The organism is Leptothrix mechoopdaensis (SeqCode) (assembly GCF_053893855.1).
Map to the genome: position 1 here is coordinate 4,763,588 of NZ_CM132699.1, position 54,627 is coordinate 4,818,214.

The 54,627-nt window shown below is 69.7% G+C and carries 56 protein-coding genes (1 of these 56 running past the window's edge); 33 read left to right on the forward strand and 23 right to left on the reverse strand.

Annotation, left to right across the window (positions count from 1 at the left end):
- The 9 genes from ACWA7K_RS20820 to ACWA7K_RS20860 all read left to right on the forward strand — a co-directional run.
- Positions 1-637, forward strand: the end of a protein-coding gene (locus ACWA7K_RS20820; protein ID WP_456163893.1) for an ABC transporter substrate-binding protein. The gene continues 671 nt to the left of window position 1, outside the view; 637 of the gene's 1,308 nt are visible here — the last part of the coding sequence; its start codon lies off the left edge, out of view; it ends in the stop codon at positions 635-637.
- 92 nt (positions 638-729) lie between these two features.
- Entirely contained in the window at positions 730-1,602 is an 873-nt protein-coding gene (locus tag ACWA7K_RS20825; protein ID WP_456163895.1) for a carbohydrate ABC transporter permease, read from the forward strand.
- Between the two features lie 11 nt (positions 1,603-1,613).
- The gene (locus tag ACWA7K_RS20830; RefSeq protein WP_456163897.1) at positions 1,614-2,444 is read left to right on the forward strand and encodes a carbohydrate ABC transporter permease; all 831 of its coding nucleotides are present in this window, start codon (positions 1,614-1,616) and stop codon (positions 2,442-2,444) included.
- A gap of 37 nt (positions 2,445-2,481) precedes the next feature.
- Entirely contained in the window at positions 2,482-3,537 is a 1,056-nt protein-coding gene (locus tag ACWA7K_RS20835) for an ABC transporter ATP-binding protein (protein ID WP_456163899.1), read from the forward strand.
- 30 nt (positions 3,538-3,567) lie between these two features.
- Complete coding sequence (gene dalD / locus ACWA7K_RS20840; RefSeq protein ID WP_456163901.1) at positions 3,568-4,995, forward strand: D-arabinitol 4-dehydrogenase; 1,428 nt, start codon at positions 3,568-3,570, stop codon at positions 4,993-4,995.
- Positions 4,996-5,027: 32 nt separating this feature from the next.
- The gene (locus tag ACWA7K_RS20845; protein ID WP_456168897.1) at positions 5,028-5,996 is read left to right on the forward strand and encodes an AraC family transcriptional regulator; all 969 of its coding nucleotides are present in this window, start codon (positions 5,028-5,030) and stop codon (positions 5,994-5,996) included.
- Positions 5,993-6,784, forward strand: coding sequence for an L-iditol 2-dehydrogenase (locus ACWA7K_RS20850; RefSeq protein WP_456163903.1), 792 nt, complete (start codon positions 5,993-5,995; stop codon positions 6,782-6,784). Before ACWA7K_RS20845 ends, ACWA7K_RS20850 begins: the two co-directional genes overlap by 4 nt.
- An 18-nt stretch (positions 6,785-6,802) precedes the next feature.
- Positions 6,803-7,564 (forward strand): GolD/DthD family dehydrogenase, encoded by a 762-nt coding sequence (locus tag ACWA7K_RS20855; protein WP_456163905.1) that lies wholly within the window; start codon positions 6,803-6,805, stop codon positions 7,562-7,564.
- A gap of 18 nt (positions 7,565-7,582) precedes the next feature.
- Positions 7,583-8,671 carry an aldose 1-epimerase family protein gene (locus ACWA7K_RS20860; RefSeq protein WP_456163907.1) on the forward strand — a complete coding sequence of 363 codons (1,089 nt, stop codon included), beginning with the start codon at positions 7,583-7,585 and terminating at the stop codon, positions 8,669-8,671.
- A 27-nt stretch (positions 8,672-8,698) separates the two neighbouring features.
- Here the strand turns inward: ACWA7K_RS20860 and ACWA7K_RS20865 are convergent, their stop codons facing one another.
- The 8 genes from ACWA7K_RS20865 to ACWA7K_RS20900 form a co-directional block, all read right to left on the reverse strand.
- Positions 8,699-10,066: an MATE family efflux transporter gene (locus ACWA7K_RS20865; RefSeq protein ID WP_456163909.1), complete on the reverse strand. Its 1,368-nt coding sequence runs from the start codon at positions 10,064-10,066 to the stop codon at positions 8,699-8,701.
- A gap of 3 nt (positions 10,067-10,069) precedes the next feature.
- Positions 10,070-10,588, reverse strand: coding sequence for a heme-degrading domain-containing protein (locus ACWA7K_RS20870; protein ID WP_456163911.1), 519 nt, complete (start codon positions 10,586-10,588; stop codon positions 10,070-10,072).
- Positions 10,589-10,610: 22 nt separating this feature from the next.
- Positions 10,611-10,943, reverse strand: a complete 333-nt coding sequence (locus ACWA7K_RS20875; protein WP_456163913.1) for a Dabb family protein — start codon at positions 10,941-10,943, stop codon at positions 10,611-10,613.
- A gap of 42 nt (positions 10,944-10,985) precedes the next feature.
- Positions 10,986-12,212, reverse strand: a complete 1,227-nt coding sequence (locus ACWA7K_RS20880) for an AGE family epimerase/isomerase (RefSeq protein ID WP_456163915.1) — start codon at positions 12,210-12,212, stop codon at positions 10,986-10,988.
- A gap of 37 nt (positions 12,213-12,249) precedes the next feature.
- Entirely contained in the window at positions 12,250-13,500 is a 1,251-nt protein-coding gene (locus tag ACWA7K_RS20885; protein ID WP_456163917.1) for a YbiU family protein, read from the reverse strand.
- A 53-nt stretch (positions 13,501-13,553) separates the two neighbouring features.
- Positions 13,554-14,540 (reverse strand): Gfo/Idh/MocA family protein, encoded by a 987-nt coding sequence (locus ACWA7K_RS20890; protein ID WP_456163919.1) that lies wholly within the window; start codon positions 14,538-14,540, stop codon positions 13,554-13,556.
- Between the two features lie 66 nt (positions 14,541-14,606).
- On the reverse strand, positions 14,607-15,626 hold the full coding sequence (locus tag ACWA7K_RS20895) for a LacI family DNA-binding transcriptional regulator (RefSeq protein WP_456163921.1): 1,020 nt from the start codon (positions 15,624-15,626) through the stop codon (positions 14,607-14,609).
- Positions 15,617-16,636: a hypothetical protein gene (locus ACWA7K_RS20900; RefSeq protein WP_456163923.1), complete on the reverse strand. Its 1,020-nt coding sequence runs from the start codon at positions 16,634-16,636 to the stop codon at positions 15,617-15,619. The genes ACWA7K_RS20895 and ACWA7K_RS20900 overlap by 10 nt, the downstream gene beginning before the upstream one ends.
- Before the next feature lie 215 nt (positions 16,637-16,851).
- On the opposite strand from ACWA7K_RS20900, the gene ACWA7K_RS20905 reads away from it, so the two are divergent.
- On the forward strand, positions 16,852-17,013 hold the full coding sequence (locus ACWA7K_RS20905) for a hypothetical protein (RefSeq protein ID WP_456163925.1): 162 nt from the start codon (positions 16,852-16,854) through the stop codon (positions 17,011-17,013).
- Positions 17,014-17,636: 623 nt separating this feature from the next.
- Complete coding sequence (locus ACWA7K_RS20910) at positions 17,637-17,858, forward strand: hypothetical protein (RefSeq protein WP_456163927.1); 222 nt, start codon at positions 17,637-17,639, stop codon at positions 17,856-17,858.
- Positions 17,859-17,990: 132 nt separating this feature from the next.
- On the opposite strand, the gene ACWA7K_RS20915 is transcribed toward ACWA7K_RS20910, so the two are convergent.
- From ACWA7K_RS20915 to ACWA7K_RS20930, 4 genes are all read right to left on the reverse strand, one after another.
- On the reverse strand, positions 17,991-18,560 hold the full coding sequence (locus ACWA7K_RS20915; protein WP_456163929.1) for a YceI family protein: 570 nt from the start codon (positions 18,558-18,560) through the stop codon (positions 17,991-17,993).
- A 71-nt stretch (positions 18,561-18,631) separates the two neighbouring features.
- Positions 18,632-19,216: a YceI family protein gene (locus ACWA7K_RS20920; protein ID WP_456163931.1), complete on the reverse strand. Its 585-nt coding sequence runs from the start codon at positions 19,214-19,216 to the stop codon at positions 18,632-18,634.
- 99 nt (positions 19,217-19,315) lie between these two features.
- Positions 19,316-19,897, reverse strand: a complete 582-nt coding sequence (locus tag ACWA7K_RS20925) for a cytochrome b (protein ID WP_456163933.1) — start codon at positions 19,895-19,897, stop codon at positions 19,316-19,318.
- 139 nt (positions 19,898-20,036) lie between these two features.
- Positions 20,037-20,969 carry a MerR family transcriptional regulator gene (locus ACWA7K_RS20930; protein WP_456163935.1) on the reverse strand — a complete coding sequence of 311 codons (933 nt, stop codon included), beginning with the start codon at positions 20,967-20,969 and terminating at the stop codon, positions 20,037-20,039.
- Positions 20,970-21,442: 473 nt separating this feature from the next.
- Between ACWA7K_RS20930 and ACWA7K_RS20935 the strand changes: the two genes are divergently transcribed.
- From ACWA7K_RS20935 to ACWA7K_RS20970, 8 genes are read left to right on the forward strand one after another with little or no spacing between them, the layout of a single operon-like run.
- Complete coding sequence (locus ACWA7K_RS20935; protein WP_456163937.1) at positions 21,443-22,762, forward strand: NAD(P)/FAD-dependent oxidoreductase; 1,320 nt, start codon at positions 21,443-21,445, stop codon at positions 22,760-22,762.
- Positions 22,759-23,571: a DUF1365 domain-containing protein gene (locus ACWA7K_RS20940; protein ID WP_456163939.1), complete on the forward strand. Its 813-nt coding sequence runs from the start codon at positions 22,759-22,761 to the stop codon at positions 23,569-23,571. Before ACWA7K_RS20935 ends, ACWA7K_RS20940 begins: the two co-directional genes overlap by 4 nt.
- 38 nt (positions 23,572-23,609) lie before the next feature.
- Positions 23,610-24,869, forward strand: coding sequence for a class I SAM-dependent methyltransferase (locus ACWA7K_RS20945; protein ID WP_456163941.1), 1,260 nt, complete (start codon positions 23,610-23,612; stop codon positions 24,867-24,869).
- Positions 24,866-25,465 (forward strand): chalcone isomerase family protein, encoded by a 600-nt coding sequence (locus ACWA7K_RS20950; RefSeq protein ID WP_456163943.1) that lies wholly within the window; start codon positions 24,866-24,868, stop codon positions 25,463-25,465. The genes ACWA7K_RS20945 and ACWA7K_RS20950 overlap by 4 nt, the downstream gene beginning before the upstream one ends.
- A gap of 4 nt (positions 25,466-25,469) precedes the next feature.
- Positions 25,470-26,798, forward strand: coding sequence for an MFS transporter (locus tag ACWA7K_RS20955; protein WP_456163945.1), 1,329 nt, complete (start codon positions 25,470-25,472; stop codon positions 26,796-26,798).
- A 5-nt stretch (positions 26,799-26,803) separates the two neighbouring features.
- Positions 26,804-27,349 carry a DUF3833 domain-containing protein gene (locus ACWA7K_RS20960; RefSeq protein WP_456168899.1) on the forward strand — a complete coding sequence of 182 codons (546 nt, stop codon included), beginning with the start codon at positions 26,804-26,806 and terminating at the stop codon, positions 27,347-27,349.
- Between the two features lie 9 nt (positions 27,350-27,358).
- Positions 27,359-28,132, forward strand: coding sequence for an SDR family NAD(P)-dependent oxidoreductase (locus ACWA7K_RS20965; protein ID WP_456163947.1), 774 nt, complete (start codon positions 27,359-27,361; stop codon positions 28,130-28,132).
- 1 nt (position 28,133) lies between these two features.
- Positions 28,134-28,616 carry a nuclear transport factor 2 family protein gene (locus ACWA7K_RS20970; protein ID WP_456163949.1) on the forward strand — a complete coding sequence of 161 codons (483 nt, stop codon included), beginning with the start codon at positions 28,134-28,136 and terminating at the stop codon, positions 28,614-28,616.
- A 5-nt stretch (positions 28,617-28,621) separates the two neighbouring features.
- On the opposite strand, the gene corA is transcribed toward ACWA7K_RS20970, so the two are convergent.
- Positions 28,622-29,596, reverse strand: a complete 975-nt coding sequence (corA, locus tag ACWA7K_RS20975; RefSeq protein WP_456163951.1) for a magnesium/cobalt transporter CorA — start codon at positions 29,594-29,596, stop codon at positions 28,622-28,624.
- A 389-nt stretch (positions 29,597-29,985) separates the two neighbouring features.
- Here corA and hpf point away from each other — a divergent pair, with 389 nt between their 5' ends.
- The 3 genes from hpf (at position 29,986) to hprK (ending at position 32,079) form a co-directional block, all read left to right on the forward strand.
- Positions 29,986-30,333, forward strand: a complete 348-nt coding sequence (gene hpf, locus ACWA7K_RS20980) for a ribosome hibernation-promoting factor, HPF/YfiA family (RefSeq protein ID WP_456163953.1) — start codon at positions 29,986-29,988, stop codon at positions 30,331-30,333.
- 275 nt (positions 30,334-30,608) lie between these two features.
- Positions 30,609-31,079, forward strand: a complete 471-nt coding sequence (locus tag ACWA7K_RS20985) for a PTS sugar transporter subunit IIA (RefSeq protein ID WP_130483747.1) — start codon at positions 30,609-30,611, stop codon at positions 31,077-31,079.
- A gap of 34 nt (positions 31,080-31,113) precedes the next feature.
- The gene (hprK, locus tag ACWA7K_RS20990) at positions 31,114-32,079 is read left to right on the forward strand and encodes an HPr(Ser) kinase/phosphatase (RefSeq protein WP_456163955.1); all 966 of its coding nucleotides are present in this window, start codon (positions 31,114-31,116) and stop codon (positions 32,077-32,079) included.
- Between the two features lie 28 nt (positions 32,080-32,107).
- Here the strand turns inward: hprK and fur are convergent, their stop codons facing one another.
- Complete coding sequence (gene fur / locus ACWA7K_RS20995; RefSeq protein ID WP_456163957.1) at positions 32,108-32,539, reverse strand: ferric iron uptake transcriptional regulator; 432 nt, start codon at positions 32,537-32,539, stop codon at positions 32,108-32,110.
- A 131-nt stretch (positions 32,540-32,670) separates the two neighbouring features.
- On the opposite strand from fur, the gene ACWA7K_RS21000 reads away from it, so the two are divergent.
- The 9 genes from ACWA7K_RS21000 (at position 32,671) to groL (ending at position 41,797) form a co-directional block, all read left to right on the forward strand.
- Positions 32,671-33,213 carry an outer membrane protein assembly factor BamE gene (locus ACWA7K_RS21000; protein ID WP_456163959.1) on the forward strand — a complete coding sequence of 181 codons (543 nt, stop codon included), beginning with the start codon at positions 32,671-32,673 and terminating at the stop codon, positions 33,211-33,213.
- A 54-nt stretch (positions 33,214-33,267) separates the two neighbouring features.
- Complete coding sequence (gene dapB, locus ACWA7K_RS21005; protein WP_456163961.1) at positions 33,268-34,077, forward strand: 4-hydroxy-tetrahydrodipicolinate reductase; 810 nt, start codon at positions 33,268-33,270, stop codon at positions 34,075-34,077.
- A 2-nt stretch (positions 34,078-34,079) separates the two neighbouring features.
- The gene (locus tag ACWA7K_RS21010) at positions 34,080-34,757 is read left to right on the forward strand and encodes a MotA/TolQ/ExbB proton channel family protein (RefSeq protein WP_456163963.1); all 678 of its coding nucleotides are present in this window, start codon (positions 34,080-34,082) and stop codon (positions 34,755-34,757) included.
- Between the two features lies 1 nt (position 34,758).
- On the forward strand, positions 34,759-35,199 hold the full coding sequence (locus ACWA7K_RS21015; protein ID WP_456163965.1) for an ExbD/TolR family protein: 441 nt from the start codon (positions 34,759-34,761) through the stop codon (positions 35,197-35,199).
- A gap of 88 nt (positions 35,200-35,287) precedes the next feature.
- Positions 35,288-37,960: a leucine--tRNA ligase gene (leuS, locus tag ACWA7K_RS21020; protein WP_456163967.1), complete on the forward strand. Its 2,673-nt coding sequence runs from the start codon at positions 35,288-35,290 to the stop codon at positions 37,958-37,960.
- Positions 37,961-37,970: 10 nt separating this feature from the next.
- Positions 37,971-38,525: an LPS-assembly lipoprotein LptE gene (locus ACWA7K_RS21025; RefSeq protein ID WP_456163969.1), complete on the forward strand. Its 555-nt coding sequence runs from the start codon at positions 37,971-37,973 to the stop codon at positions 38,523-38,525.
- Positions 38,526-38,538: 13 nt separating this feature from the next.
- Complete coding sequence (gene holA, locus ACWA7K_RS21030; RefSeq protein ID WP_456163971.1) at positions 38,539-39,621, forward strand: DNA polymerase III subunit delta; 1,083 nt, start codon at positions 38,539-38,541, stop codon at positions 39,619-39,621.
- Between the two features lie 214 nt (positions 39,622-39,835).
- Positions 39,836-40,126 carry a co-chaperone GroES gene (locus ACWA7K_RS21035; RefSeq protein WP_305750772.1) on the forward strand — a complete coding sequence of 97 codons (291 nt, stop codon included), beginning with the start codon at positions 39,836-39,838 and terminating at the stop codon, positions 40,124-40,126.
- Positions 40,127-40,153: 27 nt separating this feature from the next.
- Entirely contained in the window at positions 40,154-41,797 is a 1,644-nt protein-coding gene (groL, locus tag ACWA7K_RS21040; RefSeq protein ID WP_456163973.1) for a chaperonin GroEL, read from the forward strand.
- A gap of 129 nt (positions 41,798-41,926) precedes the next feature.
- Here groL and ACWA7K_RS21045 read toward each other — a convergent pair whose 3' ends face one another.
- Genes ACWA7K_RS21045 through ACWA7K_RS21065 form a run of 5 tightly spaced genes read right to left on the reverse strand, consistent with a single transcriptional unit; the run spans position 41,927 to position 47,470 of the window.
- Positions 41,927-42,952 (reverse strand): ABC transporter ATP-binding protein, encoded by a 1,026-nt coding sequence (locus ACWA7K_RS21045; RefSeq protein WP_456163975.1) that lies wholly within the window; start codon positions 42,950-42,952, stop codon positions 41,927-41,929.
- Positions 42,949-43,944, reverse strand: a complete 996-nt coding sequence (locus ACWA7K_RS21050; protein WP_456163977.1) for an ABC transporter ATP-binding protein — start codon at positions 43,942-43,944, stop codon at positions 42,949-42,951. The genes ACWA7K_RS21045 and ACWA7K_RS21050 overlap by 4 nt, the downstream gene beginning before the upstream one ends.
- Before the next feature lies 1 nt (position 43,945).
- A complete protein-coding gene (locus ACWA7K_RS21055; protein WP_456168901.1) occupies positions 43,946-44,854 on the reverse strand; it encodes an ABC transporter permease in 909 nt (302 codons plus the stop codon).
- 33 nt (positions 44,855-44,887) lie between these two features.
- Positions 44,888-45,868 carry an ABC transporter permease gene (locus tag ACWA7K_RS21060; RefSeq protein ID WP_456163979.1) on the reverse strand — a complete coding sequence of 327 codons (981 nt, stop codon included), beginning with the start codon at positions 45,866-45,868 and terminating at the stop codon, positions 44,888-44,890.
- 21 nt (positions 45,869-45,889) lie between these two features.
- Complete coding sequence (locus tag ACWA7K_RS21065; RefSeq protein ID WP_456210253.1) at positions 45,890-47,470, reverse strand: ABC transporter substrate-binding protein; 1,581 nt, start codon at positions 47,468-47,470, stop codon at positions 45,890-45,892.
- Between the two features lie 130 nt (positions 47,471-47,600).
- On the opposite strand from ACWA7K_RS21065, the gene ACWA7K_RS21070 reads away from it, so the two are divergent.
- Together ACWA7K_RS21070 and ACWA7K_RS21075 are read left to right on the forward strand one after the other, a co-directional pair.
- Positions 47,601-48,281 carry a glycosyltransferase gene (locus tag ACWA7K_RS21070; protein WP_456163983.1) on the forward strand — a complete coding sequence of 227 codons (681 nt, stop codon included), beginning with the start codon at positions 47,601-47,603 and terminating at the stop codon, positions 48,279-48,281.
- Between the two features lie 2 nt (positions 48,282-48,283).
- Positions 48,284-49,969, forward strand: coding sequence for a methyltransferase domain-containing protein (locus tag ACWA7K_RS21075; protein ID WP_456163985.1), 1,686 nt, complete (start codon positions 48,284-48,286; stop codon positions 49,967-49,969).
- Between the two features lie 90 nt (positions 49,970-50,059).
- Here the strand turns inward: ACWA7K_RS21075 and ACWA7K_RS21080 are convergent, their stop codons facing one another.
- The 4 genes from ACWA7K_RS21080 to ACWA7K_RS21095 form a co-directional block, all read right to left on the reverse strand.
- The gene (locus ACWA7K_RS21080) at positions 50,060-50,476 is read right to left on the reverse strand and encodes a pilin (protein WP_456163987.1); all 417 of its coding nucleotides are present in this window, start codon (positions 50,474-50,476) and stop codon (positions 50,060-50,062) included.
- Between the two features lie 115 nt (positions 50,477-50,591).
- Positions 50,592-52,445: a tetratricopeptide repeat protein gene (locus tag ACWA7K_RS21085; RefSeq protein WP_456163989.1), complete on the reverse strand. Its 1,854-nt coding sequence runs from the start codon at positions 52,443-52,445 to the stop codon at positions 50,592-50,594.
- Positions 52,446-52,455: 10 nt separating this feature from the next.
- Positions 52,456-54,231 carry a tetratricopeptide repeat protein gene (locus ACWA7K_RS21090; protein WP_456163991.1) on the reverse strand — a complete coding sequence of 592 codons (1,776 nt, stop codon included), beginning with the start codon at positions 54,229-54,231 and terminating at the stop codon, positions 52,456-52,458.
- A gap of 7 nt (positions 54,232-54,238) precedes the next feature.
- Complete coding sequence (locus tag ACWA7K_RS21095; RefSeq protein WP_456163993.1) at positions 54,239-54,595, reverse strand: hypothetical protein; 357 nt, start codon at positions 54,593-54,595, stop codon at positions 54,239-54,241.
- Between the last annotated feature and the right edge of the window lie 32 nt (positions 54,596-54,627).

The following is a 54,627-nucleotide window of genomic DNA, read 5'->3' on the forward strand; positions in this document are numbered from 1 at the left end:
CTACGTGAACCTGATGAAGAAGTACGGCCCGACCGGCGCATCGGCCAACGGCTTCAACGAGAACCTCAACCTGATGGCCGGCGGCAAGTGCGGCATGTGGATCGACGCGACCAGCGCGGCCGGTTCGCTGTCGGATCCGAAGTTCAGCAAGATCGCCGACACGGTGGCCTTCGCCAAGGCGCCGGTGGCCGTGACCGACAAGGGCAAGGGCTACTCGTGGTCCTGGGGCCTGGCGATTCCCGCCAGCACCAAGAAGGAAGCGGCCGCGCAGAAGTTCATCAACTGGGCCACGTCCAAGGACTACATCAAGCTCGTGGCCGAGACCGACGGCTGGATCACGGTGCCGACCGGCAACCGCAAGTCGACCTACGCCTACCCCGAGTTCCAGAAGGTCTCGAAGTTCGGCGCGATGGAGCTGAAGGCCATCGAGACGGTCGACGTGCATGACGCCACGCTGCCGAAGTCGCCCTACCAGGGCGTGCAGTTCGCCGGCATCCCCGAGTTCCAGGCCATCGGCACGGCGGTGGGCCAGGAAATCAGTGCCGCGCTGGCGGGCAAGAAGTCGGTGGCCGACGCGCTGAAGGCGGGTCAGGTCGCTGCCGACCGTGAAATGAAGAAGGCCGGCTACTACAAGTAAGAGCCGCCGCCGGTGCCTGCACCGGCGGACCGTCTTCCAGGCGCGCGGGCCATGCCTGCGCGCCTGTGCGACTTCTGCCCAGAGACCCGCTCATGTCCCGTTCCGCCTCGCGCCTCGTGCCGCGCCTGCTGATGCTGCCGGCCGTCAGCACGCTCTTCCTGTGGATGATCGTCCCGCTGGTGATGACGATCTACTTCAGCGTCATCCGCTACAACCTGATGCAGCCCGAGAACACCGGCTTCATCGGACTCGAGAACTTCGAATTCTTCGTCACCGACCCGTCCTTCGGCGTCGCGGTGATCAACACGCTGCTGCTGCTGGGCAGCGTCATCGTCATCACGGTGCTGATGGGTGTCGCGATCGCGCTGCTGATCGACGAACCCTTCCCCGGCCGCGGCCTCGTGCGCATCCTGCTGATCTCGCCCTTCTTCGTCATGCCCACGGTCAATGCGCTGCTGTGGAAGCACATGATGATGAACCCGATCTACGGCGTGCTGGCGCAGGTCTGGCAGTTCTTCGGTGCCACGCCGGTCGACTGGCTGACCGACTTCCCGCTGCTCTCCGTGATCATCATGGTGGCCTGGCAATGGTTGCCGTTCGCCACGCTGATCTTCATCACCGCGCTGCAGAGCATGGACCGCGAGCAGCTCGAAGCCGCGCGCATGGACGGTGCCACCTACCTGCAGCAGCTGCGCTACCTCTACCTGCCGCACATGGCCCGATCGGTCGCGGTGGTCGTGATGATCGAGCTGATCTTCCTGCTGTCGGTCTTCGCCGAGATCTACACGACGACCGGCGGTGGTCCGGGTGATGCGTCGACCAACGTCGCCTTCCTGATCTTCAAGCAGGCGTTGCTGAACTTCGATGCCGGCGTGGCCTCCGCAGGGGCGCTGTTCGCGGTTCTGCTGGCCAACATCGCCGCCGCCTTCCTGATCCGCCTGGTCGGCAAGAACCTCGACAAATAAGGACAAACTCGATGTCCCGTCCTTCCACGCTCACCCCGACCCTGGTGGCCCGCACCGTGGTCGCCTGGCTCGTCACCCTGACGCTGTTCTTCCCGCTCGGCTGGCTGGTGCTGACCGCCTTCAAGACCGAACTGCAGGCGATCTCGGTGCCGCCGCTGCTGTTCTTCACGCCCACGCTGGAGAACTTCCACGAGGTCCAGGAACGCAGCGACTACCTGCTGTACGCGAAGAACTCGCTGATCACCAGCGTCGCCTCGACCCTGCTGGGCCTGGCGCTGGCCGCGCCGGCTGCGTACTCGATGGCCTTCTTCCGCGGCCGCCACACCAAGGACGTGCTGATGTGGATGCTGTCCACGAAGATGATGCCGGCCGTCGGTGCGCTGATGCCCATCTACGTGATGGCGCAGTGGAGCGGCCTGCTCGACAGCCGGCTCGGGCTGACGCTGATCTTCACGCTGAGCAACCTGCCGATCATGGTGTGGATGCTTTACACCGGCTTCAAGGAGATCCCGCGCGACATCCTCGAAGCCGCCCGCATGGACGGCGCGACGCTGTGGCAGGAAGCGCGCCAGGTGCTGCTGCCGCTGTCGATGGGCAGCTTCGCCTCGACGGGCCTGCTGTGCCTGGTGCTGAGCTGGAACGAGGCCTTCTGGAGCCTCACGTTGACAGCTGCCAAGGCCGGCACGCTGGCCGCGCTGATCGCCAGCTACTCCAGCCCCGAGGGCCTGTTCTGGGCCAAGCTGTCCGCCGCCTCGCTGATGGCCATTGCGCCCATCGTGGTGTTCGGCTGGTTCAGTCAAAAGCAATTGGTCCAAGGCTTGACCTTCGGCGCCGTCAAGTAAGCACGTGATCCACGCGCAACGAATCAGGAGTCATTCCATGGCCTACCTTCAACTCCAGGGCATCGAGAAGTTCTTCGGCAGCCACCGCGCCATCAAGGGCGTGGACCTGACGATCAACCAGGGCGAGTTCATCGTGTTCGTCGGCCCTTCGGGCTGCGGCAAGTCGACGCTGCTGCGCCTGATCGCCGGTCTCGAACACATCGACGGCGGCAAGCTGGTGCTCGACGGGCGCGACATCACGCACCTGCCCTCGTCCAAGCGTGACCTCGCGATGGTGTTCCAGAGCTACGCGCTCTACCCGCACATGAGCGTCTACGAGAACATGAGCTTCGCGCTCAAGCTCGCCAAGGTCGACGAGGCCACGATCCGCGACAAGGTCGACCGCGCCGCGAAGATCCTCAACCTGACGCCCTATCTGCAGCGCACGCCCAAGGAACTCTCGGGCGGCCAGCGCCAGCGCGTGGCCATCGGCCGCGCCATCGTGCGCGCGCCCAAGGTCTTCCTGTTCGACGAGCCGCTGTCCAACCTCGATGCGGCCCTGCGCGGCCAGACCCGCGTGGAGATTGCCAAGCTGCACCGCGACCTCGGCGCGACCACGATCTACGTGACACACGACCAGGTCGAGGCGATGACGCTGGCCGACCGCGTGGTGGTGCTGCGCGACGGCCTGATCGAACAGGTCGGCACGCCGCTGGAACTCTATGACCGGCCCGCCAACCAGTTCGTCGCCCAGTTCATCGGCACGCCGCAGATGAACGTGGTGGCCGCCAAGGCGGTGCCGCAGCTGGCCGGCCAGTACGGCCTGCCGGTGCCGGCCGAAGGCTTCGTCGGCCTGCGCCCGGAATGCCTGACGCTGGCCCATGCCGGCTCGGGCGCGGTGCAGGGCACCGTCGAGCTGGTCGAGGCGCTCGGCGCCGAGACGCTGATCTATGTCTCCACCGAAGGCGGCGCGATGTTGGTGGCGCGCCAGAACAGCCGCACCGCGCTGCGTGCCGGTGACCGTGTCGGCGTCGACATCGACGTCGCGGCGGCCCACATCTTCGATGCCAACGGGCGCATCACGCGCACGGGTGCGCCGCATCCGATGGCCTGACGGCACCGCATTGAACGCACCGAGGTCCTCATGAGCAACACCGGCAGCACCCAACCTTCCGTCATCCTCCACCTCGGCCTGGGCTCCTTCCACCGGGCCCACCAGGCCGTCTACCTGCAGGCCCTGCACGATGCCGGCGACACGCGCTGGGTGCTGGCCGGCGGCCACATCCGCCCGGACATGGCCGAGACCATCGCGGCGCTGCAGGCCAGCGGCGGGGCCTACACGCTGGAGACGATCTCGCCTCAGGGCGAACACGTCTACCAGCGCATCACGTCGATCCAGAAGGTCATCGGCTACACGCCCGACCTGGCCGGCCTGATCGCGGTGGGCGCGGATGCGGCCACGAAGATCATCTCGTTCACGGTGACGGAAGCGGGCTACTACCTCGACGCGAAGAACCAGCTCGACCTGGCGACCTTCGCCGACCTGCGCGCCGACCTCGATGCGCTGCGCAGCGGTGCCGCGCCGGACAGCTCGCGCTCGTGGACGATCTACGGCGCGCTGACCGCCGTGCTGCGCGCACGCATGGCCGCCGATGCCGGCCCGGTCACGCTGATGAACTGCGACAACCTGCGCCACAACGGCGAACGCTCGCGCAGCGGGCTGCTGCAGTACATCGCGCAGCTCGGTGATGTCGAACTTGCCGACTGGGTCGAGGCCAACACGACCAGCCCGAACGCGATGGTCGACCGCATCACGCCGCGCCCGACGCCGGCCGTGCGCGAGCGTGTCAAGGCTGCCACCGGCATCGATGACGCGGCCTCGCTGATGGGCGAGAGCTTCATCCAGTGGGTCATCGAGGACCACTTCATCGCCGGCCGCCCTGCGTGGGAGAACGTCGGCGGCGAGATGGTGCAGTCGGTGCAGGCCTACGAGGAGGCCAAGATCCGCCTGCTCAACGCGACGCACAGCTGCATCGCCTGGGCCGGCACGCTGGTGGGCTACACGTATATCCACGAAGGCACGCTCGATCCGGTGATCCGCAAGATGGCCTTCGACTACGTCACCGACGACGCCATCCCGGTGCTGAGCCCGTCGCCGCTGGACCTCGCGAAGTACCGCGACGTCGTGCTCGACCGCTTCGGCAACGCCGCGATCGCCGACACCAACCAGCGTGTCGCGATGGACGGCTTCAGCAAGATCCCCGGCTTCATCGCACCGACCGTGCGCGAGCGGCTGGCGCGCCACGAATCGATCAACAGCGTCGCGATGCTGCCGGCGCTGTTCCTGGCCTACCTGCAGGTCTGGCATCGCGGCGGCATCGCCTACACCTACCAGGACCAGGCGATGGACCCGGCGGTGGCGCACGCGATCTGCGAGGCGCCCGACCCGGTTGCGGCCTTCTGTGCCGATGCGCCGCTGTGGGGCAACCTGGCAGGCGACGCGCGGCTGGTTGACGCGGTCCGGCGGGCGAGCGATCGCGTCGCGGCGTTCGTGTCGGAGCGAACGGTCTGACGTCCGATGGGACACGCATGCACCGCATCGACATGAGCAGCCTGCGCCATCGACCTGCGGCGGTTTCCTGGTCGGGTTCGTGGGGCTTGGGGCGTCCGGTGTTCGAGAAGGACGAAGGGCGGGCCTCGGCTCCGGGCTATGAGCAGGGGCCCGACCTGGGCCTGATCCGCTGCCTGTCGCACGGCTTTCCGACGCCGCTGGCGCGCTGGCACTGCCACGACGAGTACGAGCTGCACATGATCACCTCGACCTCGGGCAAGGCCTTTGTGGGCGACTGGATCGGCCAGTTCCAGCCCGGCCACCTGGTGCTGACCGGTCCGCGCCTGCCGCACAACTGGGTCTCGATGGACATGCCCGAAGGTGGCGTGGCCGAACGCGACCTGGTGATCCAGTTCAACCACGACCCGCTGGTACAGGCCGCCGCCACCATCCCCGAACTCGGCGAGGTGCTGCCGCTGCTGGAACGGGCCAAGCACGGTATCGAGTTCTTCGGCCTGGGCGAACGTGGCGCGGCGCACTGGCACCGCGTCAAGGCCGCGCGCGGGCTGCGCCGCTTCACGGCGTTCTGCGATTTCTTGTGCGACCTGGCGGCCAGCACCGACTACCGGCTGCTCTCGAACGTGCAGCTGCAGGGCGACGACGACGATACCTCGCTGGACCGCATCGACGCGGTCGTGATGCGGCTGACCGACAACCTCGCCCAGCCCATCAGCGCGGCCGACATCGCCACCGAGCTGGGCATGAGCGAAAGCAGCTTCAGCCGCTTCTTCCGCCGCGCCACCGGCAACACCTTCACCGACTTCGTCAACCGCGTTCGCCTCAACCGGGCCTGCCAGCTGCTGACGGAAAGCGATCGGCTGATCACCGACATCTGCCGCGACGTCGGCTTCCACAACATCGCCAACTTCAACCGCCGCTTCGCGGAGTTCAAGGGCATGACGCCCCGTGAGTTCCGCAGGCAGACTTCGCCACGCTTCACGCTCACCAAGGAAACACCATGACTGGATTCAATCGCCTTGCTTCGTCTCACGCCCTGCTGACCGGTGTCGGCGGTGGCATCGGCCTGGCCGTCACCGAGTCCTACCTGGAAGAGGGCGCCCGCTGCACGGCGGTCGACCTCGCCGCCCAGCCCTCGGCCGGACTGCAGGCCCTGATGGCCCGCTTCCCCGAACGTCTGCACTACGTGTCGGCCAACGTGGCCGATGGCGCCAGCATCGCCGCCATGATGGTGGCGGCCGAGGCCCGCTTCGGCACGGTGACCGTGCTCTACAACAACGCGGCGGTCTTCAACCTGAAACCGCTGACCGAGGCCACCGAGCAGGAGTACGACCAGATCTTCTCGGTCAACGTCAAGGGCATGTTCTTCGTGATGCAGGCCGTGCTCAAGCGCATGGTCGAAGCCGGTGTGAAGGGCTCGGTGATCAACATGGCTTCGCAGGCCGGTCGCCGGGGTGAGCCGCTCGTGGCGCACTACTGCGCCAGCAAGGCCGCCGTGATCAGCTACACCCAGTCGGCGGCACTGGCGATGGCGCCGCATGGCATCCGCGTCAACGGCATCGCGCCGGGCGTGGTCGACACGCCGATGTGGGCCACGGTCGATGCGTTGTTCGCCAAGTACGAGGGTCTGGCCATCGGCGAGAAGAAGCGGGCGGTCGGCAAGGCCGTGCCGATGGGCCGCATGGGCGACCCGAAGGATCTTTGCGGTGCGGCCGTTTTCCTGGCCAGCGACGAGGCCGGCTACATCACCGCCCAGACGCTGAACGTCGACGGCGGCAACTGGATGTCCTGACCGGACCGGAGACTCGACATGACCCTCGACGTCCGCAAGGCCTTCGATTTCTCCGGGCAGGTCGTGCTGGTGACGGGCGGTGCGTCCGGCATCGGTCTGGCCATCGCGCAGCAGTTCGCGGCCGGCGGAGGGCGGCTGGTGCTGGTCGACCGCGACGAGCGCGTGTTCGGTGTCGCGGCAGGGCTGGGCGAGGCCCACCTTGGTCTGCATGCCGACGTGTCCGACGAGGCGCAGGTGGTCCGGGTGGTCGACGAGGCCTTCGAACGCTGCGGCCGCATCGACGTGCTGGTGAACAACGCCGGCATCGGCCCGCTGGCACCCAGCGAGGACACGAGCTGCGCGCTGTGGGACCTGACCATGGCGGTCAACCTTCGGGGGCCCTTCCTGTTCTCGCGCGAGGTCGGTCGACACATGCTGGCCGCAGGCCGGGGTCGCATCGTCAACCTGGCATCGCAGGCGGCGCTGGTCTCGCTGGATGGCCACCTGGCCTACTGCGCCAGCAAGGCCGGCGTGCTGGGCATGACGCGTGTGCTGGCGGCCGAATGGGGGCCGAAGGGCATCACGACCAACGCGGTGTCGCCGACGGTGGTCAACACCGACCTGGGCGCGCGCGGCAGCTGGGCGGGCGAGAAGGGCGAGGCCTTCCGCCGCAAGATTCCGGTGGGCCGGTTCGCCGAACCGGACGAGATCGCGCTGGCGGTGCTCTACCTGGCGAGCGCAGCCGCCGCCATGGTCAATGGCGAGAACCTGGTCGTCGACGGCGGCTACACGGCGACCTGATCGCGAGGAGCACGGAACATGACGGAGCAGGCTCGTTGCGCGGTCAAGCGCTTTCAGCTGAGCGAAGGCCGGCGCGAAGGCATCGAGGTCATCGAGGTCGACAACGGCACCTTGCGCGTGTGGCTCTTGCCTCAACGCGGCTTGGGCATCTGGAAGGTCTGGCGGAGTGCGCAGGAGTTCGGCTGGCGCTCGCCGGTCTCTGGGCCTGTGCATCCGATGCACGTGCCCATCCAGGACCCGTCAGGGCTGGGCTGGTTGGAAGGCTTCGACGAGCTGATGTGCCGGTGCGGCCTGATGAGCAACGGCCCGCCGGTGTTCGGCCCTGACGGACGCGTGCAGTTCTCCCTGCACGGCCGCATCGCCAACCTGCCGGCCGAGGACCTCCAGATCCGTCATGACGAGCTGACCGGCCGGGTCGACATCACCGCCGTGGTCCACGAGACCCGCTTCCTGCAGTTCAACCTGAAGCTGACGAGCACGCTGTCGATGCTGCCGGGCGAAGCGTCGTTCTCGATCCACGACGTCGTCAGCAACCTGGCACCCGCCGCGACGCACTGCCAGCTCATGTACCACCACAACGTCGGCCTGCCGGTGCTGGGAGAAGGCGCCGAGGTGGTCGCGCCGGTCGCCGAGCTGGCGCCACGTGACGCGCGTGCCGCCGAAGGCGTTGCCACATGGTCCCGTGTCGGCGCGCCGCAGCACGGCTATGCCGAGCAGGTCTTCTACACGACCTTGCATGCCGCCGAAGATGGCAGCACCCAGGTGCTTCTGAAGTCCGCCGACGGCGAGACCGGCGCCGGTATTCGCTTCAACGTCCGGCAACTGCCGTGTTTCGTGGTGTGGAAGAACGAGGCGGCCACCTCGGACGGCTACGTCGTCGGCATCGAGCCGAGCACCAACTTCCCGAATCCGCGGCCGTTCGAGGTTGAGCAGGGCCGGGCGGTGAGCTTGGCGTCCGGAGCGTCGACCACGTTTGACCTGCGGTTCGACTTTCTTCGCGGCGACGGCGAGCTTCGCTCGGCGGAGGCGGCCATCAAGCTGCTGATGACGGACAGGGATCCGCAGGTGCATCCCAGTCCGAAGCCGGGCTGGAGTCCGGTGACCTGAACGATTGCATCGGGCGAGTCGCCGCCCCTAGAACCTCGTCTCCGTCCCCGGCGCCCGCATGCGCTGGTGGATCGCGCGGGCGTGCTGGACCCAGCCGTGGGTTTCCCAGCGCCAGTACATCAGCGCGCCGCGGATCCATTCGTCGGCGGCGTAGGCGATCCAGATGCCGACCAGGCCGAAGTGGCGGCCCAGCACCACCGAGCCGACGCCGAGGACGAGGATCAGCGAGGCGATGCTGGCGCTGACCGGGAAGATCACGTCGCCGGTCGAGCGCAGGGCACCCAGCACGACGAGGTTGGCGACCCGGCCGGTCTCGAGCGCGAAGGAGACCCACAGCAGCGTCTGCGCGGCCTGGATCACGGCCGGGTCGCGGGTGAAGATGCGCATGATCCAGGGCGCGCCAGCGGCCGCGATCAGGGCCAGCGTGCCCGAGGCCAGCAGGCCGTTGCGCAGGCCCTTGCGCACGAGCTGGTGGGCGTTTCGGAACTCGCCGGCGCCGATCAGGTGGCCGACCATGATCTCGCAGGCCCAGCCGATCGCCAGGCTGATCAGCAGCACGTACTTGAGCGTCTGCAGCGTGTAGGCCTGGGTCGCCAGCGCGGCCACGCCCAGACGCGCCGCCGCCGACAGCGACATCATGAAGGCGATGCGGTAGGCCAGTTCCAGCGCGGCGCCCGGTACGCCGATGCGCAGCACCGGCATCAGCGAGCGGGCGGGGCAGACGTACCAGTCGCGCCGGTGCGGCGCGAGCTTGAGCCGGCTGCGCCACAGCCAGAGGTGCAGCCACAGGCCGAAGGCGCGGCTGAGCGTCAGCGCGATGGCGTAGCCGGGCAGGCCCAGGCCGTCCCAGTCGCCGAAGCCGAGCATCAGCGGGTAGGCCAGCACCAGGTGCGTCAGGTGCATCGCGATCATCACCAGAAGCGTCTCGCGTGCATGCAGGTGGGCGCGCAGGATGCTGGCCATCGTCAGGTTGTAGGCCTCCAGCAGCAGCGCCAGCGCGATCAGCGGCAGGTAGGGGCCGGCAATGGCGGCGACCTGCTCGGGCGCGTTGAGCACGTCCAGGATCTGGTCGGGCAGGAACAGCACCCACATGGCCGCGAAGCCGCCCGCCCAGGTGCAGGCACCCAGGCCGACCAGCGCGGTGCGGCGCGCGGCCTCGGGCTGGTGGCCGCCGACGGCCTGCGTGATCGTCACGCCCACGCCGATCGCCAGCACGCGGAACAGCACGAACAGCGTCTCCATGACCTGCTGGGCCATGCCGAAGGCGCCGGCCGTGGCGTCGGAGATCTCCGAGGCCATCCACAGCCCGGCCATCGCCACGCTGATGCCGAACAGGAACTCGCCGAGGATCGGTCCGGCGATCGGCGTGATGTGCGGGCGGTTGCCTCGGGCCATCGGTCAGTCGTCCGCCAGTGCGATGGTGTTGAACGGCACGCCCAGGTGTTCGGCCAGCACCTCGATGACGAGCTGGTGATCGGCCCGCTGCGGCAGGCCCGAGACGGTCAGCGTGCCGACGCACGCGCCGCCATCGGCCAGGCGGATCGGCACGCAGCCGCCGGCCGCCGCGTGGTCGCGTGCGGGCAAGGCCAGCTTGGCCTCCAGCGAGATGCCGCCTTCGAGCGCGAGCTGCAGGTAGACCGCGTAGGAGCTGCGCTGCAGCGTCTCGACGGTGTTGCGCTTGCGGCGGGCCCAGTCGGCGTTGGTCGGTGCGGTGCCGGGCATCGCGCTGAGGAAGACCGTCTCGCGCGCGAGCCGGGCCTCGATGGTGATGGCCAGGCCGCGCGCGGTGGCCAGCTCGCGCAGGCGGCTGCCCAGCTGCCAGGTGACGGCCTCGCTCCAGGTCGGCAGGCGCAGCCGGGTTTCCTGCTCGGCGATGCGGGCCAGGTCGCGGCGCAGGGTGTCGGGGTCTTGGCTCATCGTGAGGGTCCTTCGGATCGGGTCATGCCGTGGCGGTGCAGGCCACCGGCTGCGGCGTGTAGTCCAGCACCAGTGCCGCATCGAGCAGCGGGCCGATGGCGGCGACGAAGGCCTGGTGGTCGGGGTGGACCAGGTAGGCGTCGCGCGCGGCCGCGTCCGCGAAGGTCATCAGGTAGACATGGCCAAAGCCTTGCCCCAGGCCCTCGGGGCTGACATCGGCGCCGTGCTCGAACGCGACGATGCCCGGAATCTTCGATGGCAACGCGCAGAACGCCGCATGGGCGTCGGCCAGCGTGGCCGGATCGATGGCGGGCTTGTAGCGGAAGGTGACGAGGTGGCGCAGGGGCGTGTCCATCGAATGCCTTGTGAACCGGCGTGTCCGGGGCGGTCGTGCCGCTCAGGGCTTGCAGTAGTTGAGGACGTCGTGACAGGCGCCCATCGTGTGGTAATCGGTCTTGCCGGCGGGGCTCTTCTCGTCGGAATAGGCGCGATTGTCGGGCGTGCGGATGCGGTACCAGGCGCCGTGCACGTGGTCGATCATGTGGTCCCAGGCATAGCCCCAGATGCGGTCGTACCAGTCCCAGTACAGCGCCTCGCCGGTGCGCGTGGCCAGCAGCGCGGCGGCGGCGAAGCTCTCGGCCTGGACCCAGAAGTACTTGTCGGCATCGCAGACCTCGCCGCCCGGCGCGAAGCCGTAGACCAGGCCGCCGTGGCGGTGGTCCCAGCCGTGGCGCATGGCGGTGTCGAAGAAGCGCTGGGCGGTCTCGACCAGCCAGGCCGGACGGCGGTTGGCCGGCAGGCGCGACTCCAGCTGCAGCAGCAGCTTGGTCCATTCGGTCAGGTGACCGACCTGATAGCCCCAGGGCCGGAAGATGTTGGTCTTGTCGTCGCGGTTGTAGTCCCAGTCGACCGCCCAGCCTGCGGTGTAGTGCTCCCACACCAGCCCGCCGGCCAGCCCGGCCTGACGCTGCGTGATCGACTCGGCCAGCGTCAGCGCGCGGTCCAGGTAGCGGCCCTCGCCGGTGGCGTCGTGCGCGGCCAGCATGGCCTCGCAGCTGTGCATGTTGGCGTTCTGGCCGCGGTAGCTGCCGACCTGCCAGTCGGACGTGGCCTCGTCGGCATAGAGGCCGTGGGCCGGCTCCCAGAAGCGCTCTTCCATCAGGTCGTAGGTGGCGGCCAGGCCGGCGCGGGCCTCGTCGGCTCCGGCCTTGACCGCATGGGCATGGGCCAGCAGCACGAAGGCCAGGCCGTAGCAGTGGTTGGTGCCGTCCTGCACCGTGGCGCGCTGGCCGTCCCAGTCGACCTGCCAGGCGTAGCCGCCTTGTGGCTGCGCATGGCCGGCCTGCAGGAAGGCGATGCCGTGGCGCACCCGGGCGAGGTCGTCCGGACGTTCGGCCGCACCAAAGCGGCGCAGCGCCGTCGCGTGGTTGAAGACGAAGCGGGTGCTGCTGACCAGGTGACGGGTGCGCCGGTCGTAGACCGTGCCGTCGTCCTTGTAGAAGTGGAAGAAGCCGCCGCTCGCATCGACGCAGCGCGGGTCGTAGAACGACAGCGTGTGGCGGATGTGGCCCAGCAGGAAGTCGGGCGAGCGGAAGTCAGGGCGGGCCGGGAGGGTCGTGTTCATCGGCATCTTTCGTCGTGCGGTGATCCGTCCGGGGTGTTCAGTCCCAGGCCTTCAGGCCCATCTGGCGCAGCCCCAGCTCGCTGAGGTGCTCGGGCATCGCGCGGCCGGCGAAGTCCAGCTCATAGTCCTCCGGCGCGAAGTCGGGGCTGCTGCGGCCGCTCAGGAAGCGCTCGGCCTGACGCGCCGCATAGGCCGCGTTCTTCTCGCACCACGGCGCCGCGCCGATGTAGATGACGTTGCTGTAGCCGCTGCCGCGGTGGTGGTCCTCGACCGCGTGGATGATGTCCTGATGCCACCAGACGGTGTCGCCGGGCTCGACCTGCGGGATCGGCACGAGCCCTTCGAGCAGCTCCGGATGCCACTGCCTCGACGCGCCCAGCGCTCGGCCGGGCTTGGCGCCGCACAGGTCGCCTTCGGGCACGTCGGGCTGCAGCGCGCGGATCAGCATCCACGGCGTCGTCCTGGCCAGCGGCACGAGCTGCAGCGTGCCGTCGCCGGGGCCCTGACGGGTCAGTGCGGTCCAGCCCTGGAAGGTGCGGAAGGCCGAGCAGACCGCCGGCGACGGGATCTCGCGGGTGGTGGCGCGACCATCGGCATCGAACGGATCGAAGGCCAGCGGATCGCCCTCGAACACGTCCCGGTAGACGTGCCGGAAGGTCGGCTCGCACCAGCGCTCGACCGAGCCGCCGTCCGAGTGCGGCGACAGGCCCAGCGTGCTGTCGCCCGGCTCGCGGCGGCGGATGCGGTCGGCGTAGTTGAACTGGCGGTCCGGATCGAAGAAGCGCGTGCCGTTCTTCTCGAAGCGCCACAGGCGGTTCAGCCACGAGCGCGTGATGTCCAGCGACGGGTTCTGGCGCGCCATCATCTGCGGCTTGGACCAGAACAGGCTGTAGATCTGCGGCCGGCTCGATGCGAGCGTGCTGAAGTACTGGTCCAGGCCGGCCTTGTCCTTCATGCGATCGAGGTAGCGGACCTCGTCGATGTAGCGGATCGCCTCCTCGTTCCAGGCCTCGACCTGGGCCCGGTCATGAACGCCGCGGATGACGACGCAGCCGCGCCGCTTGATGCGCGCGATGTCGGCCGCCGACACGGTGCCGGCCGCCACGTCGGCGTAGGCGATCTGCGGCACGGCCGAGCCTTGCGCCTGTTCGGCGCGGATCGCGCTGACCTCGTCGCGCAGGGCCTCGGTCAGCAGGCGGTGGCGGCCAGCCAGGTCGGGCACCTCGGCGCGCAGCCGGCGTTGGGTCTCGGTGACGGCGCGCGGCACGTCGTTCATCCAGGCTTCCATGGTCATGTCTCCAATGTCTGCAGGTGGGTTCCGGTCTTGTCGTCGTCGGTGGCTCAGTCGATGAGCCTGGCCTGTCCGCTGGCGGCCGATTCGAGTCCGGCCAGCGCAATGGCCATCGAGCGTTCGCCGTCCGCGCCGGTCGCCAGCGGCTGGCCGTCACCGGCGCAGGCGCGCACGAAGGCGCTGAAGCCGACCTCGTAGAGATCGACCTTGGGCATCGGCAATTGCTCGACGATGCCGTCGTGGCGCCAGCTCAGCGTGGCCTCGCCGGCCTGGCTCAGCGAGCCTTCGGCGTAGAGGCTGCCTTCGGTGCCGAGCACGTGCAGACGGGTCATCGCGTCGCGGGCGACGAAGGACTCGTGGGTCTGCGCCAGGATGCCGTCGTCGAACTCGATCAGGTTCATCGCGCCATCCTCCAGCGCGCCGTGGGCCATGCCGTTGCGCTGCGTCACGGTGGTGATGCGACGGGCCTCGCGGCCGAGCAGGTAGCGCAGCAGGTCGGCGTCGTGCACGAGGATGTCCAGCACCACGCCGCCACCAGCCTCGGGCGCGCTCAGGCGCCAGCCCTGCAGGTGCGGCGGCAGGAACACCGCATGCGAGACCTGCACGCCGTGGACGCGGCCGATCTTGCCGTCCGCGATCATCTGGCGCATGGCCTGGTGCGTGGCCTGGGCGCGCAGGTGGTGGTTGGTGCCCATCACGCGGCCGGCGCGGCGGGCCGCCTCGACCATCTCGGCGGCGTGGGCGCGTGTCATCGCGATCGGCTTCTCGCACATCACGTGGCAACCGGCGGCCAGCGCGGCCATCGTCTGGGCGTGGTGCTGCTCGTTGGTCGAGCTGATGTAGACGGCATCCAGCCCGAGCGCCAGCAGGGCCGACAGGTCGGTGTGGCTGCTGGCGAAGCCCTGTTCGCGGGCGAACTGCTCGGCCCGTGCGGCGCTGCGCGAGCACACGCCCACGAAGGTCTGGCCCGGCAGCTTGCGCAGCGAGGCGGCAACACGTTCGGCGATGTTGCTGGCGCCGATGAATCCCCAACGCATGGTGGTGCTCCTGATGTGAGAGGTGAGAGGCGGTCTTGGGTGTGCGGTGTGCGGTGTGCGGTGTGGTCAGGCCGTGACCGTGCCGACGCTGTTGCCGTGGTGATGGCTGCTGGTGGTGCTGCTGGCCCGCACGACCAGCTCGACCGGCTGCACCGTCTCCTGCGGCAGGTCCTCGCCATGCACGATCAGCTCGACACCGGCGCGCCCGAGCGCTTCCTTGTCGACCCGCAGCGTGGTCAGCGGGACCGGCGCGTAGCTGGCCTCGGGGATGTCGTCGAAGCCGACGATCGCGATGTCCTCCGGCACGCGCAGGCCGGCGGCCTGGCAGACCCGCAGGGCCGCCAGCGCGGCGGTGTCGTTGTAGGCGAACACGGCATCCGGGCGCTGTCGCAGCTTGAGCAGCATGCGCATGCCGGCCTCGGCGCCGCTGCTGGTGTCCAGGCCGGGCGGGGCGACGACTTCCAGGTCCGGATCGGCCAGCACGCCGTTCTCGTAGAGCGCGCGCCGGTAGCCGCGTTCGCGTTCGCGGATGCTGTAGTGCGCCAGCGAGCCGGCCAGGAAGGCGATGCGGCGGCGGCCCTGGTCGAGCAGGTGGCGCGTGGCGATGTAGCCGCCGCCGGCGTTGTCCGGGTTGACCGAGGCGCAGCCCGGCAGCCACGAGTCGATCAGCGCCAGCGGCAGGTCCAGGCCGCCGAGCAGCGTCAGCAGTTCGGCCTCGAAGTAGCCGGCGGCGATCAGCGCATCGGGCTCGTGCAGGCGCAGCTGGTCGCGCACCGGATCGGCCGGGCCGGCGGTCAGCAGCGTCGGCGCGACGCCGTAGCCGCGGCAGGCTTCCTCGACGCCGTGCATCACCAGCGAGAAGAACGGGTTCATCGCGAAGCTGCTGTGGTGCCGGTGGACCAGGAAGACCAGCCGCTGGGCCCGGCCCGACCGCAGCCGGGCGCTGTCGTAACCCAGGTCGCGGGCGACCTGGCGGACGTGCTTGCGGGTCTCGTCGGACAGGCCGCGCTGGTTCTTCAGCGCCCGCGAGACGGTGCCGATCGACACCCCGGCGGCGGCGGCGACGTCGCGGATCGTCACGCCCATCGCGCACGCTCCGCATCGGTCATCGGCCAGGCGCTGATCCGGCTGGCCAGATGGCGAACCTCGCCGGCCGCGAGGCGCAGGCCCGGTCGGGCGGCCAGCGGGTGATCGGCCGGCGGCGCGGCGACGCGGCCGAGGTCGAACGCGCCGTTGACCGGCTCCAGCCCGATCGCCCAGTGGCGGCTGTTCCAGGGCGGCTGCGGTCGGCCGCGGTGGCTGACCCAGACCATCAGGTCGGGCAGCAGCGCGTGGTCCCAGTCCAGCTCGACGGTCCAGCCGGCGTCCAGGTAGTGCGCCCGCACGGGGCCGTCCACGGCCATCAGCTGCAGCAGCTCCTCGCTGTCGACCGGCTGCGGCATGCGGCTCAGGTCGAGCCGGGTGCCGTCTCGGCCGGGCGCGTCGGCCAGGCGCTCGAAGCGCGCATCGGGCTGCAGCCGCGACGACGGTTCGGCCGGCACCGGGTAGCTCAGCGCCGGCCCGGCATGGGTGATGTCGAGCGCGACACGGCCCAGGTCCAGCCGCAGCGTCGGGTGCAGCGAGACGGGCAGCGTGACGTCGCGGCGGGCATGGATCGCGAGGTCCAGGTGCAGCGTCGGTGCGGCCGGGTCGGCGCGCAGCGTGCGGGTCAGGCGCTCGATCGGCTGGTCGGCGGGCAGGGTGATGGTCTGGCGCAGCGCCAGGGGTTCGTCCAGCGACAGCGGCGTCCAGTCGTGGTGCGAGGCGTAGCCGTGGCCCCAGTCGTCGCCGGGCGTGCGGGCGGTCCAGCCGGGCGGCAGGCCGTCGACCCGGTCGGTGCGGCCGAAGGGCACGCAGGGCCACTCGCCGCGCAGCCGTCGGACGATGCCGGGCAGCGCGTCGGCGCCGGGCTCGTCGGCCCAGGGCGCCACCTGCAGCGGCTGGAACGGCGCGGCGCCGGGGGCGCGGAAGGTCACCGGCGCCAGCATGCCGCCCAGCGTCTGCCACTGCGCCTGACCGCCGGGCCAGTCCAGCGTGAGGATGTCGTTCCGGTTCATGCAGCCAGTTTGAGACGGGCCACATGTTTAGTAAACGCATGAACACCGAATCGGCGTCGGTGTTTGCCCTAGGGCGGGCGATGCCGCCGTTTACATGTTCCTCGGCTGAAACCTGTCATCCGAATCTGCGGGCACGTCGTTGTAGGGCCATGTCGCGAGGACTGGCCCCCAGAAATCCAGCCGAGCGGAAGACCCAGATCCACATGTCCACCGCCATGAAACACCTCCTTCGCACCGAACAACCGTCCCCCCGCCGTCCGCTGACGCCGGAGCGCCCGACCGACAAGGGTCACAAGCACGAGTCCTTCGACTACGGCCGCGTCGGCTTCGACATGCGCAGCCAGGCCCTGGCCCAGCGCATGGATCGCAAGCGCTGACGTTCAGCTGAACAGTCTCTGAATCGCGGCGCCGGACTTCTCCCGGCGCACCGCCGACGCCCGATCCAGCGGCGCCCGGCCTGCGGCAATCCCCCATCTGTTTCCCGATGTATCAGCCCCGCCGCGTGCGGGGCTGCGTCGTTTCGCGCGGCGTGAACGGTTGCGGGGCGCCGAGTTGACCTTGGTGGGGTGGGCGATGCGGAAGAGGACCCAATCAATGGCGAAAAAATGGAAAGGATGCCCATTTCAATAAGAGATTCCTGAAAGAGGATCAGGATTCATGCAGTTTCACTTCACAACTATTCACGATGCCCATGTGCCTGAGAAGGGCAATGCGTCGGGTGATCGACCCCCTCGAATGAGTGGTGTTTTCTCGACGTGATCGAGATTTCCTGCATGTTTTGCCCAGTGATCCGGCGTTTGGTGGCATGCTTGCGACGGTCACGAAGCCGTCAAAATGAAAATTTGATCGATCAGGCCTCATTCATGATGTCGATCACGTTTTCTGTGACAGTGGGCTAAATGGCGCAAGCACTCACCGGTTGGGTGTAGACGCCTTGGGGCTCGACGGCCAAATGAACGAGATGCGTCAGCAGCCCCTACTTTCGAAGCTCGGAGTCATCATGAACGACCCACACGCCCATCCTGATCTGTCGACGCTGGCCACCCTGGCCGGGCTGGTGCGCCTTGCCTTGGTGCTGGCGTGTGCGCCGGTGATGCTGGCGGCGGCCGTCGTCGCGTCGGCCGTGGTCGTCATGCTGTGGCCGGTCGCCTGGCTGGTGCGTTCGCTCAAGCGACTGCCGGCACCCGGGTTGCGTCGCCGCAACCTGCACGCCGCGATCTGATCTCCGCAATTCCAAGATTCCAAGATTCCAAGAAAAAACGGGCACGGCCTTGCGGCTGTGCCCGTTTTTTCTTGCCTGTCGAGAACAGCGACGGACCCGTGACGGACCCGTCTGCCGCTCAGGCCGCCGGCATCACTGCTTGACGGCCTCGACCTGGATCACCAGGCGCATGTTGTCGGGGAAGCCCCAGTCCAGGCCGTACTTGACGTCCCACAGGCTGCGCTTGATGTCGGCGGTGAAGTCGCCGCCGCAGACTTCGCGCTTGAGCATCGGGTTGTCGTAGCAGTTGAACTGCGACGCCTTCAGCGTGATCGGCTGGGTCTTGCCCATCAGCGTGAACTGGCCGGTGATCTCGGTGACCTTGTCGCCGTCGAAGACGAACTTGTCGCTGACGAAACGCGCGGTCGGGAACTTCTCGGCGTTCAGGATCTCGGCGCTCTTCAGGTGGGTGTTGAACTGGGCGAAGCCGGAGTTGACCGACGACACGTCGACGGTGATGTCGGCCTTGCCGGACTTGGCGGCCTTGTCGAGCGTGACGGTGCCTTCCTTCTTGTCGAAGCGGCCGCGGTTCGTGCTGGTGCCGAAGTGGCCGATCTCGAAGGTCACGTAGGTGTGGGTCGGATCAATCGCGTAGGTCGCCGGGGCGGCTTGGGCGGTACCGAACAGGGCCAGGGCGGCCAGGGCAAACAGGGATTTCTTCATCGGGGACTCCGGGGAGGTCTGGGTTGGTCGGGAGAGGAGAACGGTTCGGGCGATGCGCGTGGCGCGTCGCCTCAGAGCGGGCCGAGGCCGCTGATCTGGAGCTTGAACTTGACGGTCACGTCGTTGGCCACCATCGAGGTGTCGGACCAGTCGCCGTCGCCGACCTTGTAGTCCAGGCGCTTGATGGCGAAAGAGCCGGTCGCGACGGCGGCCGGGCCGGCGGCGGTCAGCGTGACGGGCACGACCACGTCCTTGCTGGCGCCCTTGATGCTGAGCTTGCCGGTGACCTCGAACTTGCCGCCGCCCAGGCCCTTGATGGCGCTGGACTGGAAGGTCGCCTGCGGGAACTTGGCGGTGTTGAACCAGGTCGCCTTGGGCAGCTCGACATCGGCTTCGGCCGAGCCCATCGTGGCGCTGCCGAGGTCGATCGAGAAGCCGACCTTGCCGGTCTCGGGCTTCTTCGGATCGAACGCCATCTGGGCGTCGAACTTCTTGAAGCGGCCGTCGACCGGCACGCCCATCTGCTTGATCGTGAAGGTGACCTCGCTCTTGGCGGCGTCGACCACCGGCGCGGCTTCGGCCGGCGTGGCGATCAGCAGGGCGGCGCCGAGGGCGGCGACGGCGGTCAGCGAGGTCAGGGAGGCAGAAGACGTCATGGCGATTCCTGGTCGGCTGGATCGGCCGACGTGTCGTTCGGGCGCTGCGGGTGGCGGCGCGGGCTGGGGATCAGGGGGGTGCGGGCGGGGCAGGGCGGCTCAGACCGGGCCGATGCCCATGCGACCGAGCAGGCGGTCGCGGTCGATGACCTGGTGCTTGATGGCCGCGGCGACGTGCAGCACGACCAGGGCGGCCAGCCCGAAGGCGGCGAGCTTGTGCAGCGGCTTGATCGTCTCGGCCAGCTCCTTGCTGACCGGCACGAAGTCGGGCAGCGGCAGCACGCCGAACCAGACGATCGGGAAACCGGCCGCCGAGCTGTAGGCCCAGCCGGTCAGCGGCACCGCGAAGAACAGCAGGTACATCAGGTGATGGGTGCCGTGGTGGGCCTTCTGTTGCCAGGCCGGCATGGCGGAGACGACTGCGGCGGGCAGTTCGGGCGGGCGGTTGGCCAGGCGCCACAGCAGGCGGAAGGCCGACATCGCCAGGATCGTCACCCCCGCCCACTTGTGCCAGTTGTAGAGCTTCAGGCGCGCCGGCGAGAACGGCAGGTCGGCCATGTACAGGCCCAGCGCGAAGGCGCCGACGATGCCCAGGGCCAGCAGCCAGTGCAGCGCGATCGCGACGGCGCCATAGCGGCCGGTGTTCGGCGTGGCGGGGGCGGAAATGGCGGCTGCTGACATGGCGGACTTGGGTGCGGGCACTCGGGCTTGGATGAACGCAAGCTTAGGTGCCGGGCCGCGTGACTCGGTTCACGGGCCTTGACGCAACCGTTGGAAAACTCTGAACGTCCGTGGCAGGCGTCGAACGTTCCGGCCGGCCTCAGAGGTGCTCGGCGCGCCAGCGGTCGATCTCCGGCGGCAGGGCGTCAAGCCGGCCCAGCATGACGATGCCGTCCGGACTGCGACGTTGCATCGCCTGCAGCGGCGTGCCGGCCCAGATCTCGACCCGGGCGGGCAACGAGCGCCGCAGCTCGGCCAGGCAGTCCAGCGCCAGGTTCGGGTTGCTGGCGGCCGAGAAGCTCATCGCGACGACGTCGGCCTGATGGGCCTCGGCGGCCAGCAGGATGTCGCGCATCGGCGTCTGTCGGCCCAGGCTCATGTTGAAGCAGCCGCGCACCAGCAGCACGGCCTCGGCCATCAGCAGGCCCAGGCCGTGGTTCTCGAACGTGGCGGTGGCCAGCAGCACGCGCGGCCGGGCGCTCAGGCCGGATTCGGGGCCGGCGGCGATGGCCGAACGCAGCACGGTCTCGAGCACCTCGCTGGCGATGTGTTCCTCGAACACCTCCAGCTGGCCGCGCGACCAGGCGTTGCCCAGCTCGGTCAGCATCGGCACGACCAGGTCGAGCACGAAACGTTCAAGGCCCAGCCGCAGCAGCGCCTGACCGAGCGAGCGCCGCAGCGCGCCGATCTCGTGGCGGCGCAGCATCTCGAGCAGCCGCTCGACGTCGGTCGGATCACGTTCGTCCGCACCCAGGCCACGCGGGGCCGTCGAGCCGCCGTTGCCATTCCCGTTGCCGTTGCCGTTGCCGCCCAGGTGGAGCAGGTCCTCCAGCGCCAGGCCGACGATCCGGCCCGGGCGATGGCCGGCATCGAGCAGCCGCTTGATGTGTCGGAGACGTTCGACCTGGTCAGGCGGGTAGAGCCGCTCGCCGTTGGCATCGCGCACCGGCTGGGGAAAACCGTAGCGCCGCTCCCAGACGCGCAGGGTGTCCTTGCCGATGCGGGTGTCGCGCTCGACGGCGGCAATTGTCATGGACAGACGGTGGGGACTGAGTTCGGCGCTCATGGTCTGACAGTGGGATGCAAGTCGGTCTGAATGGCAAGCAGGGCGATCCGGCGACCCTGATGTGTCCAGGACAATCAATTGAAAGTCTCGTCCTTCGTCCGTAATATAGCCACCTGATCGGCATCTGACCAGGACAAACCTTGGTCGGCCGCCCCCAACAGCTGTTCGGCCGCCAGGCGGCGCGGCATTGTCACGACGAGGGAACTTCCCATGATTCGACGACTCATCGACAAGGTGCGGCCCACCGAGGAGGGTGTGGCTGCATCCGTCAGAGGCGGGGCTGCGTACAGCGACTCCATGACGGCACAACACCCTCGTTTTCAACCGTGCAGACGGTCGGCATCGCCGATGGCCCGCTCGAAGCGTCTCTCCTCCTCCCTCCCTCCCTCGTTCGCTTCGGGTTGCTGCACGGTTGCCTTCATGGCTGACGGAGGCGCGCGATGAAGCGCGTCGCCGTCATCGGGGCCGGCATCTCCGGCCTGTCCGCCGCCTGGCAGATCAACGAACCCGGACTCGACACCGACGTGCAGATCACGCTGTTCGAGGCCGGTTCGACGCTGGGCGGCCATGCTCACACCGTCGACGTGACGCTGCCCGATGGCCGCGGGCGGCCGATCACGCATGGCGTCGACACCGGCTTCCTGGTCTACAACCCGCGCACCTACCCGAACCTGGTCCGGCTGTTCGACGAGCTGCAGGTGCCGGTGGCGACCTCGGACATGTCGTTCTCGGTCCAGTCGATGGCCGACGGCCTGGAATGGAGCGGCAGCAACCTCGACGGCGTGTTCGCCCAGCGCCGCAACCTGCTGCGGCCGGCCTTCATCGGCATGCTGGCCGAGCTGCTGCGCTTCAACCGCGTGACGACCGCGCTGGCGCTGGCTGGCGAGGACGTCGCGCTGGCCCAGCCGATCGGCGCCTTCCTGGATGAACACCGCTTCGGCGACGCCTTCCGGCGCTGGTACCTGCTGCCGATGATCGGCTGCATCTGGTCCTGCCCGACCGAGCAGATGCTGCGGTTCCCGATCGGCACGCTGATCCGCTTCTGCCACAACCACGGCCTGCTGCAGGTCGACAACCGGCCGCAATGGCACACCGTGCGCGGCGGCTCGCGCGAGTACGTGCGGCGCATGCTGCCGCGGATCGGCCGGGTCCGACTGACCACGCCGGTGCAGGCGGTGCGCCGGCTCGATGACGGCGGCGTGCGCGTGCACAGCGCCGGGGGCGTCGAGCGGTATGACGAGGTCGTGTTCGCCTGCCACAGCGACCAGGCGCTGGCCATCCTGGGCGAGGACGCCAGCGCGGCCGAGCGCGAGGTGCTGGGCGCCATCCGCTACCACCCGAACCGGGCCGTGCTGCACACCGACACCGCCGTGCTGCCACGTCGCCGTCGCGCCTGGGCGGCGTGGAACTACGAACACGGCGGCGACGCGCACGAGTCTTCCGCCGTCTGCCTGCATTACCTGATCAACCGCCTGCAGCCCCTGCCGTTCGAGCAGCCGGTGGTCGTGTCGCTGAACCCCGTGCGCGAGCCCGATCCTGCCCGCGTGCTGGGCAGCTACGACTACGCCCATCCGGTGTTCGACCTGGCCGCGATCGACGCGCAGCGCCGCGTGCCGTCGCTGCAGGGCCAGCGCCACACGTGGTTCTGCGGCGCCTGGACCGGCTATGGCTTCCACGAGGACGGCCTGAAGTCCGGCCTGGCGGTGGCCGGACAGCTGCGCCGGGCGCTGGTCGAAGACCGCGAGAGACTGGCGGCATGAACCCCGCCGACCGGCCGACGCCCGGCGTGGACACGCCCGCGCCGCTGCTGCTGCGTGGCGAAGTCACGCACACGCGGCTGCGGCCGACGCTGCACGGCTTTCGCTATCCGACCTGGATGCTGATGCTGCCGCTGCGCGCCTGGGCACGTCGGCCGGGTGGCGCGCTGGCGCGCAACCGGGCCGCGCTGGTGAGCTTCCGCGATGCCGATCACGGCGAAGGCGGCGGCGACGCGCTGGCCTGGGTCGACGCGCTGCTGCGCCGCGAGGGCATCCCGGCGTCCGACCTGGACGGCGGCGAGATCTGGCTGCAGACCTATCCGCGCGTGCTGGGCTACGCCTTCAAGCCGGTCAGCTTCTGGTATGCCCATGCAGCCGACGGCCGGTTGGTGGCCGTGCTGGCCGAGGTCAACAACACCTTCGGCGAACGCCACGCCTACCTGCTGAGCGGTGACACGCTGGGCTGGGGCCGCGAGGTCACGGCGCGCAAGGTCTTCCACGTCTCGCCGTTCTGTGCGGTCGAAGGCGGCTACCGTTTCCGCTTCCTGCGCAGCGAGGCCACCGGCTCGCGGCCGGCCCGGCTGATCGCCCGCGTCGACCACGACGACGCGCAGGGGCCGCTGATCGAGACCCGCATCAGCGGCGAACTCCTGCCGCTGACCGCGCGCCACCTGTGGCGCGCCTGGCTGGCGATGCCGCTGCTGACGATGGGCGTCATGGCGCGCATCCACTGGCAGGCGCTGCGGCTGTGGCTCAAGCAGGTGCCGTTCTTCCGCAAGCCCGAGCCGCCTTCCGTCCCCGTCAGCCGATAAGGCCGATCCACCCTTCCCGTCTTCCGCCGAGAAACGACATGCTCGACCAGACCCTGACCGCCTCCCGCGCCGACAAGGCACTCGGTGTCCTGACCCAGGACCTCGACACGCTGCTGCCGCGCCTGCCGCTGGCCGCCCGATCGGTGCTGCGTTGCCTGCGCCAGATCCGCCACGGCTCGATCGAGCTGCACCTGCCGGACGGCGAGCTGCTGCGGGTGGGGCATGGCGAGGCGCCCCACGCGGCGCTGCGCATCCACGACTGGTCGGTCTGCTCGGCGGTGCTGAAGTCCGGCGACATCGGCCTGGCAGAGGCCTTCATCGACGGCCGCTGGACCACCCGCGACCTGCCCGGCCTGCTGCGCTTCTTCCTGGCCAACCGCGACGCGATCGAGCGCGTCGTCTACGGCAGCCGCTGGGGCAGCCTGCTGTACCGCCTGCGCCACCTGCTCAACCGCAACAGCCGGCGCGGCAGCCGTCGCAACATCCACGCGCACTACGACCTGGGCAATGCCTTCTACGAGCGCTGGCTGGACGGCTCGATGAACTACTCCAGCGCCTGGTTCAACGAAGGCTTCGAGCAGACGCTCGAATCGGCCCAGCAGGCCAAGATGGCCCGTGCGCTCGACGAGGCCGGCGTGCAGCCCGGCAGCCGCGTGCTGGAGATCGGCTGCGGCTGGGGCGCCGTGGCCGAGACGGCCGCCCGCGCCGGCGCCCACCTGACCGGCGTCACGCTGTCGACCGAACAACTGGCGTGGGCACAGCGCCGGCTGGCCGATGCCGGCCTGGCCGAACGTGCCGACCTGCGCCTGCAGGACTACCGCGACATCGCCGATGCGCCGTTCGACGCCGTCGTCTCGATCGAGATGTTCGAGGCCGTCGGCCGCGACTACTGGCCCGGCTACTTCGAGACCGTGCGGCGCTGCCTGAAGCCGGGCGGCGCGGCCTGCATCCAGACCATCACGATCCACGACGACCTGTTCGAGCGCTACGTGCGCTCGACCGACTTCATCCAGCAGTACATCTTCCCGGGCGGCCTGCTGCCCAGCCCGAAGGAGTTCTGCCTGGCCGCCGAACGCGCCGGCCTGGTGGTCGAACGCCAGATGGCCTTCGGCCCCGACTACGCCGAGACGCTGCGGCGCTGGCGTGCGCTGTTCCTGGCGCAGGACGAGGCGGTGCGCAGCCTCGGCTTCGACACCCGCTTCATGCGGACCTGGGAGTTCTACCTCGCCTACTGCGAGGCCGCCTTCGACGCCGGCAGCACCGACGTCGTCCAGTTCACGCTGCGGCGGCCGTCATGAAGCGGCGCCACGCCTGTCTCGCACTGCTGGCTGGCGTGTCGGTCGGGTCGATCGCGCCGATCGGTGCGGTCGCCCGCGCCAACACGCCGGCCGTCGCCGAGACCCTGGCCGTGGCGCCGGCCGAGATCGCCGACGGCCTGCCCGAAGTCCGGCTGCAGGGCCGCATGCGCTTTCGCTGGTTCGGCCTGCACGTCTACGACGCCCGGCTGTGGACCGTGCGACCGCTGCGCGAGGCCGACGACATCGTCCGCCAGCCCTATGCACTGGAGCTGGACTACGCGCGCCGGTTCGAGGGCAAGGCGATTGCCGAGCGTTCGCTCGACGAGATGAAGCGGCAGGAGCCGATCAGCGAGGCCCAGGCGCGCGACTGGCTGCAGGCCATGCGCCTGGCCTTCCCGGATGTCGCTCCGGGTGACCGGCTGGTCGGCCTGCATCGGCCGGGTCGGGGCGTGCAGTTCCTGCACAACGGCCGCATCACCGGTGAAGTCGCCGACCCCCGCTTTGCGCGCCTGTTCTTCGGCATCTGGCTGTCACCGGCCAGCCGCGAGCCCGAGCTGCGCGCGCAGCTGCTGGGCAACGTCGTGTCGAGTCGCTGACCCGGTGGACGCCGACCGGTCATCGCCGCCTCGCCCGGGTCTCCTCCAGCGCCTGTCCGAGGGCCTGTCCTACGGCCTGCTCGGCCTGCCGCTGGCCTTCGTCGCGCTGCCGCTCTATGTGCTGCTGCCGCACCACTACGCCGATCGACATGCCGTGCCGCTGGCCGCGCTCGGCGGCCTGCTGCTGGCCGTGCGGGTGTTCGATGCGGTGCTCGATCCGGCGCTCGGCCGTCTCGCCGACCGGCTGCTGGACCGGCCGGGGCGGCGTGCCTGGCAGGTCATCGGCGCCTGTGCCGCCACCATGGCCGCCGGCTTCTGGGCCTTGTTCCACGCGCCGGCCGGCGCCAGCCTGAACGCGCTGCTGGCCTGGTGTGGCGCCGGGCTGGTGCTGACCTGTCTGGCCTACAGCCTGGCCGGCATCGCCCACCAGGCCTGGGGCGCGCGGCTGCGCGGCGGTGACCTGGCGCAGGCCCGCCGCGTCGCCTGGCGCGAAGGCGCCGCGCTGGTCGGCGTGATGGTGGCGAGCGTGCTGCCGTCGCTGGCCGGACTGGATGTCACGGCCGCCGTGCTGGCGCTGCTGATGCTGGCGGGCTGGTGGGCCTTGCGGGCCGTGCCGACGGTGCCGGTGCTGCCGGCGTTGCCGACCGCCCGTCAGGATGAGGCGCAGCCCGCAGCCGCCCCGTCGCCGTGGACGCTGCAGGGCTTCACGCCGCTGCTGGCCGTCTACCTGATCAACGGCATCGCCAGCGCGGTGCCGGCCACGCTGGTGCTGTTCTTCGTGCGCGACCGGCTGCAGGCACCGGCGTGGGAGGGCGCCTTCCTGGCGAGCTATTTCGCCGCTGCCGCGCTGTCCTTGCCGCTGTGGCTGCGCGCGGTCGACCGGCTGGGGCTGGTGCGCACCTGGCTGTTGGGCATGCTGCTGTCGGTGGCGACCTTCGCGTTCGCGACCGCCCTGGGCGCCGGCGACGTCGGCGGCTTCCTGGCCGTCTGCATCGCCAGCGGCCTCGCGCTCGGTGCCGACCTGGCCGTGCCGGGCGCGCTGCTGGCCGGCGTCGTGCAGCGGGCTCATCGCGTGAGCCAGCCGGAAGCCTCGGCCGAAGGCGTCTGCTTCGGCTGGTGGAACGCTGCCACCAAGCTCAACCTGGCCTTGTCCGCCGGGCTCGTCCTGCCGGCCCTGGACCTGGCCGGCTACCGCCCCGGCTCGACCGACCCGCAGGCGCTGCAGGCCCTGGGCCTGGCCTATGCGGTGCTGCCCTGCCTGCTCAAGCTGGCCGCCGCCGCGCTGCTGTGGCGCTGCGCCCCTCACATCCAACCCTCGAAGGAAGCCCGATGAACACGATGATCCCGAGGTTCGGCCGGCGGCTGCTGCTGGCGGCGGCTGCCGCCACCGCGATGACGCTGGCCGGCTGCGCCGGTCCCCAGGTGCAGGACTACGCCCATGAAGAGCCCCGGCTGGACCTGCGCGACTACTTCAACGGCGACATGGTCGCGCACGGCCTGTTCACCGACCGCTCCGGTGCCGTCAAGCGGCGTTTCACCGTCAAGCTCAAGGGCACCTGGCAAGGCGACTCGGGCGTGCTGGAGGAGGACTTCCTCTACAGCGACGGCGAGACCGAGCGGCGCGTCTGGCGCATCCAGCGCACGGCCGATGGCCGCTACGTCGGCCGCGCCGATGATGTCGTCGGCGAGGCGCAAGGCGAGGCCGCCGGCAACGCGCTGCGCTGGCGCTATACGCTGCGCCTGAAGGTCGACGGCAGCACCTGGGACGTGCAGTTCGACGACTGGATGTTCCTGATGGACCGGCAGGTGATGCTCAACCGCGCGGCGATGAGCAAGTTCGGCATCCACCTGGGCGACGTGACCCTGTCCTTCCACAAGCCCTGAGCGCACACGATGGCCCTGAACCCGAAGATCGACGACTGGCGCCACCGCGTGGTGTGGCTGGTGGGTGCCTCGACCGGCATCGGCCGGGCCTGTGCCGAGCGGCTGGCCGAACGCGGCGCGCATGTGGCGGTGTCGGCCCGCAACGGCGAGGCGCTGGCGCAGTTCGGCCTGCGCCACCGCGACGCGCTGGTGCTGCCGCTGGACGTTGCCGAGCCGGGCGTGCTGGCCGGCGCGGCCGACACCATCCGGGCCCGCTGGGGCCGCATCGACCTGGTCGTCTACTGCGCCGGCACCTACCGGGCCCAGCGCGCGACCGAATACGACCTGGCCGACATGCTGCGCCACCAGCAGGTCAACTACGTCGGCGCGCTGCACCTGCTCGATGCCGTGCTGCCGATCCTGCAGGAACAGCGTGGCGGCCACCTGAGCCTGATCTCCAGCGTGGCCGGCTATCGCGGCCTGCCGCAGGCGCTGGCCTATGGTCCGACCAAGGCCGCGCTGCAGAACCTGGCCGAGGTGCTCTACCTCGACCTGCACGACCTGGGCATCGGCGTGTCGGTGGTCAACCCCGGCTTCGTCGAGACGCCGCTGACGGCGCAGAACGAGTTCCGCATGCCGGCGCTGATCTCGCCGGCAGCGGCGGCCGACGCGATGCTGGCGGGCTGGGCGCGCGGCGACTTCGAGATCCACTTCCCGAAGCGTTTCACCTGGGCGCTCAAGCTGATCGGGCTGCTGCCGCCGGGCCTGTACTTCAAGGCGATCCGTCGCGCGACGGGGCTCTGAGATGGCCACCGCGCCGCGCCACCCGGACGCCAGGATGGCCGTGCTGATCGGCTATTTCGAGCAGCTCGACCGCGCCAGCCTGGCCCGCGTCGACACGGTCTACGCTCGCGACGCGCGCTTCAAGGATCCGTTCAACGAGGTCCGCGGCACGCCCGCCATCGCGGCGATCTTCGGCCACATGTTCGACACGATGACCGCCCCGCGCTTCATCGTGAGGGACGCGGTGGTGCAGGGCGATGACGCCTTCCTGACCTGGGACTTCGTGTTCGAGTCGACGGCCTTGCGGCGCGCCCCGGACGGCAGCACGCGCCAGTGCATCCGTGGTGCCTCGCACCTGAAGCTCGACGCGCAGGGCCGCATCACCGATCACCGCGACTACTGGGACGCGGCCGAGGAACTGCACGAGAAGCTGCCGCTGATCGGCGCGCTGATGCGCTGGCTGCGGCGCCGGCTGGCGACGCCGGACGCCGGCCCGGCCGGCTGACGCGCTCAGCGCATCCAGCCCTTGCGGCGGAAGTAGATCAGCGGCGCGGCGACCGAGGCCACCATCAGGCCGAGCGCGAACGGGTAGCCCCAGGTCTGACGCAGCTCGGGCATGAACTCGAAGTTCATGCCGTAGATGCTGGCGATCAGCGTGGGCGGCAGCAGCGCGACCGATGCCACCGAGAAGATCTTGATGATCTTGTTCTGGTTGATGTTGATGAAGCCGACCGTGGCGTCCATCAGGAAGTTGATCTTGTCGAACAGGAAGGCGGTGTGCGAATCGAGCGAGTCGATGTCGCGCATGATCTGGCGCGCTTCCTCGAACTGCTCGGCATTGAGCATGCGGCTGCGCATCATGAAGCTGATGGCGCGGCGCGTGTCCATCACGTTGCGGCGGATGCGGCCGTTGAGGTCTTCCTCGCGTGCGATGGCGGCCAGCGCCTCGCCGGCGGCGCGGTCGTCGATCTCCTGCTTGAGCACACCCGCGCTGACACGTTCGAGGTTGTCGTAGATGCCCTCCAGCGCATCGGCCGAATACTCGGCGTCGGCGTCGTAGAGCTTGAGCAGCACGTCCTTGGCGTCCTCGATCAGGGCGGGGATGCGGCGCGCCCGCAGGCGCAGCAGGCGGAACACCGGCAGGTCCTCGGCATGGACCGAGAACAGCACGTTGTTGAACAGGATGAAGGCGACGCGGACGTTGCGCGGCGTCTCGTCGTCGTCGATCAGGAAGTCCGAGCGGATGTGCAGCTCGCCGTTGTCTTCCTCGTAATAGCGGGCCGATTCCTCCAGGTCCTCGCCGACCTCGGTGTCGGGCGTGCGCAGGCCGAAGCGCTGTTCGACCCAGGCCTTCTCCTGCTCGGTCGGAGCCTCGAGGTCGACCCAGACCGGCGCCAGCGTGGCGGTGGCCTCGGGCTTGTCGATCTCGGCTTCGATCTCGACCTGGTAGAGCCGGCCGTTGACCAGCGTGAAGACGTTGAGCATGCAGGCTCCTGGGGGCGACCTGGGATGTCGCGCGCCGCCAGATGGCGTCTTGTGGCGTCCTGCGGCGAGCCGCCGGGAACCCCGCGCAAAGCCGGCGAGTATCGCACCGCGACCCCGGCTGCCCGACCCCTCCGCGAGACCCGGGGCGCCAGGGTGGCGGCGCCTCCGAGCGCATCCCGGGACGGGGCTGCATGCTCGCAAACACGGAGCGTAGCGCGAAAGATCGGGCTCCAGTGCAATCCCGCACGGGGCAGGTGCGGCACCCGGTCCCGACCTTGCCAGGGCCAGTTGATGGGGTCACACTCAAGTCACACAAGACAGGCAGGGCGAGGGCCCGCGCCGCCAGGCCCCCGCCGAGAGATTCCCCACCACCCCTCTATGGAGGCCTCATGAACCTGACGATCAGTGGACACCACCTGGAAGTGACCCCGGCGCTGCGTGAGTACGTTCTCACGAAGCTGGACCGGGTCACGCGGCACTTTGACCAGGTCGTGGATGTGAACGTCCTGCTGACGGTCGAGAAACTCAAGGAAAAGGAGAGGCGCCAGAAGGCTGAAGTGACGCTCCATGCCAAGGGCAAGGACATCTTCGTCGAAAGCTCCCATGAAGACCTGTATGCCGCGATCGACCAGCTGATGGACAAGCTCGATCGCCAGGTGGTCCGCCACAAGGACAAGCTCCAGGACCACCACCACGCCACCGCCAAGCGCCTCGACGCGACCGGTGACGCCATCTGAGACGTCGCTCAACCCTGACGACGACGGGGCCTTCGGGCCCCTTTCTCATGTCCGCCGCACAGGACTGGTGCGCCGGAATCGGGGAAATCTGAAAGGCGTGAACCTTTTCCCAGCCGAGTTGCAAACGTTTGTTGCAATGCGGCAACCGTGCACTGAACCACGGTGCGCCTGAGGGATGGCCCGTGCCCATCGCGGATGCCGATTCCTATAATCATTTTCCCCGTCCCCACCGAGGCGCCCGCCAAGGCTCAGGCCCAAACCGGCGCTCGATCCCGATGAACCGACTCGCCGCCATCCTGCCCGCCAGCAATGTTCTCGTGCAGGTGGACGCATCCAGCAAGAAGCGTGCGTTCGAACAGGCTGGCCTGCTGTTCGAGAACCAGCACGCCGTGGCCCGTGCCACCGTGACGGACAACCTGTTCGCGCGTGAGCGGCTGGGCTCGACCGGTCTGGGACATGGGGTGGCGATTCCGCACGGTCGCATCAAGGGCCTGAAGAATCCGCTGGCGGCGGTGATCCGCGTGGCCCAGCCGATCGCCTTCGAGGCGCCCGACGATGAACTCGTCTCGCTGATGATCTTCCTGCTGGTGCCCGAGGCGGCGACCCAGCGGCACCTGGAGATCCTGTCGGAAATCGCCGAGCTGTTGTCCGACCGCGACCTGCGCGAGCGCCTGAAGACCGAGCCCGAGGCCGCCAAGGTCCACGAGCTGATCAGCCGCTGGGAACCGCTGAAGTCGGTCGCCTGAGCACGGTCGACCGACTCCCGCCAACGGCCCGCGCGTGAAACCCACCGTCATCAGCGCCGAGGCGCTGTTCGATGCCCACCGCGTCGCGCTGAAGTGGGAATGGATCGCCGGCCATGCCGCGCCGGAACGCCGCTTCGACGAGGTGGCGGTTCGCGATGCGCAGTCGGCCGCCGACCTGGTCGGCTACCTGAACTACATCCACCCCTACCGGGTCCAGATCCTGGGTCGACGCGAGGTCGCCTACCTCGACCACGTCGACAGCGACCAAGAGCGCCAGGGCCGGCGCATCTCGCGCATCGTCACGCTGGAGCCGCCGGTGCTGGTCGTGGCCGATGGCTGCACGCCGCCCGAGAAGCTCGTCGCGATGTGCGAGCGGGCCGAGATTCCGCTGTTCTGCACGCAGGAATCGGCCGGCCACTGCATCGACATCCTGCGCGGCTACCTGGGCCAGCACTTTGCCGAACGGACCTCGCGCCACGGTGTCTTCATGGACATCCTGGGCCTGGGCGTGCTGCTGACCGGCGAGTCCGGCCTGGGCAAGAGCGAACTGGGCCTGGAGCTGATCTCGCGCGGTCACGGCCTGGTGGCCGACGACGTGGTCGACCTCTACCGCGTCGCGCAGACCGCCGTCGAGGGTCGCTGCCCCGAGCTGCTGCGCAACCTGCTGGAAGTGCGCGGCATCGGCCTGCTCGACATCAAGGCGATCTTTGGCGAGACGGCGGTGCGCCGCAAGATGCGGCTCAAGCTGATCGTCCACCTGGTCCGCAAGGAGACGCTGGACCGCGACTTCGAGCGCATCCCCTACGAGCCGCTGTACGAGGACATCCTCGGCATGCCCGTGCGCAAGGTGGTGATCGCGGTGGATGCCGGCCGCAACCTGGCGGTGCTGGTCGAGGCGGCGGTGCGCAACACCGTGCTGCAGCTGCGCGGCATCGACACCTACCAGGAATTCATCCGTCGCCACCGCGACCTGATGGACCAGGGCGACGCCGGTCTCTGAGCGCCCGGAGCGAGCCCGGGCGCCGGGCTCACTTGGCCGGCCGGTGCGGGCAGGCCGTCTTGGTGCACTGGGCGTAGAGCGCCAGCGAGTGTTCCTGCAGCTGGTAGCCGCGTTCGAGCGCGATCTCGTGCTGGCGCTTCTCGATCTGCGGGTCGTAGAACTCCTCGACCCGGCCGCAGTCCATGCACACGAGATGGTCGTGGTGCTGGCCTTCGTTGAGCTCGAAGACCGACTTGCCGCTCTCGAAGTGGTTGCGCGTCAGCAGGCCGGCCTGCTCGAACTGCATCAGCACGCGGTAGACGGTCGCCAGGCCGATGTCCGAGCCCTCGGCCAGCAGCAGCTTGTAGACGTCCTCGGCGGTCATGTGCCGCTCGCTGGCGCGCTGGAAGACCTCGAGGATCTTGATGCGTGGCAGCGTGGCCTTCAGGCCCGAGCTCTTCAGTTCATCCGCATGTGTCATGGGTCGTCGGCAGGTCGGACCGTCGGGCGCGGGGCGCGCCTCGTTAGAATTTGCCGATCATATCGGCATGAACCGGCAGCGACGGACAGGCCGGAAACCACCCAGAGGCTCTCGTGATCCGGTCCCTTTTCATGCGCCCCTTGCTGGCTTGCGCCGCCCTGATCGCCGTCGGTCTCACGGCCGGATGTTCTGCCTCCGCCGATCCTGACCAGCGCTTCGCCGGCCTGATCACGCCCTACCGGATGGAGGTCGTGCAAGGCAACGTGGTGACCCAGGAGATGGCCGCCCAGCTGCGCCCCGGCCTGACGCGCGAACAGGTCCGCAACCTGCTCGGCTCGCCGCTGCTGGCCGATGTCTTCCATGCCGACCGCTGGGACTACGTCTTCACGATCCGCCGCCAGGGCGCCGCGCCGCAGCGTCGTCACCTGACCGTGCTGTTCCAGGGCGACAAGGTGAGCAGTTTCGAGGCGCCGCAACTGCCTTCCGAACGCGAGTTCGTCGAGTCGATCGATGTCGCCAAGGTCGAGCGCAAGGCGGTGCCGCTGGCCCTCAGCGACGACCAGCTGCGCGCCTTGCCCCTGCCGAAACCGGCCGAGTCCGCCGCAGCGGCCGGCCAGGCTGCCAGCGCGCCGGCGCGTGCCTATCCCCCTCTCGAGCCATTGCCGGCTCGCTGATCCCGCCCTACACCCACTGTTCTGGCTGCCACTCGCGCGGCCCCGGGAACCCCGATGACCGAAGCTCTTCCGATCGCCATTGCCGGCTGCACCGGCCGCATGGGCCACATGCTGATCGAGGCCGTGATGGCCGCCGACGACTGCCGCCTGTCCGGCGCGCTCGACCGCATCGGCAGCCCCGCCGAGGGCCATGACGCGGCGGCCTTCCTGGGGCAGTCCAGCGGCGTGGCGATCACGTCCGACCTGAAGGCCGGCCTGGCCGCCTCGCGCTACCTGATCGACTTCACCCGCCCCGAAGGCACGATGGCGCACCTGGCCGTCTGCCGCGAACTGGGCGTCAAGATGATCATCGGCACGACCGGTTTCAGCGAGGCCCAGAAGGCCGAGATCGACGCCGCCTCGCGCGACATCGCGATCATGCTGGCGCCCAACATGAGCATCGGCGTCAACGTCGTGCTCGGATTGCTCGACATGGCCGCCCGCGCGATGAGCCACGGCTACGACATCGAGGTCATCGAGGCCCACCACCGCCACAAGGTCGACGCGCCCAGCGGCACCGCGCTGAAGATGGGCGAGGTGCTGGCCCAGGCGCTCGGCCGCGACCTGAAGGACTGCGCCGTCTACGCCCGCGAGGGCATCACCGGCGAGCGTGATCCGTCCAGCATCGGCTTCGCGACGATCCGCGGCGGCGACATCATCGGCGACCACACCGTGCTGTTCGCGGGCATCGGCGAGCGCATCGAGATCACCCACAAGTCGTCCAGCCGCTCGACCTACGCGCAAGGCGCGTTGCGCGCGGCGCGTTTCCTGTCGGGCAAGGCCAATGGCCTGTACGGCATGAACGACGTCCTCGGCTTCGCCTGAGCATGAACGCGCTGCAGCTCGTCTGGTCCCAGGGTGACGGCGTCAGCCGCGCCGTCGCGCTGGTCCTGCTGGCGATGTCGGTCAGCGCCTGGGTGCTGATCTTCTGGAAGACCTGGGTGCTGCAGCGGGCCCGTCACGACCTCGGCCGCATCGTGCCGGCCTTCTGGGACGCGCCCGACCTGGCCGCCGGCGCGCGCCTGCTGGCCGAACGTGACCGCGAGGCCGTCCTGCTGCCGCTGTTCGACGCGGCCCGGGCGATGCCGTCGGGCGGTTCGCTCGCGGCCGGGGCCCAGGCCCAGGCCCAGCTGACGCGCCGGCTGCGCGACGCGCTGCACGCGGTGCTGGCGCAGTTGCAGCAGGGCCAGGTCGTGCTGGCCTCGATCGGCGCGACGGCCCCGTTCATCGGCCTGTTCGGCACGGTCTGGGGCATCTACCACGCGCTGGTCGGCATCTCGGCCTCGGGCAGCGTCAGCATCGACAAGGTCGCCGGTCCGGTCGGCGAGGCGCTGATCATGACCGCCGCCGGCCTGGCGGTGGCGATCCCGGCGGTGCTGGCCTACAACCTGTTCGGTCGCTGGCTCGGTGCCTGCGAGGCCGATCTCGAAGGCTGGGCCCACGACCTGCGCGAGCTGTTCGCGCCGGGTGCGTCCGCGTCCGACCACGACGGGCGGGACGACTGACATGGCGCTGGGCCGTCTGGAGCGGCGCAGCCAGCCGCAGCCGATGAGCGAGATCAACATGACCCCGCTGATCGACGTCATGCTGGTGCTGCTGGTCATCTTCATGATCACCGCGCCGCTGATGGGCGCGAGCCTCAAGCTCGACCTGCCGAAGGCCGACGGCGCGACGCCGCAGGTCGAGACGCCGGCAGCGATCCAGGTCGGCCTGCAGGCCAACGGGGCGCTTTATCTCGGCGAGGAGCGGGTCGATGACGCCGCCTTCGCGCGCCGCATCGGCGAACTCGGCCAGCGCGCCGAGGCCGAGCGTCCCGAGGTCCAGTTGCGTGCCGACCAGGCCACCCCCTACGGGCTGGTCGCGCAGCTGATCGGCCGGCTGCAGCAGGCCGGCCTGAACCGCATCGCCTTCGTCACCGAGCCGGTCGCGCCAGCCGCCAGCCGCTGACCTGCCGCGCCGGTCGGCGACAGGCCCGACGACGATAATCCGGCGCTTGTCTCCGACCCGCTCCGCTTCCCTTGCCTGCCTGCGCACCATGAACGAGAAATACGATCCCGCCGCCGTCGAAGCCGCCGCCCAGTCGCAGTGGAACGCGGCCGATGCCTACCGCGTCGTCGAGGACGCCCGCGACGCCGCCGGCCAGCTCAAGCCCAAGTTCTACGCCTGCTCGATGCTGCCGTACCCCAGCGGCAAGCTGCACATGGGCCATGTGCGCAACTACACCATCAACGACATGCTGACCCGTCAGCTGCGCATGAAGGGCCACAACGTCCTGATGCCGATGGGCTGGGACGCCTTCGGCCTGCCGGCCGAGAACGCGGCGCTGAAGAACGGCGTGCCGCCCGATAAGTGGACGCGCGAGAACATCGCCTACATGAAGCGCCAGATGCAGGCGATGGGCCTGGCGATCGACTGGTCGCGCGAGGTCGCCACCTGCGACCCGAGCTACTACAAGTGGAACCAGTGGCTGTTCCTGAAGATGCTGGATGCCGGCATCGCCGAACGCCGCACGCAGGTCGTCAACTGGGACCCGGTCGATCAGACCGTGCTGGCCAACGAGCAGGTCATCGACGGCAAGGGCTGGCGCTCCGGCGCGGTGGTCGAGAAGCGCGAGATCCCCGGCTACTACCTGGCGATCACGAAGTACGCCGAGGAACTGCTGTCGGCCGTCGCCAACCCGGATGACCCGAGCTACCTCAGCGGCTGGCCCGAACGCGTGCGGCTGATGCAGGAGAACTGGATCGGCAAGAGCGAGGGCGTGCGCTTCGCCTTCCCGCACGACATCCGCGGCGCCGACGGTGCGCCGATCCAGGGCGGCAAGCTGTACGTCTTCACGACCCGCGCCGACACCATCATGGGCGTGACCTTCTGCGCCGTCGCGCCCGAGCATCCGCTGGCCGCGCACGCGGCGGCGGGCAACCCGGCGCTGGCCGCCTTCATCGCCGAATGCGCGCAGGGCGGCACGACCGAGGCCGAGCTCGCCACGCAGGAGAAGAAGGGCCTGCCCACCGGCCTGTTCGTGACCCATCCGCTGACCGGCGCCAAGGTCGAGGTCTGGGTCGGCAACTACGTGCTGATGAGCTACGGCGACGGCGCCGTGATGGGCGTGCCGGCGCACGACGAGCGCGACTTCGCGTTCGCCAAGAAGTACGGCATCGAGATCCGCCAGGTCGTCGCGGTCGAGGGCGAGGCCTTCACGACCGACGCCTGGGCCGAGTCCTACGGCGACAAGCAGCGCGGCGTCTGCGTCAACTCCGGCGTGCTGGACGGCCTGACGCACAAGCAGGCCGTCACCAAGGTCGCCGAACTGGTGGGCGCGCTCGGCCTGGGCGAGAAGAAGACCACCTGGCGCCTGCGCGACTGGGGCATCAGCCGCCAGCGTTACTGGGGCACACCGATCCCCATCATCCATTGCGACGACTGCGGCCCGGTGCCGGTGCCCGAGCAGGATCTGCCGGTCGTCCTGCCGATCGACTGCGTACCCGATGGCAGCGGCAATCCGCTGCGTCTGCGCAGCGATTTCCTCAATGTCGCCTGCCCGCGCTGCGCCCGTCCGGCGCGCCGCGAGACCGACACGATGGACACCTTCGTCGACTCGTCGTGGTACTTCATGCGCTACTGCGATGCGCAGAACGCCGACGCGATGGTGGCCGGCGGGACAGACTATTGGATGCCGATGGATCAGTACATCGGCGGCATCGAACACGCGATCCTCCACCTGCTCTACGCGCGCTTCTGGACCAAGGTCATGCGCGACCTGAAGCTGGTGAAGATCGACGAGCCCTTCACCCGCCTGCTGACGCAGGGCATGGTGCTCAACCACATCTACAGCCGCCGCACCGACAAGGGCGGCATCGAGTACTTCTGGCCGCACGAGGTCGAGAACGTGTTCGATGCGGGCGGCAAGATCGTCGGTGCCACGCTGAAGGCCGATGGCAGCGCGGTCGACTACCAGGGCGTGGGCACGATGTCCAAGTCCAAGAACAACGGCGTCGACCCGCAGGACCTGATCAACACGCACGGCGCGGACACCGCCCGCCTGTTCGTGATGTTCGCGTCGCCGCCGGAGCAGACGCTCGAATGGAACGACTCGGCCGTCGAGGGCGCGCAGCGTTTCCTCAAGCGGGTCTGGGGCTACGGCGCGAAACACGAGGCCGCGCTGAAGGGCGCACCCGACATCGCCGCCGTCGTGGCCGACATCGCCGGTGACGCGCGTGCGCTGCGCCGCGAGGTCCACACCGTGCTGCGCCAGGTCAGCCACGACTACGAGCGCATGCAATACAACACCGTGGTCAGCGGTGCGATGAAGCTGCTGAACGCGCTGGAGGCCGCCAAGCTCGACGGCACCCCCGCCAGCGCGGCGGTGATGCGCGAGGGCTACTCGGTGCTGCTGCGCGCGCTCTATCCGGCCTGCCCGCACATCACCCAGGTGCTGTGGAACGAGCTGGGCTACGAGGCCCGCCTCGGCGGCCTGCTCGACGCGCCGTGGCCGGCCGTCGACGAGGCCGCGCTGGTGCGCGACGAGATCGAGCTGGTGCTGCAGGTCAACGGCAAGACGCGTGGCGCGATCACCGTGCCGGCCAGCGCCGACAAGGCCGCGATCGAGGCCATCGCCAGCGCCTCCGAAGAGGTCGCCCGTTTCGCCGAAGGCCGGCCGATCAAGAAGGTCATCGTCGTGCCGGGTCGCCTGGTCAACGTCGTTGCCTGACCGCCCCGGCATGGACTCGCGCCGCACCTGGCTGATCGCGCTGGCGGGCTTCGCCGGTGCGGTGGTGCTGACGGGCTGCGGCTTCCAGCTGCGGCGTCCGCCCGAGCTGACGCTGCGGCGCGTCCACCTGGCCGGCTTCGGCGGCGACTCGGCGATGGCCGACGAGCTGCGCCGGCAGCTGCGCATGAGTCCGGGCGCGACGCTGGCCGCGCGGCCGAACGAGTCCGACGTCGTGCTGGAGTCGGTGGTCGACCAGTCCGTGCCGGTCGTGGCCGGCATCACCGCCGCCGGACAGGTGCGCGAGCTGACCTTGCGCGCGACGCTGACCTTCCGCGTCCGTCGCCCGGATGGCAGCGAGCTGATCGGGCCGACCACGCTGACGCAGTCGCGCGAGATGAGCTACGCCGAGAACGACGCGCTGGCCAAGGAACACGAGCAGCAGTTCCTGGTCCGCACGATGCACCAGGACATCGCCCGCCAGGTGCTGCGGCGTCTGGCGGTGTTGACCCCGGCCGATGCGGTGCCGGCGGCAGCGAAGGCGGCCTCGGCCGCCGTCTCGCGCTGAACCGGTCCCACCCATGCAACTGCGCGCCGACCAGCTGGACGCCGCCCTGCAGCGCGGGCTGCGCGCGCTCTACGTCATCCACGGTGACGAGCCGCTGCTGGCGCAGGAGGCGGCCGACACGATCCGTGCCGCCGCCCGCGCGGCCGGCCACGCCGAACGCAGCGTGCACACCGTCGCCGGGGCGCATTTCGACTGGTCCGGCCTGCTCGGCGAGGCCCAGGCGCTGAGTCTGTTCGCCGACCGTCGGCTGATCGAGATCCGCATTCCCTCCGGCAAGCCCGGCAAGGACGGCTCGGAGGCGCTGCAGCGGTATGCCCAGGCCCTGCCCGACGACACCGTGACGATCGTCAGCCTGCCCCGGCTGGACCGCACCCAGCAGACCAGCGCGTGGTTCACCGCGCTGGACGGCGCGGGCATCAGCCTGAAGGTCGAGCCGGTCGAGCGCCGCGCGCTGCCGCAGTGGATCGCCCAGCGGCTGGCCGCGCAGCAGCAGCGGGTCGAGGACGGCGAGCCCGGCCAGCGCGCGCTGGCCTTCTTCGCCGACCGGGTCGAGGGCAACCTGCTGGCCGCGCACCAGGAGATCCGCAAGCTCGCGCTGCTGCATCCGGCCGGTGTGCTGACCTTCGAGCAGATCGAGTCGGCGGTGCTCAACGTCGCCCGCTACGACGTCTTCAAGCTGGGCGAGGCCGTGCTGGCCGGCCAGGCGGCGCGGGCCTTGCGGATGCTCGAAGGGCTGCAGTCCGAGGGCGAGGCCGCCGTGCTGGTCCACTGGACGCTGGCCGAGGACGTGCGCGCGCTGGCCCGCGTGGTCGCCGCGCTGGCCGGTGGCCGGCCGCTGCCGATGGCGCTGCGCGAGGCGCGTGTCTGGGGCGTCAAGGAAAAGCTGTTCGAGCGGATCGCGCCGAACCTGGATCCGGCCCGAGCCGACACGCTGGTGCGCGCCGCGCACGCCTGCGACGGCATCGTCAAGGGCCTGCGCCAGCCCGGCTGGCCGACCGAGCCCTACGGCGCGCTGCGCCAGCTGGTGCTGATGACGATCGACGCGACCCAGTCCGGCGGCCGCGCGCCGGCCCGGGCGCTGGCGCTGCGACCCTGACGCGCGCCTGCGCCCGCCCGATCACCCTTCGACACCGTCGACCCCTTGAAACGGCGGGGACCGTTCCTATAATCTCGATCCGTTAGCACTCGACATCGGTGAGTGCTAGCGACATCGGACAGCCTCCCCGGCACCGGCCGATGTCGAACGCGTTACCCCGGTTCGCGTCCTGCGCACCGACCCACCGCACCCTGTACGACTCCAAGGAGATGCAATGAAGCTTCGTCCCCTGCACGATCGCGTGATCGTCAAGCGCCTCGAGAACGAGACCAAGACCGCCCTGGGCATCATCATCCCCGACAACGCCGCCGAGAAGCCGGACCAAGGCGAAGTGCTGGCCGTCGGCCCGGGCAAGCGCAACGACAAGGGTGATTTCATCGCCCTGAACGTGTCGGTCGGCGACCGCGTGCTGTTCGGCAAGTACAGCGGCCAGACCGTCAAGGTCGATGGCGAAGAGCTGCTCGTCATGCGCGAAGAAGACCTCTTCGCCGTCGTTCAAAAGTAATTTCCTCAGAGATCCCGGAGCAACAACATGGCAGCAAAAGACGTCGTTTTCGGCGCTGACGCACGCGCCCGCATGGTCGAAGGCGTGAACATCCTGGCCAACGCGGTCAAGGTGACCCTGGGCCCGAAGGGCCGCAACGTGGTCCTGGAGCGCTCGTTCGGCGCCCCCACCGTCACCAAGGACGGTGTCTCGGTCGCCAAGGAGATCGAGCTCAAGGACAAGCTCATGAACATGGGCGCCCAGATGGTCAAGGAAGTCGCTTCCAAGACCTCGGACAACGCCGGTGACGGCACCACGACCGCCACCGTGCTGGCCCAGGCCATCGTGCGCGAAGGCATGAAGTACGTGGCCGCCGGCATGAACCCGATGGACCTGAAGCGCGGCATCGACAAGGCGGTCACCGCCCTGGTCGTCGAGCTGAAGAAGGCCTCGAAGGCCACCACCACGTCCAAGGAAATCGCCCAGGTCGGCACCATCTCGGCCAACAGCGACGACTCGATCGGCGAGATCATCGCCTCGGCCATGGACAAGGTCGGCAAGGAAGGCGTCATCACCGTCGAGGACGGCAAGTCGCTGAACAACGAGCTGGACGTCGTCGAAGGCATGCAGTTCGACCGCGGCTACCTGTCGCCGTACTTCATCAACAACCCCGAGAAGCAGGTCGCCCTGCTGGACAACCCGTTTGTCCTGCTGTTCGACAAGAAGATCAGCAACATCCGCGATCTGCTGCCCACGCTCGAGCAGGTTGCCAAGGCCGGCCGTCCGCTGCTGATCATTGCCGAGGAAGTCGACGGCGAAGCGCTGGCGACCCTGGTGGTCAACACCATCCGCGGCATCCTGAAGGTCGTGGCCGTCAAGGCTCCGGGCTTCGGCGACCGTCGCAAGGCCATGCTGGAAGACATCGCCATCCTGACCGGTGGCAAGGTCATCGCCGAGGAAGTCGGCCTGTCGCTCGAGAAGGTCACGCTGGCTGACCTGGGCCAGGCCAAGCGCGTCGAAGTGGGCAAGGAAAACACCACCATCATCGACGGCGCCGGCGCTGCTGCGGACATCGAGGCCCGCGTCAAGCAGATCCGCATCCAGATCGAGGAAGCGACCAGCGACTACGACCGCGAGAAGCTGCAAGAGCGCGTGGCCAAGCTGGCCGGCGGTGTGGCCGTCATCAAGGTCGGTGCCGCCACCGAAGTCGAGATGAAGGAAAAGAAGGCCCGCGTGGAAGACGCGCTGCACGCGACCCGTGCCGCCGTCGAGGAAGGCATCGTCGCCGGTGGCGGCGTGGCCCTGCTGCGTGCCCGTCAGGCCGCCGGCAAGATCGCCGGTGACAACCCGGATCAGGACGCCGGCGTCAAGCTGGTCCTGAAGGCCATCGAGGCCCCGCTGCGCGAGATCGTCGGCAACGCCGGTGGCGAGCCGAGCGTGGTGATCAACGCCGTGCTGGCCGGTTCGGGCAACTACGGCTTCAATGCCGCCAACGACACGTATGGCGACATGATCGAGATGGGCATCCTGGATCCGACCAAGGTGACCCGTACCGCGCTGCAGAACGCCGCCTCCGTCGCCAGCCTGATGCTGACGACCGAGTGCATGGTCGCCGAAGCCCCCAAGGATGACGCGCCGGCCATGCCGGGCGGCATGGGTGGCATGGGCGGCATGGGCGGCATGGACATGTGATGTCCCGGGGGCCTTCGGGCCCCTGAGCCGGCCTGGTCGACCCGACCTGCCTGCCACGAAGCCCGCGACAGCGATGTCGCGGGCTTTTTCTTTTCCTCTTCGTGGCGCTTCGTCGCGCCTCGTCGCGGCTCAGCTCACCTGATGGCAGGCGATCCGGATCGTCGTGCGCCCATTGGCGACCGTGCGCAGCGCGGGGCGTTCGCTGCGGCAGCGCGCGTCGGCCTGCGGGCAGCGCGGGTGGAAGGCGCAGCCGCTGGGGGGATCGAGCGGGTTCGGCACCTCGCCCAGCACCGGCGTGCGGGCACGGCCGGTGTCGTGCAGCTGCGGGATCGCCGCCAGCAGCATGCGCGTGTAGGGGTGACGTGGCGCCTCGAAGATCGATTCGCGCGGCGCCAGCTCGACCAGCCGGCCGAGGTACATCACGCCGACGCTGTCGCTGACATGGCGCACCACCGCGAGGTTGTGGCTGATGAACAGGTAGGTCAGGCCGCGCTGGCGCTGCAGGTCCTTCATCAGGTTCAGCACCTGGGCCTGCACGCTGACGTCCAGCGCCGAGGTCGGCTCGTCGCAGACCAGGAAGTCCGGCGCCGTGGCGATGGCCCGTGCGATCGAGATGCGCTGGCGCTGGCCGCCCGAGAACTGGTGCGGGTACTTCGCGCCGTCGGCCGCCGCCAGGCCGACCGAGCGCAGCAGCTCGCCGACGCGCACCTGCCGCTCGTCCTCGTCTGCGCCCAGGCCATGCACGCGCAGCGGCTCGGCGACGATGTCGGCGACGCGCCAGCGCGGGTTGAGGCTGGCGTAGGGGTCCTGGAAGATCATCTGGATGCGCCGCCGCAGCGCGCGGGCCTGCTGCTGCGGACCGGCGTAGGCGGCGTGCGCGTCCTGCCCGTCGAACACGACCTGACCCTGCGACGGCTGGTACAGCCCGACCAGCAGCCGCGCCACCGTGCTCTTGCCGCAGCCGGACTCGCCGACCAGCGCGAGCGTGCGACCGCGTTCGATCTCGAAGCCGACGCCGTCGACCGCCTGCAGCCACTGGCGCGGCCGGCCGCCGAGCACCCGGTCCAGCCAGGGCGCCGAGACCTCGAAGCGCTTGGCCAGGTCGACCGCCCGGACCAGCGGCGCGACCTGCGTGTCCGTCACGGGCGCGTTCATCGCGGGCCTCCGTCGGCGTGGTGCAGCCAGCAGGCCGCGCGGGTCTCGCCGGCGTCGACCAGGCGCGGGCGCTCGGTGGTGCAGCGCGTGTCCTCGTCGGCGCGCGGGCAGCGCGGGTGGTAGGCGCAGCCGAGCGGGATGGCGGTCAGGCGCGGCATCGCGCCGTCGATCTGGTGCAGGCGTTCCTGCGGCGGGCGGCCCATGTCGGGGATGCAGGCCATCAGGCCGGCGGTGTAGGGGTGGGCCGGGCGGTGGATCACCGAGGCGACCGGGCCGATCTCGGCGATGCGGCCGGCGTACATCACCGCGACGCGGTCGCAGGTCTCGGCGATCACGCCCATGTCGTGCGTGATCAGCAGCACCGCCGCGCCACGCTGGCGGCAGACCGTGCGCAGCAGGCCGATGACCTGGGCCTGGATCGACACGTCCAGCGCGGTGGTCGGCTCGTCGGCCACGATCAGCTCGGGCTCGGCGGCCAGCGCCAGGGCGATCACCACGCGCTGGCGCATGCCGCCGGAGAACTGGTGCGGGTGGTGGTCGATGCGCTGCTCGGGCGCCGGGATGCCGGTGTCGCGCAGCAGCTCGATGGCCCGTTCGCGGGCCTGGGCGGCGTTCATCGGCAGGTGCGTCCTGATCGTCTCGACCAGCTGCTGGCCGACCGTGAAGAGCGGGTTCAGCGAGGTCAGCGGGTCCTGGAAGATCGCGCCGATGCGCTTGCCGCGGATGCGCCGCAGCCGCTCGGGCGGCAGGTCGTCGATGCGTTCGCCGTGCAGCAGGATGCGCCCGCCGGCGATGCGTCCGGGCGGCTCCAGCAGGCCGATCACGGCCGCGCCGGTCAATGACTTGCCGGCGCCGGATTCGCCGACCATGCCGAGGATCTCGCCCGGCGCGAGCGAGAACGACACGCCGTCCAGCGCGCGCAGCGTGCCGCGCCGGCCGGGGAACTCGACCACCAGGTCCTCGACCTGGAGCAGGGGGGCTGCGGATGTCATCTCAGTTCAGCCGGGGGTTGAGCGCATCGCGCAGCCAGTCGCCCAGCAGGTTCACCGACAGCGCGATCAGCACCAGCATCAGGCCCGGGAAGATGGTGATCCACCACTCGCCGGAGAACAGGTAGTCGTTGCCGATGCGGATCAGCGTGCCCAGCGACGGCGAGGTCGGCGGCGCGCCGACGCCGAGGAAGGACAGCGTGGCCTCGGTGATGATGGCCGTCGCGACCTGGATGGTGGCCAGCACCAGCACCGGCCCGAGCACGTTGGGCAGAACGTGCCGGCCCATGATCGCCAGCGGCGCGACGCCGATCACCCGGGCGGCCTGCACGTATTCCTTCTGCCGCTCGACCAGCGTCGAGCCGCGCACGGTGCGTGCGTACTGCACCCAGCCGGTCAGCGTGATCGACAGGATCAGCACGCCGAAGGCGAGGCTCTCGTGGGCCTGCGGGAACAGCGCCCGACCGACGCCGGCGATCAGCAGCGCGACGAGGATGGCCGGGAAGGACAGCATCACGTCGCACAGCCGCATCAGCAGCGCGTCGACCCAGCCGCCCAGGAAGCCGGCCAGCAGCCCGAGCACGACGCCGATCAGCACCGACAGCGCGACCGAGGCCAACCCGACCACCAGCGAGATGCGCGCGCCGTACATCAGCGCCGAGAGGATGTCGCGGCCCTGGTCATCGGTGCCCAGCACGAAGCCGAGCCGGCCGCCGTCCTGCCAGGCCGGCGGCAGTCGCGCGTTGCCGAGTTCCAGCGTGCTGAGGTCGAACGGGTCGTGCGGGGCCAGCCAGGGCGCACCGAAGGCGCCGGCCAGGCAGGCCAGCGCGATCAGCGCGGCGACGACCGCGCTGGGCGTCGAACGGAAGCTGTGGCCGATGTCGCTGGACAGCCAGCGGCGCAGGAGGGCGATCAAGCGATGCCTTTCGGGGGAGACATGCGGGCGTCAATGGCCGCTGCGGCCGTCCAGCCGCAGGCGCGGGTCGACCGCGACGTAGAGCAGGTCGACCACCAGGTTGATGACCACGAAGATCAGCGCGATCAGGCACAGGTAGGCGGCCATCACCGGGATGTCGGCGAACGAGACCGCCTGGATGAACAGCAGGCCCATGCCGGGCCACTGGAACACCGTCTCGGTGATGATGGCGAAGGCGATCAGCCCGCCCAGCTGAAGCCCGGTGATCGTGATGACCGGCACCAGCGTGTTGCGCAGCGCGTGGCCGAAGTGGACGGCCCGGTCGCTCAGGCCGCGGGCGCGGGCGAACTTGATGTAGTCGCTGCGCAGCACCTCCAGCATCTCGGCACGCACCAGCCGCATGATCAGCGTCAGCTGGAAGATCGCCAGCGTCACCGCCGGCAGCACCAGGTGATGCCAGCCGTCGAGCGTCAGCAGGCCGGTCTTCCAGCCGCCCAGGTCGACCACGTCGCCGCGGCCGAAGCTCGGGAACCAGCCCAGGTTCACGGCGAACACGAGGATCAGCAGGATGCCGATGAAGAAGGTCGGCAGCGACACGCCCAGCAGCGACAGCGTCATGAAGGCCTGCGCCAGCCAGCCGCCCCGGCGCAGCGCGGCGTAGACGCCCATCGGCACGCCCGCCAGCAACGCCAGTGCAGCGGCCACGAAGGCCAGCTCCAGCGTGGCCGGCAGGCGCTCGGCGATCAGGCGCGAGACCTTCACGCCCTGGCGCAGGCTCATGCCGAACTCGCCGTGCAGCGCGTTCCAGATGAAGTGGCCGAACTGCACCAGCACCGGCCGGTCCAGCCCCAGTTCGCCGCGGATGCGCGCACGCTCGGCCGGCGTGGCGTCCTGGCCCAGCAGGAAGGTGACCGGGTCACCGACGTACTGGAACAGCGCGAAGGCGACCGCCGCCACCACCACCATCACGACGATGGCCTGCAGCAGGCGGCGCAGGATGAAGGCCGGCATCGGCGCGGTATCCGGCCGGCGTCAGTTGACCTTGACCAGCCGCCAGTCGAGCCGGTTGTCGGCCCGGTGCACCACGTCGATGTTCTTCTTCATCGCCCACGGGATGACCTGGTTGTGCAGCGGCAGGTGCAACACGTCATCGGCCTGCAGCTGCAGCGCCTTGGTCAGCAGCTCGGTGCGCAGCTTCAGGTCGGTCTCCTTCTTGGTCCGCTCGACCATCGCGTCGACCTGCGGGTTCGAGTAGCGCCCGACGTTGTAGTTGCCGTCGCCGCCGGCACCGACCGAACGCACCAGCGACTGCAGGCTGTAGAGCGCGTCGAAGGTCGGCACGCCCCAGCCGAGCATGTAGATGCTGGCCTCGTAGCGCTGGATCATCGGGAAGTAGGTCGCCAGCGGCTGCGTGCGCAGCTTGGCCTTGACGCCCACGCGCGCCCACATCGCGGTGATCGCCTGGCAGATCTGCTCGTCGTTGATGTAGCGGTTGTTCGGGCAGGCGAAGTCGACCTCGAAGCCGTTCGGATAACCCGCCTCGGCCAGCAGCTTCTGCGACACCTTCGGGTCGTAGGGCAGGCGCTTGTCGAGCGACTTGGCCCAGCCGTTGACCTGCGGCGCCACCAGCGCGCCGGTCGGCTGGCCCAGGCCGCGCAGCGTCACGCGGGCGATGCTGTCCATGTCGATGGCCTGGTACAGCGCGCGGCGCACGCGCACGTCCTTCAGCGGGTTCTTGCCCTTCACGTCACTGCCGGGCAGCTCGTCGCGGAACTGGTCCATGCCCAGGAAGATGGTGCGGTTCTCCAGCCCGTCGATGACCTTCAGCGACGACTCCGCGCGCACCCGCGCCAGGTCCTGCGGGCTCGGGTCGAGCACGAAGTCGACCTCGCCCGACAGCAGCGCGGCCATGCGCGTGGCGACCGACTTGACCGGCGTGTAGACCACCTCGGTCACGTTGCCCTCGGCCTTGCCCCACCAGGCCGGGTTGCGCTTGAGGACCAGCTTCTGGTCCGGCTGCCACGACTCCAGCTGGAACGGCCCGGTGCCGTTGGCGTTGCGGTGGGCGTAGTTCTCCTCGGGCGTCTTGATGTCCTTGGGCGCGACCGAGTTGTTCTTCTCGGCCCAGGCCTTGCTCATCATGCGCAGCTCGGTGAGCTGGTTGAGCAGCACCGGGTTCGGGTCCTTCGTGAAGATGTCGATCGTGCCGGCGTCGACCTTCACCACCTTGTCGATGCCTTGCGTGTAGACCGCGAAGTTCGAGGTCTTGCTCATCGCCCGCTCGATCGAGAACACCGCGTCGTCGGCCGTGAAGGCCGAGCCGTCGTGGAACTTCACGCCGCTGCGCAGCGTCAGCCGCAGCTGCGTGGGCGTGACCTGCTTCCAGCTCGATGCCAGCACCGGCTCGGGCTTGAAGGTGCGGCTGTTGTAGTAGACGAGGGACTCGTAGACGGCGGCATGGATGCCGTTGGCCAGCGCGTTGTTCTGCGAGTGCACGTCCCAGGTCGGGATGTCGGCGGCACTGGTCCACTTGAAGGTCTTGGCCTGCAGGCCGCCCGAGGCGAGGCTGGCGAGGGCGGCGGCTGCGGCGATCAGAGCGATGCGGAGCTTCATGGTCGTGCTTCCCTGAGAGAGTTGGGACGGCGAGCATAGCCAGCCTGCCCTTGATCCGGTCTAGGTGCCTGCCGGATTGACGCTGCTAGAGTGGTCCGTTCATCGACGCCACTCCCGCAAGAGCCGCCCCATGATCCGCATCTTCATCGGCTACGACCCCCGCGAGACGGTGGCCTGGCATGTGCTGACGCACAGCATCCTGGCCCGCGCCAGCCAGCCGGTCGCCTTCATTCCGCTGGCGCTGGACAACCTCAAGGGCCTGATGTGGCGCGAGCGCAATCCGCTGCAGTCGACCGACTTCTCGTTCTCGCGTTTCCTGGTGCCGCACCTGAGCGGCTACGAAGGCTGGTCGCTGTTCATGGACTGCGACATGCTGGTCCGCGACGACATCGCCCGCCTCTGGGAACAGCGTGACGAGCGCCATGCGGTGATGTGCGTCCAGCACGACCACCGCCCGGCCGAGACGGTCAAGTTCCTCGGCGCGCCGCAGTCGGCCTACGGCAAGAAGAACTGGTCCAGCGTCATGCTGTTCAACAACGCCCGCTGCCGCGCGCTGACGCCCGACTACGTCAACACCGCCAGCGGCCTGGAACTGCACCAGTTCAAGTGGTTGGCCGACGACGCCGAGATCGGCGCGCTGCCCGCCACCTGGAACCACCTGGTCGGCTACGACGCCCCGCGCGAGGACGCCGCCAACGTCCACTTCACGATCGGCGGGCCGTATTTCCACGAGTACGTGGACTGCGAGCACGGCGAGGCCTGGCGGCGCGAGCGGGAGGCGATGTTGCGGGTGGACCAGCGGAGCGCATGAACATGGGCGACCGCAGCTTGCGCATCCTCTGGGTCGTCGACGGCCTGCGGCCCGACGGGCAGGGCGGCCAGACCTCCACGCTGGCCTCGCACCGCTACCGCGTCCTGTTGCCGGCCGAAGGCCTGCGCGACCTGGGCCACGAGGTCCGGCTGCTCGAACTGGACCCCTGGCTGGCGAGCGAACGTCCGGGTGATGCCGACATCGTCGTGATCGGCAAGTTCCTGCCGCGTGGCGACTACACCGACTACCAGCAGCGCGGGCAGCGCCTGCTCGACCAGGCGCGCGTGGCGGCCGGGCAAGGCGCCCGCATCGTGGCCGACTTCAACGACGACCATTTCGACCATCCGCAGATGGGCAGCTACTGGCGCGGACTGGCGGCGCTGGCCGACGTCCGGGTGGCGGGCTCCGAGGCGATGCGGACGCGGCTGCTGGCGGTCGCCGGCGGCACGGCCCATGTCGTCGGTGACCCGCTGGGCGCGCCGCAGGGCCGTGTGCGCGTGCGGCGGCCGGCCGGCCGGCAGGGTTCGGCGCTGTCGCGCTGGTGGCGGGGCAACGAATCCGCCGAAGAGCCGATCCGACTGCTGTGGTTCGGCCACCCGGTCAACTGGGCGCCGATGGCGGGCTGGCTGCCGGCGCTGGCCCGGCAGGCCACGCAGACGCCGCTGTCGCTGCAGGTCGTGACCCAGCCGCTGCCGGAGATCACCCGCGCGCTGGCCGACGTCACGCGCAGCAGCGAGGGCCGGCTGCAGGCCGAATGCCTGGCATGGGACGAGGCGACCCAGCAGGCGGCGCTCGAACACTGCGACATCGTGCTGATCCCGTCCGACCCGGACGATCCGCGCAAGGCGGTCAAGACCGCCAACCGCCTGACCGACTCGATCCACGCCGGCCGCTGGGTCGTCGCCAGCCCGCTGCCGGCCTACCGCCCGTGGGCCGCCCACGCCAGCCTGGTCGACGAGCCGATCGCCGGACTGGCGCACTGGCTGAACCACGGCGAACAGGTCGAGGCGGCGCTGCTGGACGGCCAGCGCGAGGTCGAGGAACGCTGCAGCGTGCCGGCCATCGCGCAGGGCTGGGTGGAGGCTTTCGAGGGGCGTGGAGGCGCGTCCGCCGCCGCCGCGTCGACCGGGTCGACCGGGTCGATGGTCGACCTGCTGGCCGTCCACCGCGACGACGGCCGCGTACGGCTCAACCTCGGCTGCGGCGCCAAGATCTGGCCGGGCTTCGTCAACGTCGACCTCGACCAGAACTGGTCTGGCCTGTCGCCCGACGTCATCGCCGACGTGACCGGGCCGCTGCCCTTTCCTGACGGCCACGCCGACGAGGTCCATGCGTATCACGTGCTGGAACACCTGCCGCGCTGGGCGGTCGAGGACTGCCTGCGCGAGTGGCAGCGGGTCCTCAAGCCGGGTGGTGCGCTGGTCCTGGAACTGCCTTGCCTGGACAAGATCCTCGGCATCTTCCAGCAGCACATCTCGACCGGCACCCCGGCGCCGATGCAGCTGACGCTCTATGGCCTGTTCGGCGATCCGGGCTACCGCAACGAGGCCATGCTGCATCGCTGGTGCTATTCGAAGCACGAGCTGCGCAACCTGATGGGTCAGGTCGGGCTGGTCTCGGTCGTCGAGGAATTGCCGCGCACCCATCGGCCCGAGCGCGACATGCGCCTGATCGGCCGGCGCGCCTGAACGAGCCGCAGAAACGACAACGCCCCGCTCCTTCGAGCGAGGCGTCGGTTGTTTCGGGTCCGCCCGGCGGGAGGACCCGAAGCGCTCGCGTCAGTCCTGGCGGCAGGAAGACGGTTCGAGGTTGGTCGGCGTCACGGCGCAGGTCCAGACCACCGTCGAGGCGCCCGCGTTCCAGCTCGGGGTCAGCGTCACGACGACTTGCTGGCCACCGAATTCGCTGTTGCGTCCACCCACGATGACCACCCCCGTGGCCGTGGTCAGTGCAGCGGCGGACACCTTGCCGCCGGCGCCCGGCTGCGTGATGCCGGTGGCACCGGCTGCGCCGCTTTCCTGCGAGTTCTCGGTCACGGCCGTGCGGGTCGAGCTGGCCGCCAGCAGCAGTTCGGAGACCTTCGCGCGCAGCGTGTAGTCGCGGTAGGCCGGCAGCGCGACGGCGGCCAGGATGCCGATGATCGCCACGACGATCATCAGTTCGATGAGGGTGAAACCTCGTTGCACAGACTTCATTGCATGTCCTCCAGGCTAGGGAATCCGGTCCGGGGTGTCCCGGTCGTGATGAAGTGGACAGCAAGCGCCGTACCCGGCGCAGATCCCGCAAACTGGGGGGCGTTTCCCGTCGAATTCAACTTTCGGTTGGAGATTGCGCAGATGCGGTCGGACCCGGGCTGACATTTCTCGTCAGCTGCGTCAATGCGACTGACAGTTCGCGGCACGCGCGGTCCCAGTCGCCGGCCCGGGCCTGTCGGAAGATCCGGCTGCTCGGGTACCACGGCAGGTGGTCGCGGTCGGCGGTGTAGCGCCAGCCGGGCGAATGCGGCGTCAGGATCCAGACCGGTCGGCCCAGGGCGCCGGTGAGGTGGATCACCGAGGTGCAGACGCTGACGACCAGGTCGAGCGCGCAGACCAGCGCGGCGGTCTCGTCGTAGTCGGCGATCACGGCCGGGTCATGGTCGAGCCGGATGCCGTGCAGGCGCTCGAAGGCGGCCAGGTCCTCGGTCACGTCGCCGTACTGCAGGTTGACGAGGTGCAGGTCGAGCCCGGCCAGCATCGGACCCCAGTCGGCGACGCCGATCGATCGCGCACGGGTCCGGGTCGCCGCCAGACCGCCCCGCCAGGAGATGCCGACGGTGGGACGTCCGCCGGCACGTTCGGCCAGCCGCTCGCGCCATCGTGCGACGCGGGCCGGATCGGCCTTCAGGTAGCCGGCGTGGGGCGGGAAGTCGCCATCGGCGCGGCGGAACAGGGCCGGCAGGTCGCCCGACGCGATCTGCCAGGACGGTGTCGGGCAGCCGGCCAGCCAGTCGGTGCTGTTCTCGCGCTGGGTGGCGATGAAGCGCAGTGCCGGGAAGGAGCGCTGGAACAGGGTCAGCAGGCGCGGTTCGCATTCGACGATGGCCTGCGGCGCGCGCCGCTGCAGGTCGGGCAGGCAGGACGCGAACATGATCTCGTCGCCCAGCCCCTGGTCGGCCAGCACCAGCAGCGTCTGGTCGGGCAGCGGGCGGCCATCCCAGTTCGCGTAGGGCATCGGCCGGTAGGGCGATGCGCCGGCCCGATGTCGCGACGGATAGTTCGACCAGCCCGCCTCCCAGCGGCACTGCAGCAGGTCCAGCTGGCACAGGTACCAGCGCGCCAGGTGGTCGCCCGGCCGGTCGCTCAGCAGGCGCTCGAAGATCGTGCGTGCGCCCTGGTAGTCGCCCAGGTTCTGGCGGATCGACCCGACGTTGAGCTGGACCTCCGGGGGCACCTGCCGGGTCTGGCGCATCGCCTCCTCGTAGCTGGCCAGGGCCTTCTCTTCCTCCTCGGCCATCAGGTGGGCATGACCCAGCGCGATCAGGGCAGCGGGACGGCCGGGTTGCAGCGCCAGGCTGGCCTCGTAGGCGCTGCGGGCATCGGCATCACGACGCCGCATCCGCAAGGTCTCGCCGAGCAGGAACCAGGCGTCCGACAGCGGCTCGTCCGCCAGCCAGGGCAGGGCCTCCCGCAACGAGGCCTCCGCCTCGGCGAGGCGATCGAGCCGGATCAGCACGTCACCCAGCCGGAGCCAGCCCGCGCCGAGCTGCGGATCCAGCGACACGGCCACCGACAGGGCATCGACGGCGGCCGGCAGGTCATGCCGGGCCAGCGCGATCAACGCCAGTTCGAGGTGCACGCCGGCCGGCAGGATGTCGGCCTCGGCCAGCGACGCGTGGCAGATGCCTTCTGCCTCGTCGAGGCGCCCCTGCAGCCGGGCGGCCGCCGCGTCGTAGAGGTGCAGCGCGGCGGCATCGGCCACGTCGGGATGCCGGTCGCGCCAGTCGCGCAGGGTTTCGAGCAGTTGCGGGGCGTCCGGCCGGGTGCCCGGCACATGGCCGGCCAGCCGGGCCAGGGCCGCGAGCGTCTCGGCATCCGGGCCCGATCGGGTCGGCGCGGCGGGTGCCTCGGTCGCCGCAGGGCCGGTGGCGAACAGGCCGCCCAGCTTCCGGAACAGCGACCTCATGTGATGGGGCTCAGGCAGACAGGCGCGAGGCCTGCGCCGCCAGGAACTCGGCGGTCCGGGCCAGCTCATCGCGCCAGTCACCGGCCTCGGCCTGCCGCACCAGCGTCAGGCTCGGATACCAGGCCATGCGCGGACCGGCGCTGCCGTAGCGCCAGCTCGGGTTGACGGGCACCAGCACGGCCGCCGCCAGCCCGAGCGCGCCGCACAGGTGGGCCTGGGTCGAGCAGACGGTGACAATGCCGTCGAGCGCGCCGTTCAGCGCCGCCATGTCGTCGAGGTCGCCGTAGCCGGACAGGCCGGGATGGATCTGGATTCCGGTCGTGGCCGCAGCCGCGGCGATCTCGCGTTCGACGTCGCCGTACTGCAGGCAGACGAAGGTGCCGCCCAGGTGCCGCAGCCCTTCCAGCATCGCCACCAGCGACAGCGAACGCTGCCGTCCGGCGGTCGACAGCATGCCGCCGCGCCAGCTCAGGCCGATGTGCGGGCGCGGAAGATCGGCGAGCCGGTTCCGCCAGCTCGCCACCGCGGCCGGGTCGGCGCGCAGGAAGCCGGCCGTCGAGGTCGGGAAGCGGTCGGCGTCCGGCCTCAACCATCGCGGCAAGGTGCCCATCGGCACATGCCGGTCGAACGGCGGCAGCTGCGCCAGCCACGATTCGCCGTTGGCGCGGCCGGGATCCGGGCAGATCGTGGCGGTGGGGAAGGAGCGCTGGAACAGCGGCGCGAGGCGGGCGGGCAGGTCGATGACGCAGTCGACGCCGGCGTCGAGCAGGTCGGGCAGGCAGGAGCTGAACAGGATGATGTCGCCCAGCCCTTGTTCGGCGTGCACCAGCAGCCGTTCGCCGCGCCGGGGCTGGCCGTCCCATTCCGGCACCGGGACCTGGCGGACGGGGCTGGGGACGATCTGGCGGCGCGATTCGTAGGACGCCCAGCCTTCGGCCCAGCGGCCCTGCAGCAGCAGCAGCTGGCCCAGGCCGCCGCTGGCGTCGGGGTTGCCGGGATCGCGTGCGACGGCCGAGCGGAACGCGGCCTCGGACTCGGCCAGCCGGCCTTGCGCCATGCGCAGCTTGCCGAGCCCCAGCGCCACCTCGGCGGAATCGGGGGCGAGCTGCGCGGCCCGGTCGAACGACGTGTCGCCGGACTCGAAGTCGCCGGCATCGGCCTGCAGGTCCCCCAGGATGACCCACAGGCGCGACTGCGTCGGGCGCAGCTCGATCGCGCGGCGGGCGGCGGCCAGGGCGCCGTCGAGGTCTTCGGTCTGGCGACGGGCCAGCGCCAGGTTGCTCCAGGCCAGCGCCATCTCGGGACGCAGCTCGATCGCCTTTTCCAGCTGGCCGACGCTGGCCGTGAACTGGCCGAGCTTGAAGCTCGCGATGCCCAGGTTCAGCCAGGCGTGCGGGTTGGTGGGCGCGCGTTCGATGGCGCGACCGAAGCGGCGGCTGGCCAGTTCGAAGTTGGCCAGCTCCAGGTCGACCAGGCCCCAATGGACCAGGATCTCCGCGTTCATCGGGTCCAGCTTGTGGGCCATCTCCAGATGCAGGAAGGCGTCATCCGGGCGCCGCAGCTGCAGCAGCGCAAGCCCCAGCCCTTCCTGGGCACGCGCATGTTCGGGGCGGGCCGCCAGGGCCTCGCGGTAGAGCGCCTCGGCTTCGGGCAGACGGGACTGCGCCAGCGCCTCGTCACCTTGCCGGGCCAGCTCGTCGGCCCGTTGCCGTGCGGGGTCGAGCGCGGTGCCGGCGGGCTTGCCCCGCCCGAACACGTCGCGCACCAGCGATGTCAGCAGGCTCATCGCGGCCTCAGCGCTTGCCGGCCGGCGCGGCCGGTTCGGCGGCGCGGCGGGTCATGTAGACGACCAGCGCCTCGGTGACCATCTCGATGAAGGGTTCGGGGTAGCCGCGCTCCTTCAGCTCCCAGCGCAGCGTGTTGCCCAGCCGAGCCTTGCCGATCACGCCAAGGCGCCATTCCTGGGTCTTGGTGACGGCCTTGCCGATGACGCTCTCGAGGATGTTGGTGACCGCCTGCGGCGACAGCTTGCGGCCCTGTCCGCTGGCCATCGTCGGCGGGTAGCGGCGTGCCAGCTCGGTGGCCAGCGACTGCGCCAGCGTCTTGATCTCTCGGGACCCGAACAGGCCTCGCAGGAAGTTCAGCGGCATGGTCTGGGCGCGGTCGGGCGGCGGTGATGAGG

Excerpts from the sequence above, each read along its gene's own strand:
- dapB (WP_456163961.1), top strand. The coding sequence starts at position 33,268 with ATGACCGAAGCTCTTCCGATCGCCATTGCCGGCTGCACCGGCCGCATG.
- ACWA7K_RS20930 (WP_456163935.1), bottom strand. The coding sequence starts at position 20,969 with ATGACAATTGCCGCCGTCGAGCGCGACACCCGCATCGGCAAGGACACC.
- ACWA7K_RS20925 (WP_456163933.1), bottom strand. The coding sequence starts at position 19,897 with ATGTCAGCAGCCGCCATTTCCGCCCCCGCCACGCCGAACACCGGCCGC.
- ACWA7K_RS21010 (WP_456163963.1), top strand. The coding sequence starts at position 34,080 with ATGAACGCGCTGCAGCTCGTCTGGTCCCAGGGTGACGGCGTCAGCCGC.
- ACWA7K_RS20895 (WP_456163921.1), bottom strand. The coding sequence starts at position 15,626 with ATGGGCGTGACGATCCGCGACGTCGCCGCCGCCGCCGGGGTGTCGATC.
- ACWA7K_RS20870 (WP_456163911.1), bottom strand. The coding sequence starts at position 10,588 with ATGAGCCAAGACCCCGACACCCTGCGCCGCGACCTGGCCCGCATCGCC.
- ACWA7K_RS20915 (WP_456163929.1), bottom strand. The coding sequence starts at position 18,560 with ATGAAGAAATCCCTGTTTGCCCTGGCCGCCCTGGCCCTGTTCGGTACC.
- dalD (WP_456163901.1), top strand. The coding sequence starts at position 3,568 with ATGAGCAACACCGGCAGCACCCAACCTTCCGTCATCCTCCACCTCGGC.
- ACWA7K_RS21035 (WP_305750772.1), top strand. The coding sequence starts at position 39,836 with ATGAAGCTTCGTCCCCTGCACGATCGCGTGATCGTCAAGCGCCTCGAG.
- ACWA7K_RS20855 (WP_456163905.1), top strand. The coding sequence starts at position 6,803 with ATGACCCTCGACGTCCGCAAGGCCTTCGATTTCTCCGGGCAGGTCGTG.
- holA (WP_456163971.1), top strand. The coding sequence starts at position 38,539 with ATGCAACTGCGCGCCGACCAGCTGGACGCCGCCCTGCAGCGCGGGCTG.
- ACWA7K_RS20970 (WP_456163949.1), top strand. The coding sequence starts at position 28,134 with ATGGCCACCGCGCCGCGCCACCCGGACGCCAGGATGGCCGTGCTGATC.
- ACWA7K_RS21050 (WP_456163977.1), bottom strand. The coding sequence starts at position 43,944 with ATGACATCCGCAGCCCCCCTGCTCCAGGTCGAGGACCTGGTGGTCGAG.
- ACWA7K_RS21025 (WP_456163969.1), top strand. The coding sequence starts at position 37,971 with ATGGACTCGCGCCGCACCTGGCTGATCGCGCTGGCGGGCTTCGCCGGT.
- ACWA7K_RS21075 (WP_456163985.1), top strand. The coding sequence starts at position 48,284 with ATGGGCGACCGCAGCTTGCGCATCCTCTGGGTCGTCGACGGCCTGCGG.
- corA (WP_456163951.1), bottom strand. The coding sequence starts at position 29,596 with ATGCTCAACGTCTTCACGCTGGTCAACGGCCGGCTCTACCAGGTCGAG.
- hpf (WP_456163953.1), top strand. The coding sequence starts at position 29,986 with ATGAACCTGACGATCAGTGGACACCACCTGGAAGTGACCCCGGCGCTG.
- ACWA7K_RS20880 (WP_456163915.1), bottom strand. The coding sequence starts at position 12,212 with ATGAACACGACCCTCCCGGCCCGCCCTGACTTCCGCTCGCCCGACTTC.
- ACWA7K_RS21015 (WP_456163965.1), top strand. The coding sequence starts at position 34,759 with ATGGCGCTGGGCCGTCTGGAGCGGCGCAGCCAGCCGCAGCCGATGAGC.
- ACWA7K_RS20920 (WP_456163931.1), bottom strand. The coding sequence starts at position 19,216 with ATGACGTCTTCTGCCTCCCTGACCTCGCTGACCGCCGTCGCCGCCCTC.
- ACWA7K_RS21045 (WP_456163975.1), bottom strand. The coding sequence starts at position 42,952 with ATGAACGCGCCCGTGACGGACACGCAGGTCGCGCCGCTGGTCCGGGCG.
- ACWA7K_RS21000 (WP_456163959.1), top strand. The coding sequence starts at position 32,671 with ATGCGCCCCTTGCTGGCTTGCGCCGCCCTGATCGCCGTCGGTCTCACG.
- ACWA7K_RS21070 (WP_456163983.1), top strand. The coding sequence starts at position 47,601 with ATGATCCGCATCTTCATCGGCTACGACCCCCGCGAGACGGTGGCCTGG.
- ACWA7K_RS21080 (WP_456163987.1), bottom strand. The coding sequence starts at position 50,476 with ATGAAGTCTGTGCAACGAGGTTTCACCCTCATCGAACTGATGATCGTC.
- ACWA7K_RS20885 (WP_456163917.1), bottom strand. The coding sequence starts at position 13,500 with ATGGAAGCCTGGATGAACGACGTGCCGCGCGCCGTCACCGAGACCCAA.
- ACWA7K_RS20890 (WP_456163919.1), bottom strand. The coding sequence starts at position 14,540 with ATGCGTTGGGGATTCATCGGCGCCAGCAACATCGCCGAACGTGTTGCC.
- leuS (WP_456163967.1), top strand. The coding sequence starts at position 35,288 with ATGAACGAGAAATACGATCCCGCCGCCGTCGAAGCCGCCGCCCAGTCG.
- ACWA7K_RS20900 (WP_456163923.1), bottom strand. The coding sequence starts at position 16,636 with ATGAACCGGAACGACATCCTCACGCTGGACTGGCCCGGCGGTCAGGCG.
- ACWA7K_RS20960 (WP_456168899.1), top strand. The coding sequence starts at position 26,804 with ATGATCCCGAGGTTCGGCCGGCGGCTGCTGCTGGCGGCGGCTGCCGCC.
- ACWA7K_RS21065 (WP_456210253.1), bottom strand. The coding sequence starts at position 47,470 with ATGAAGCTCCGCATCGCTCTGATCGCCGCAGCCGCCGCCCTCGCCAGC.
- ACWA7K_RS20940 (WP_456163939.1), top strand. The coding sequence starts at position 22,759 with ATGAACCCCGCCGACCGGCCGACGCCCGGCGTGGACACGCCCGCGCCG.
- ACWA7K_RS21095 (WP_456163993.1), bottom strand. The coding sequence starts at position 54,595 with ATGCCGCTGAACTTCCTGCGAGGCCTGTTCGGGTCCCGAGAGATCAAG.
- ACWA7K_RS21085 (WP_456163989.1), bottom strand. The coding sequence starts at position 52,445 with ATGAGGTCGCTGTTCCGGAAGCTGGGCGGCCTGTTCGCCACCGGCCCT.
- ACWA7K_RS20985 (WP_130483747.1), top strand. The coding sequence starts at position 30,609 with ATGAACCGACTCGCCGCCATCCTGCCCGCCAGCAATGTTCTCGTGCAG.
- ACWA7K_RS20910 (WP_456163927.1), top strand. The coding sequence starts at position 17,637 with ATGAACGACCCACACGCCCATCCTGATCTGTCGACGCTGGCCACCCTG.
- ACWA7K_RS20825 (WP_456163895.1), top strand. The coding sequence starts at position 730 with ATGTCCCGTTCCGCCTCGCGCCTCGTGCCGCGCCTGCTGATGCTGCCG.
- groL (WP_456163973.1), top strand. The coding sequence starts at position 40,154 with ATGGCAGCAAAAGACGTCGTTTTCGGCGCTGACGCACGCGCCCGCATG.
- ACWA7K_RS20830 (WP_456163897.1), top strand. The coding sequence starts at position 1,614 with ATGTCCCGTCCTTCCACGCTCACCCCGACCCTGGTGGCCCGCACCGTG.
- ACWA7K_RS20835 (WP_456163899.1), top strand. The coding sequence starts at position 2,482 with ATGGCCTACCTTCAACTCCAGGGCATCGAGAAGTTCTTCGGCAGCCAC.
- ACWA7K_RS20875 (WP_456163913.1), bottom strand. The coding sequence starts at position 10,943 with ATGGACACGCCCCTGCGCCACCTCGTCACCTTCCGCTACAAGCCCGCC.
- ACWA7K_RS20865 (WP_456163909.1), bottom strand. The coding sequence starts at position 10,066 with ATGGCCCGAGGCAACCGCCCGCACATCACGCCGATCGCCGGACCGATC.
- ACWA7K_RS20950 (WP_456163943.1), top strand. The coding sequence starts at position 24,866 with ATGAAGCGGCGCCACGCCTGTCTCGCACTGCTGGCTGGCGTGTCGGTC.
- ACWA7K_RS20860 (WP_456163907.1), top strand. The coding sequence starts at position 7,583 with ATGACGGAGCAGGCTCGTTGCGCGGTCAAGCGCTTTCAGCTGAGCGAA.
- ACWA7K_RS21060 (WP_456163979.1), bottom strand. The coding sequence starts at position 45,868 with ATGCCGGCCTTCATCCTGCGCCGCCTGCTGCAGGCCATCGTCGTGATG.
- ACWA7K_RS20935 (WP_456163937.1), top strand. The coding sequence starts at position 21,443 with ATGAAGCGCGTCGCCGTCATCGGGGCCGGCATCTCCGGCCTGTCCGCC.
- ACWA7K_RS20850 (WP_456163903.1), top strand. The coding sequence starts at position 5,993 with ATGACTGGATTCAATCGCCTTGCTTCGTCTCACGCCCTGCTGACCGGT.
- ACWA7K_RS20845 (WP_456168897.1), top strand. The coding sequence starts at position 5,028 with ATGAGCAGCCTGCGCCATCGACCTGCGGCGGTTTCCTGGTCGGGTTCG.
- ACWA7K_RS20945 (WP_456163941.1), top strand. The coding sequence starts at position 23,610 with ATGCTCGACCAGACCCTGACCGCCTCCCGCGCCGACAAGGCACTCGGT.
- ACWA7K_RS20965 (WP_456163947.1), top strand. The coding sequence starts at position 27,359 with ATGGCCCTGAACCCGAAGATCGACGACTGGCGCCACCGCGTGGTGTGG.
- ACWA7K_RS20905 (WP_456163925.1), top strand. The coding sequence starts at position 16,852 with ATGAAACACCTCCTTCGCACCGAACAACCGTCCCCCCGCCGTCCGCTG.
- ACWA7K_RS21090 (WP_456163991.1), bottom strand. The coding sequence starts at position 54,231 with ATGAGCCTGCTGACATCGCTGGTGCGCGACGTGTTCGGGCGGGGCAAG.
- fur (WP_456163957.1), bottom strand. The coding sequence starts at position 32,539 with ATGACACATGCGGATGAACTGAAGAGCTCGGGCCTGAAGGCCACGCTG.